The organism is Clostridium ljungdahlii DSM 13528 (assembly GCF_000143685.1).
Taxonomy (GTDB): Bacteria; Bacillota; Clostridia; order Clostridiales; family Clostridiaceae; genus Clostridium_B; species Clostridium_B ljungdahlii.
Genome location: NC_014328.1, coordinates 3,114,264 through 3,171,934, shown reverse-complemented (window position 1 = coordinate 3,171,934; position 57,671 = coordinate 3,114,264). Strand labels below are relative to the sequence as shown.

At 32.1% G+C, this 57,671-nt stretch carries 51 protein-coding genes, 3 tRNA genes, 3 rRNA genes and 1 riboswitch (2 of these 58 cut by a window edge); of the genes, 52 read left to right on the top strand and 5 right to left on the bottom strand.

Features of this window, described 5'->3' with window-relative positions; all coding sequences use genetic code 11:
- The 18 genes from CLJU_RS14155 to CLJU_RS22995 all read left to right on the top strand — a co-directional run.
- Positions 1–19 carry the 3' end of an alpha/beta hydrolase gene (locus CLJU_RS14155; protein WP_013239507.1) on the top strand. 953 nt of this gene lie to the left of the window's left edge, so the window shows 19 of its 972 coding nt (coding positions 954–972); its start codon lies beyond the left edge, outside the window; its stop codon occupies positions 17–19.
- 169 nt (positions 20–188) lie between these two features.
- The gene (locus CLJU_RS14150; RefSeq protein WP_013239506.1) at positions 189–1,106 is read left to right on the top strand and encodes an alpha/beta hydrolase; all 918 of its coding nucleotides are present in this window, start codon (positions 189–191) and stop codon (positions 1,104–1,106) included.
- 160 nt (positions 1,107–1,266) lie between these two features.
- Positions 1,267–2,148 (top strand): hydrogenase small subunit, encoded by an 882-nt coding sequence (locus CLJU_RS14145; RefSeq protein WP_013239505.1) that lies wholly within the window; start codon positions 1,267–1,269, stop codon positions 2,146–2,148.
- Positions 2,149–2,161: 13 nt separating this feature from the next.
- Positions 2,162–3,547: a nickel-dependent hydrogenase large subunit gene (locus tag CLJU_RS14140; protein ID WP_013239504.1), complete on the top strand. Its 1,386-nt coding sequence runs from the start codon at positions 2,162–2,164 to the stop codon at positions 3,545–3,547.
- Positions 3,544–4,008, top strand: a complete 465-nt coding sequence (locus tag CLJU_RS14135) for a hydrogenase maturation protease (protein ID WP_013239503.1) — start codon at positions 3,544–3,546, stop codon at positions 4,006–4,008. Before CLJU_RS14140 ends, CLJU_RS14135 begins: the two co-directional genes overlap by 4 nt.
- Complete coding sequence (locus tag CLJU_RS14130; protein WP_013239502.1) at positions 4,009–4,422, top strand: cytochrome b5 domain-containing protein; 414 nt, start codon at positions 4,009–4,011, stop codon at positions 4,420–4,422. It begins immediately after the preceding gene.
- Between the two features lie 35 nt (positions 4,423–4,457).
- Positions 4,458–4,724 (top strand): hypothetical protein, encoded by a 267-nt coding sequence (locus CLJU_RS14125; protein WP_013239501.1) that lies wholly within the window; start codon positions 4,458–4,460, stop codon positions 4,722–4,724.
- Positions 4,725–4,855: 131 nt separating this feature from the next.
- Positions 4,856–5,146, top strand: a complete 291-nt coding sequence (locus CLJU_RS14120; RefSeq protein ID WP_013239500.1) for a DUF503 domain-containing protein — start codon at positions 4,856–4,858, stop codon at positions 5,144–5,146.
- 115 nt (positions 5,147–5,261) lie between these two features.
- Positions 5,262–6,773 (top strand): cell wall-binding repeat-containing protein, encoded by a 1,512-nt coding sequence (locus CLJU_RS21755; protein WP_013239499.1) that lies wholly within the window; start codon positions 5,262–5,264, stop codon positions 6,771–6,773.
- Positions 6,774–6,950: 177 nt separating this feature from the next.
- Positions 6,951–7,125, top strand: a riboswitch (cobalamin riboswitch).
- Between the two features lie 247 nt (positions 7,126–7,372).
- A complete protein-coding gene (cbiQ, locus tag CLJU_RS14110; protein WP_041705151.1) occupies positions 7,373–8,152 on the top strand; it encodes a cobalt ECF transporter T component CbiQ in 780 nt (259 codons plus the stop codon).
- A 12-nt stretch (positions 8,153–8,164) separates the two neighbouring features.
- Positions 8,165–9,001, top strand: a complete 837-nt coding sequence (locus CLJU_RS14105) for an energy-coupling factor ABC transporter ATP-binding protein (protein ID WP_013239497.1) — start codon at positions 8,165–8,167, stop codon at positions 8,999–9,001.
- Positions 9,002–9,241: 240 nt separating this feature from the next.
- Positions 9,242–9,439, top strand: coding sequence for an alpha/beta-type small acid-soluble spore protein (locus CLJU_RS14100; protein ID WP_013239496.1), 198 nt, complete (start codon positions 9,242–9,244; stop codon positions 9,437–9,439).
- A 138-nt stretch (positions 9,440–9,577) separates the two neighbouring features.
- Positions 9,578–11,095 (top strand): hypothetical protein, encoded by a 1,518-nt coding sequence (locus CLJU_RS14095; RefSeq protein WP_013239495.1) that lies wholly within the window; start codon positions 9,578–9,580, stop codon positions 11,093–11,095.
- Between the two features lie 167 nt (positions 11,096–11,262).
- On the top strand, positions 11,263–11,853 hold the full coding sequence (locus CLJU_RS14090) for an ECF transporter S component (protein WP_029170194.1): 591 nt from the start codon (positions 11,263–11,265) through the stop codon (positions 11,851–11,853).
- Positions 11,854–11,936: 83 nt separating this feature from the next.
- Entirely contained in the window at positions 11,937–12,896 is a 960-nt protein-coding gene (locus tag CLJU_RS14085) for a P1 family peptidase (protein WP_013239493.1), read from the top strand.
- 302 nt (positions 12,897–13,198) lie between these two features.
- Entirely contained in the window at positions 13,199–14,377 is a 1,179-nt protein-coding gene (gene rpsA, locus CLJU_RS14080; RefSeq protein WP_013239492.1) for a 30S ribosomal protein S1, read from the top strand.
- A 166-nt stretch (positions 14,378–14,543) separates the two neighbouring features.
- Positions 14,544–15,263, top strand: a complete 720-nt coding sequence (locus CLJU_RS23000) for a PocR ligand-binding domain-containing protein (RefSeq protein ID WP_013239491.1) — start codon at positions 14,544–14,546, stop codon at positions 15,261–15,263.
- Between the two features lie 2 nt (positions 15,264–15,265).
- Positions 15,266–16,426: a putative bifunctional diguanylate cyclase/phosphodiesterase gene (locus CLJU_RS22995; protein ID WP_013239490.1), complete on the top strand. Its 1,161-nt coding sequence runs from the start codon at positions 15,266–15,268 to the stop codon at positions 16,424–16,426.
- Between the two features lie 75 nt (positions 16,427–16,501).
- Here the strand turns inward: CLJU_RS22995 and CLJU_RS14070 are convergent, their stop codons facing one another.
- Positions 16,502–17,203 (bottom strand): radical SAM protein, encoded by a 702-nt coding sequence (locus tag CLJU_RS14070; RefSeq protein ID WP_013239489.1) that lies wholly within the window; start codon positions 17,201–17,203, stop codon positions 16,502–16,504.
- Positions 17,204–17,526: 323 nt separating this feature from the next.
- On the opposite strand from CLJU_RS14070, the gene CLJU_RS21745 reads away from it, so the two are divergent.
- From CLJU_RS21745 to CLJU_RS14010, 13 genes are all read left to right on the top strand, one after another.
- Positions 17,527–17,670 (top strand): cyclic lactone autoinducer peptide, encoded by a 144-nt coding sequence (locus tag CLJU_RS21745; RefSeq protein WP_013239488.1) that lies wholly within the window; start codon positions 17,527–17,529, stop codon positions 17,668–17,670.
- Between the two features lie 140 nt (positions 17,671–17,810).
- Positions 17,811–19,079: a sensor histidine kinase gene (locus tag CLJU_RS14065; protein ID WP_023161990.1), complete on the top strand. Its 1,269-nt coding sequence runs from the start codon at positions 17,811–17,813 to the stop codon at positions 19,077–19,079.
- A gap of 4 nt (positions 19,080–19,083) precedes the next feature.
- Entirely contained in the window at positions 19,084–19,635 is a 552-nt protein-coding gene (locus CLJU_RS14060) for an accessory gene regulator B family protein (protein ID WP_013239486.1), read from the top strand.
- A 150-nt stretch (positions 19,636–19,785) separates the two neighbouring features.
- Complete coding sequence (locus tag CLJU_RS14055) at positions 19,786–19,959, top strand: aspartyl-phosphate phosphatase Spo0E family protein (protein WP_013239485.1); 174 nt, start codon at positions 19,786–19,788, stop codon at positions 19,957–19,959.
- A gap of 275 nt (positions 19,960–20,234) precedes the next feature.
- Positions 20,235–20,309 (top strand) — tRNA-Gln (locus CLJU_RS14050).
- Between the two features lie 2 nt (positions 20,310–20,311).
- A tRNA-Lys gene (locus CLJU_RS14045) sits at positions 20,312–20,387 on the top strand.
- Positions 20,388–20,458: 71 nt separating this feature from the next.
- Positions 20,459–20,543 (top strand) — tRNA-Leu (locus CLJU_RS14040).
- A 165-nt stretch (positions 20,544–20,708) separates the two neighbouring features.
- Positions 20,709–22,037 (top strand): hemolysin family protein, encoded by a 1,329-nt coding sequence (locus CLJU_RS14035; protein ID WP_013239484.1) that lies wholly within the window; start codon positions 20,709–20,711, stop codon positions 22,035–22,037.
- Between the two features lie 73 nt (positions 22,038–22,110).
- On the top strand, positions 22,111–23,295 hold the full coding sequence (locus CLJU_RS14030; RefSeq protein WP_013239483.1) for an SAM-dependent methyltransferase: 1,185 nt from the start codon (positions 22,111–22,113) through the stop codon (positions 23,293–23,295).
- Positions 23,296–23,380: 85 nt separating this feature from the next.
- A complete protein-coding gene (locus CLJU_RS14025; protein WP_013239482.1) occupies positions 23,381–25,390 on the top strand; it encodes a UvrD-helicase domain-containing protein in 2,010 nt (669 codons plus the stop codon).
- Positions 25,387–27,588 (top strand): ATP-dependent helicase, encoded by a 2,202-nt coding sequence (locus CLJU_RS14020; RefSeq protein ID WP_013239481.1) that lies wholly within the window; start codon positions 25,387–25,389, stop codon positions 27,586–27,588. Before CLJU_RS14025 ends, CLJU_RS14020 begins: the two co-directional genes overlap by 4 nt.
- Positions 27,589–27,822: 234 nt before the next feature.
- Positions 27,823–28,560 (top strand): PD-(D/E)XK nuclease family protein, encoded by a 738-nt coding sequence (locus CLJU_RS14015; RefSeq protein WP_242825679.1) that lies wholly within the window; start codon positions 27,823–27,825, stop codon positions 28,558–28,560.
- A gap of 161 nt (positions 28,561–28,721) precedes the next feature.
- Positions 28,722–29,342 (top strand): IDEAL domain-containing protein, encoded by a 621-nt coding sequence (locus tag CLJU_RS14010; RefSeq protein ID WP_013239479.1) that lies wholly within the window; start codon positions 28,722–28,724, stop codon positions 29,340–29,342.
- A gap of 39 nt (positions 29,343–29,381) precedes the next feature.
- On the opposite strand, the gene CLJU_RS14005 is transcribed toward CLJU_RS14010, so the two are convergent.
- Complete coding sequence (locus tag CLJU_RS14005; protein ID WP_013239478.1) at positions 29,382–30,101, bottom strand: polysaccharide deacetylase family protein; 720 nt, start codon at positions 30,099–30,101, stop codon at positions 29,382–29,384.
- Between the two features lie 329 nt (positions 30,102–30,430).
- Here CLJU_RS14005 and CLJU_RS14000 point away from each other — a divergent pair, with 329 nt between their 5' ends.
- A complete protein-coding gene (locus CLJU_RS14000) occupies positions 30,431–31,567 on the top strand; it encodes a cysteine desulfurase family protein (protein WP_013239477.1) in 1,137 nt (378 codons plus the stop codon).
- Positions 31,564–32,706: a tRNA uracil 4-sulfurtransferase ThiI gene (thiI, locus tag CLJU_RS13995; RefSeq protein WP_013239476.1), complete on the top strand. Its 1,143-nt coding sequence runs from the start codon at positions 31,564–31,566 to the stop codon at positions 32,704–32,706. The genes CLJU_RS14000 and thiI overlap by 4 nt, the downstream gene beginning before the upstream one ends.
- 50 nt (positions 32,707–32,756) lie before the next feature.
- Here the strand turns inward: thiI and CLJU_RS13990 are convergent, their stop codons facing one another.
- Positions 32,757–33,098 carry a HesB-like protein gene (locus CLJU_RS13990; RefSeq protein WP_013239475.1) on the bottom strand — a complete coding sequence of 114 codons (342 nt, stop codon included), beginning with the start codon at positions 33,096–33,098 and terminating at the stop codon, positions 32,757–32,759.
- A 135-nt stretch (positions 33,099–33,233) separates the two neighbouring features.
- Here CLJU_RS13990 and CLJU_RS13985 point away from each other — a divergent pair, with 135 nt between their 5' ends.
- The 5 genes from CLJU_RS13985 to CLJU_RS13965 all read left to right on the top strand — a co-directional run bounded on the left by CLJU_RS13985 (position 33,234) and on the right by CLJU_RS13965 (position 38,177).
- Entirely contained in the window at positions 33,234–34,406 is a 1,173-nt protein-coding gene (locus tag CLJU_RS13985) for a DUF4317 domain-containing protein (protein WP_013239474.1), read from the top strand.
- 222 nt (positions 34,407–34,628) lie between these two features.
- A complete protein-coding gene (locus tag CLJU_RS13980) occupies positions 34,629–35,174 on the top strand; it encodes a SiaB family protein kinase (protein WP_013239473.1) in 546 nt (181 codons plus the stop codon).
- An 8-nt stretch (positions 35,175–35,182) separates the two neighbouring features.
- Positions 35,183–35,566 carry a DUF1987 domain-containing protein gene (locus tag CLJU_RS13975; protein ID WP_013239472.1) on the top strand — a complete coding sequence of 128 codons (384 nt, stop codon included), beginning with the start codon at positions 35,183–35,185 and terminating at the stop codon, positions 35,564–35,566.
- 3 nt (positions 35,567–35,569) lie between these two features.
- Entirely contained in the window at positions 35,570–37,411 is a 1,842-nt protein-coding gene (locus CLJU_RS13970; protein ID WP_013239471.1) for a SpoIIE family protein phosphatase, read from the top strand.
- Between the two features lie 22 nt (positions 37,412–37,433).
- Complete coding sequence (locus tag CLJU_RS13965; protein ID WP_013239470.1) at positions 37,434–38,177, top strand: GGDEF domain-containing protein; 744 nt, start codon at positions 37,434–37,436, stop codon at positions 38,175–38,177.
- Positions 38,178–38,449: 272 nt separating this feature from the next.
- Here the strand turns inward: CLJU_RS13965 and add are convergent, their stop codons facing one another.
- Positions 38,450–39,475: an adenosine deaminase gene (add, locus tag CLJU_RS13960; RefSeq protein WP_013239469.1), complete on the bottom strand. Its 1,026-nt coding sequence runs from the start codon at positions 39,473–39,475 to the stop codon at positions 38,450–38,452.
- 203 nt (positions 39,476–39,678) lie between these two features.
- Between add and CLJU_RS21740 the strand changes: the two genes are divergently transcribed.
- The 4 genes from CLJU_RS21740 (at position 39,679) to rrf (ending at position 45,315) form a co-directional block, all read left to right on the top strand.
- Complete coding sequence (locus CLJU_RS21740) at positions 39,679–39,852, top strand: aspartyl-phosphate phosphatase Spo0E family protein (RefSeq protein WP_013239468.1); 174 nt, start codon at positions 39,679–39,681, stop codon at positions 39,850–39,852.
- Between the two features lie 581 nt (positions 39,853–40,433).
- Positions 40,434–41,943: ribosomal RNA gene (locus CLJU_RS13955) — 16S ribosomal RNA — on the top strand.
- Positions 41,944–42,199: 256 nt separating this feature from the next.
- Positions 42,200–45,089 (top strand): 23S ribosomal RNA (locus CLJU_RS13950).
- A 109-nt stretch (positions 45,090–45,198) separates the two neighbouring features.
- Positions 45,199–45,315 (top strand): 5S ribosomal RNA (rrf, locus tag CLJU_RS13945).
- Together the 16S, 23S and 5S rRNA genes form the textbook arrangement of a ribosomal RNA operon.
- A gap of 127 nt (positions 45,316–45,442) precedes the next feature.
- Here rrf and CLJU_RS13940 read toward each other — a convergent pair.
- On the bottom strand, positions 45,443–46,339 hold the full coding sequence (locus tag CLJU_RS13940; RefSeq protein ID WP_013239467.1) for a dihydrodipicolinate synthase family protein: 897 nt from the start codon (positions 46,337–46,339) through the stop codon (positions 45,443–45,445).
- A gap of 247 nt (positions 46,340–46,586) precedes the next feature.
- On the opposite strand from CLJU_RS13940, the gene CLJU_RS13935 reads away from it, so the two are divergent.
- The 10 genes from CLJU_RS13935 to gudD form a co-directional block, all read left to right on the top strand.
- Positions 46,587–47,738: a sugar diacid recognition domain-containing protein gene (locus CLJU_RS13935; protein ID WP_013239466.1), complete on the top strand. Its 1,152-nt coding sequence runs from the start codon at positions 46,587–46,589 to the stop codon at positions 47,736–47,738.
- A gap of 34 nt (positions 47,739–47,772) precedes the next feature.
- Positions 47,773–48,672, top strand: a complete 900-nt coding sequence (locus CLJU_RS13930) for an aldo/keto reductase (protein ID WP_013239465.1) — start codon at positions 47,773–47,775, stop codon at positions 48,670–48,672.
- Between the two features lie 107 nt (positions 48,673–48,779).
- Positions 48,780–49,652 carry a polyamine aminopropyltransferase gene (speE, locus tag CLJU_RS13925; protein WP_013239464.1) on the top strand — a complete coding sequence of 291 codons (873 nt, stop codon included), beginning with the start codon at positions 48,780–48,782 and terminating at the stop codon, positions 49,650–49,652.
- A gap of 59 nt (positions 49,653–49,711) precedes the next feature.
- Entirely contained in the window at positions 49,712–51,160 is a 1,449-nt protein-coding gene (locus tag CLJU_RS13920) for a DASS family sodium-coupled anion symporter (protein WP_013239463.1), read from the top strand.
- A gap of 180 nt (positions 51,161–51,340) precedes the next feature.
- Positions 51,341–51,790 carry a dehydroquinate synthase/iron-containing alcohol dehydrogenase family protein gene (locus CLJU_RS13915; protein WP_013239462.1) on the top strand — a complete coding sequence of 150 codons (450 nt, stop codon included), beginning with the start codon at positions 51,341–51,343 and terminating at the stop codon, positions 51,788–51,790.
- A gap of 230 nt (positions 51,791–52,020) precedes the next feature.
- Positions 52,021–53,367 carry an enolase C-terminal domain-like protein gene (locus CLJU_RS13910; RefSeq protein WP_013239461.1) on the top strand — a complete coding sequence of 449 codons (1,347 nt, stop codon included), beginning with the start codon at positions 52,021–52,023 and terminating at the stop codon, positions 53,365–53,367.
- Between the two features lie 418 nt (positions 53,368–53,785).
- Positions 53,786–55,111: a gluconate:H+ symporter gene (locus CLJU_RS13905; protein WP_013239460.1), complete on the top strand. Its 1,326-nt coding sequence runs from the start codon at positions 53,786–53,788 to the stop codon at positions 55,109–55,111.
- Positions 55,112–55,271: 160 nt separating this feature from the next.
- A complete protein-coding gene (locus CLJU_RS22990) occupies positions 55,272–55,727 on the top strand; it encodes a hypothetical protein (protein ID WP_013239459.1) in 456 nt (151 codons plus the stop codon).
- A 72-nt stretch (positions 55,728–55,799) separates the two neighbouring features.
- Entirely contained in the window at positions 55,800–56,561 is a 762-nt protein-coding gene (locus CLJU_RS22985; protein WP_013239458.1) for a hypothetical protein, read from the top strand.
- Between the two features lie 189 nt (positions 56,562–56,750).
- Positions 56,751–57,671 carry the 5' portion of a glucarate dehydratase gene (gene gudD, locus CLJU_RS13895; protein WP_013239457.1) on the top strand. 429 nt of this gene lie beyond the right edge of the window, so 921 of the gene's 1,350 nt are visible here — the first part of the coding sequence; its start codon is at positions 56,751–56,753; its stop codon lies beyond the right edge, outside the window.

Genomic DNA, 57,671 nt, shown 5'->3' with positions numbered 1-57,671 from the left:
TAAATCAAGTGATTCTTAGGTTCAGGTGGAGTTTGCTTATAAGGAATACTTTTTCTCCATCTGAACCTTAGAAGAACTTATCCAGGCGCATAGCAGTGTTTATTCCCCACTTTGAAGAAGATGTGGGTATTAGCAATGGTAGCGATCGGATAAATATTGGAAAGTTATTATTTAAGGAGTGACATATAATGAAAGTAAAATTACATCCTGGATATGAGGTGCTAGAAAATCTTCCATCTGATGTAAAAGAGGCAAATAAATTGATTGAACCATTTAAGCATTGTGATATACCAGATGATATTGAAATATATGATTCAAAAGTTCCTGGCATAGATGGTGAACCTGATGTGTCAATAAGGGTTTATAGAAAAAAGGGAAGTTCTAAGGCTCCATTGATTTTAGGCATACGTGGAGGAGGATTTGTAGCTGGAAATATTGACAATGACAATGTACGTGATATAAGTTTTGTAAAAAATGTTCCCTGCACTGTTATTTCCGTAGACTACAGATTGGCGCCTAAACATCCTTATCCTGCACAACTCAAGGATTGTCTTGCTGCATTAACTTATGCACATGACCATCCAGATGAATTTGGTATAGATCCTGAAAGAATTGCAGTATTTGGAACGAGTGCAGGTGGCGCAATTGCAGCAGGATTATGCTTGTATTTGCGTGATCATAATGGTCCTAAAGTTTGTATGCAAATTTTAAATTTTCCTACTGTTGATTATTTAGCTAATACAATGTCAGCTGCGCAAATGTTTGATGATGTACCTATGGTTAAAGGTAATGGTTTATCTGATGTATGGAAATTATATCTTGGTGATCATGGATTTAATGGAACTCAACCTCCATATTATGCAGTTCCTGCTTTAGCAAGAGATTTATCTGGTTTGCCAGCTACATTTGTTGTTACATTGGAATATGATCCACTTCGTGATGAAGGGATAGATTATGCTAGAAGATTGATGGAGTTTGCAGTACCTACAGAATTATATAGCCTGCCACGTGTTTGTCATGGTTTTGATATGGTACCTGCTAATTTGACATTGTGGATAAGGGAAGGTATGTATAATTCCCTTAGACGTGAATTTAATATGCTATAAGTATACAAGCTTAAGAAAAGTATATTTAGAAATGATTTAAAAGATAAAACTACTTTAAAAAATAAGGTAGTTTTATCTTTTTTGTGTAAATACAAGTTATATCCATTGCTTTTTAACTATATAAATAATATAGAAAATTAAAAGGTAGTGTGATAGGTAAATGAATGCTCGAAGCAAGGTTATATGTCCTTTAATCGTAGATAAGGAACGCAGTTCAAAGGCTTTTACTAGTGAAGCTATAGATTTAATTGAAAGGAGAAAGACGAAAAAATTAAATGCTATATGGCTTGAAGTAACAGGATGTTCAGGAAATATCATTTCTTTTTTAAATAGTGAAAATCCTGGACTCGATTATATTTTGGAAAAACTCATTAATTTAAAATACAACAATACTCTAATGACTTCAGAAGGGGAGTATGCCTTTAAACAATTCTTAGATACATTGAATACTGAATTTATACTATTAGTAGATGGAGCAGTATCTACTGCCCAGAACGGTTTTTATAATATTGTTGCCAATTATGAAGGAAACCCTGTTACTGCACTTGAAGCTGTAAAAATGGCAGGAGAAAAAGCAAAGCATGTTCTCTGTGTAGGAACTTGTGCATCCTATGGTGGAATTTCTGCCGCCAGGCCAAACCCTTCAGAAAGCAAAAGTGTTAAAGAAATACTAAATCGTGAAGTCATAAGACTTCCAGGCTGTCCATGCCACCCGGATTGGGTAGTTGGAACTTTAGCACACTTGGTTGCTTTTGGAAAACCACAATTGGATAAAGAAGGAAGACCTCTTCTTTTTTATGGAATTACCATTCATGATAGTTGTACAAGAAGAGGATTTTTTGATAACAGAATTTTTGCAAAAAAATTTGGAGAAAATGGATGCATGTTTAAACTTGGATGCAGGGGGCCTGTAACTAAAACAGATTGTCCTAGGAGAAAGTGGAATGGGTACGTGAACTGGCCTGTTGAAGACAATACCAACTGTATAGGATGTGCAAATTCTAGATTTCCAGATGGTATGGAACCATTTGTAAGGTATTAGTGAGGAGGGTGCTATGAAAAAGAAAATTACAATTGATCCAATTACGAGAATAAGCGGTTTTTTGGAAACTAAAGTGCAAGTAGAAAAAAATATTATAGTAGATGCTGAAACTAGTGGATTGCTTTTTAGAGGATTTGAAAAAATGTTAAAGAACAGAGAGCCGCTGGATGCAGTATATTTTACAGAAAGAATTTGTGGAATATGTTCAACAGCTCATGCCGTGGCGGCTGCTACAGCTCTTGAAGATGCTTTGAAGATAAAAATTAGTGTAAATGATTCGTATATGCGTAATTTAATACATGGTTTTGAATTTATACAAAATCATATAAGACATTTTTATAATTTGACCATACCAAGTTATGTGAAGATGCCCGATATAAATCCTCTTTCTTCAAATCAATATGAAGATTATAGATTGCCTTATAACCTAAATAAAAAGATAAGTGAAGATTATATTGAAAGTATTAAATACAGCAGGTTAGCCCATGAAGGGTTGGCTATCCTTGGAGGAAAAGCCCCCCATAATCATGGAATTTTTGTTGGAGGAGTTACCATAAATATAGATCCATATAAACTCACAAAAGTTAAATCTATTATTTCTCAAATTAATAAATTTGTAAGTAGTGTTATGTTAGAGGACATGAACATAATTTCAAAATACTATGCTGATTATTTTAAAATGGGAGGAGCTTATGGAAACTTTATGACTTATGGAATTTTTGACAAGTATGCTGATCCTGAGATAAGTTATGTAGGACCTTCTGTATTAATAAATGGACGAAAGTATAATTTCAATAGTAATAAAATTACGGAAAACATACTCCACACCTGGTATACAAGCGATGATGAAACGATAAATTTATCTAAAGAAACAGGTTACAGCTTTATAAAATCGCCAACCTATAATGGATATTCTATGGAAGTAGGACCTCTAGCAAGATTGATACTTTCAGGTGAGTATACTGGTGGAAGTTCATGTATGGACAGAAATGTTGCCAGAGTACTTGAAACAAAAAAGATTTTAGAAATTATGCAAGGACTTGCAGATAGAATTAAGCTTATTCCAGCAGAACAAAGAATATATCAAATACCAGATAAAGCATTTGGTGCAGGATTAATTGACACAACTAGAGGATCCTTGGGACACTGGATAAGTATAGAAGATAAATTTATAAAGCATTACAATATTATAACTCCTACAGTGTGGAATATGGGGCCAAGAAATCAATCAGGTGCGCTTGGAATTGGAGAAAAATCTTTAGTTGGAACGAAAATAAAAGATATAAAGCAGCCTATAGAAGTTGGGAGAATTATGAGATCTTTTGATCCTTGTGTTTCCTGTGCAACGCATCTTGTAAGTGATAAATATGAACCAGTGGATGTACAGGTTATAGTATGAAAGCAAAAGTTATTGCTCTAGGAAACATATTGATGGAGGATGATGGCATTGGAATTAGAATACTGGAAAATATAAAGGAGGAGCTTACGCATAACAATGTTGAATCTATAAGTGGAGAGACAGATGTGGAATATTGCATTTCCCAAGTAAAAGATGGTGATTTTATATTTATAATAGATGCTTCTTATAATGGAAAAGTTCCAGGTACGATAACAGTTGCCAGCTTACAAGATTATAAGTGTAAAAAGAAATATTATACTCAGCATAGCTATAGTTTCATAGATTTGATAGGAGTTTATTACAAATCCTTAACTGGATTTATTATTGAAATTGAAGCAGCTAGTATAAGCTTTAAATTGGGACTTAGCCATAATTTACAGAATAAGCTTAAGTCTATTTCAAAAGATGTATTGAAAAATATTTTTCTGAGATTGAATGATAGAGCATGGGAGGAAAAATAGTTGGATTTTTATTTAATGAAAAGGCTGAAGATAATTAGGAGAAAAATTACTTTTTATAAAAGAAATAGTATGTTTGCTGTATGTCCTTTTATAAAAAGCCATTATAGACATCTCATGAATATTCAAATAGGGGAATTAGAAAAACTAATGAATACAATGAACAAAGATATAGTAAGACAGGAAAAACAATTTACTTTGGAAGAACTTTCAAAATACAATGGTGCTGGTGGCTCTCCGGCGTATGTTGCTGTAAATGGAATAGTGTATGATGTGAGTTTGTCTCCTGTATGGGGTGGAGGGACGCATTTTAGTCTGTATGCTGGAAAAGATTTAACTTTACAATTTAAGGCATGTCACAGTGGAGAAACAAAGATATTAAATGGTCTACCTAAAGTGGGAGAGTTAAAAATTTAATAACAAATTAGTTTTGAAAAAGGGGTAAATAATAAATGCATGATATGATTTTATTGAGTAAAATATCTAGGACTTTAAGTGAATGCTGCAGTTCAAATAAGATTTTAAAGATAGGTAAAGTAGTTATAGCTGTAAATAGTTACAGTCATGTTAATGAAAATAATCTTTATGATTATTTGAGAAACTATAATGAAGACATAACTGATGAATCAACAGAAGTTAAAATTGAAATTGAAAATTTGCCTAATCAAATGGCAATAATTAAAAATATAGAAGGTTACCAATATGAAGATGAAAAGTAGAAATGATATTAGCAATTTGGATGGCATAATTGAAGAGGTTATTTGTGCTACCGTAAAACTATTTTTATAATCAAAAGTTGACAGGAAAACATAAAGCAAATTATACTTATAATGAAAAGATGGTGAAACATATGAAAATATTGCTTATGAAAATTACCTTGAGAGCGTCCTGGGTTCATTCATTGAAAGAAAAAAGAATGGTAGTAAAAAGCATAGTTCAAAAGTTAAAAAATAAGTTTAACGTATCTGTGGCAGAAGTTGATGAACAGGATGTTCATCAAATGATAGTTATAGGAGCTGCAGGAATATGTGGAACTTCTGCACAAGTAGATTCGACAATGGAAAATATCATAACTTTTGTAGAAAACAATACTGACGCGGAAATAATAGATATTCAAAAAGAAGATGTTGAAGGTATGTAAAGCAGTGTTTAAATAAAAAAGTTACAACTATTTTACAATTGTGATAACTTTAAGATACAGCTACAGGATAAAATAGGTGTGAAAGTCAATTACTTAAATAATAAGGGGTGTACATATGAGAAAAAAATTAATTAGTTTACTTTCTGTTTTTATGTTTGTATTTATATTTTTTGGAGTGAGAGCTAGTGCTGCTTCACCGGAATCTATAAGATTAGGTGGACAAGATAGATATGGAACCTGTTCACAAATAGTAAATCAGGGTTGGAAGAGTTCCAACTATGCAGTTATTGTGAATGGATATAACTTTCCAGATGCCTTAAGTGCGGCAACTTTAGCTAAAAAATATAATGCACCAATACTTTTAAATGGCAGTGATAGATTAGAGAATACTACAATTGAGCAAATAAAGAGATTAAGTGTTAAACAAGTTTTTATTGTAGGAGGTACTGGAGTTATAAGCAATGAAGTTGAGGATGAGCTTCATGGGATGAATATATCAACTGAAAGATTTTCTGGACTTAACAGAACTGAGACCTCCGTATCAGTGGCAAATCAAATAGGGACATCTAATGGAATAATCTTAACTACAGATAGTGATTATACTGATGCACTTTCTATAGCTTCTATAGCTGCAAAATTGCAAATGCCAATTATATTAGTACCAAAGGATTCAGTACCAGATTCAGTAAGTCAATTGGTAGAAAATAAAAATATACCGGTAACTTATGTATTAGGTGGACAAGACATAATAAGTGATGCTGTGTCATCTAAGTTCCCAAATGTTAAGAGGATTTCTGGCAGCGATAAATATGAAAGAAATATAAATATAATAAATGCTTTTTCTGATAAATTTGATTTTAGTTCGATTTGTCTGGCTTATTCAGAAGACTTTGCAGATGCACTAAGCGGATCAGCTTTTGCTGCATTAAATTCAAATCCAATAGTTTTGGTAGGAAGCAGTACAGCTCCTGTAACACAATGTTTTATAGAAAATAAAAGCTTTAGTAAGTTATATGTATTTGGTGGTGAAGCTGGGATAACTGGAGACATAGTGGCAACTTTGACAAATGGCAAAACGTCAGATAAGCCTCAACCATCACCTGAGCCACAACCGCAGCCGCAGCCAGCACCAGCTGACCCATCATCTGAGCCAACTACACCAACAGATACTTCTGCTTCCCATTCTGAATTGCAGAAAAATCTTTATAATTATCTTAGTGATGAAGATCATAGACAATCAGTTTTAAGTAGAGCTATTGAACTTCACGGTGGTGACACAAGCAATAACTGTGTATATTTTCAAAGTGAAGCTTTGAGAAGATCAGGGCTTACTGATTTGCCAGAGTGGGTATGTAATACTGTACAATTTACATCACAACTTTTACAAAGAGGGTGGACTAAGTGCGAGGATTTAGCACAACTTCGACCTGGAGATATATGTTTTACAACGAATGGTCCAAGCCATACCTATACTTTTATGAAGTGGTGTGATCCAAAAAGTTATGATTATGCTTATATATGTGATAATCAAGGAAATGAGTATGGAGGAAATGCTTATCATAAGAGAAATGTAGATTTTGCTACATCATTAAAAGATGCTATTGCTTATTTTATGTATGAAAACTAGGTTCATGGTGTTTCTAAGTAAAAAATCGACTTATACTTCGGATAGTTTTTACAATAATTAATTTCCAAATCACCAATTGCAACTAATTAAGTCGCATGCTTGACATGAAAGAAATATTGTGAGAAAATTGCCTTAAATAGTTATATATCATAATTAGAAAAGCAACTATTGACAAAAAAATATAAAAAAGATATAGGTGCATTATTATGCTGAAAAGGGAAGCCAGATGGAAAGTCTGCACGGTCCCGCCGCTGTGAAAAGAGGAGTCCTTATTATATGTCACTGGGAAACTGGGAAGGCTATAGGGATGATGATCTTAAGTCAGAAGACCTGCCTATGTTGTTTTAGGAACCATTAAACTCTACGAGTGATAGGGGGGTGACCTTTGTTATAGTATATTATTTCAGTTATTATAATTTACCCTTCCTAGGTTTCTAGGAAGGGTAAAATCGTTTACGAAAAGATTATTAAAAATTGGACGTCATGTAAGGTGATGAATAAGTAGGTGCTTTTGTGACTAATTTTGTGCAGAATTGATAGTTGGATATTACTGGGGAAAGATGTTCAGCAAATTAAAATCAAAGGGGAAGAATAAAATTATGGAACTAGCTTCATTTAGAAAAATGTATGATAAAAATAGTTTTTTACATTGTTTAGATGGGAGAGTCAAAACGGTTTTGTTTTTAAGTGGTATTATCATTGCTACTTTCCTTTCGCATTGGTATTTGGTAACTTTTTTATGGGGACTATCTTTATTTGGGTATTATACAGTACATTTGCCATGGAAAAGGCTTGTAAAAAGATTACTTATACCTTTTGGAATAGCGTGGATTGTATTTATAAGTATGCTTTTTACTAATGGTAGTCATGTTTTAACCTATATCCCATTTGGAAGTTATCATTTAAATATTTATAAAGAAGGACTTGATCTTGGAATTTTACTTATGCTTAGAATAATGGCAGCTGTTACCTTAGCTTGTGTACTATCTTTTTGTACGCCTATGATTGAAATACTCGAAACTCTTAGAATATTTAAAATGCCATCTATAATAGTAGACTTGGCAGATATGATGTATAGGTATATATTTATTATAGAAGAGACGGGAAAAAGTATGAGACACGCTCAGTTGAGTCGTATGGGATATAAGGCTAGTTGGTTTCATCAGGTTAAAGATACTGCAGAAATAGCAGTCTATGTTATAATACAATCTTTAGATCGAAGTATAAGAGTTTATAATGCCATGCTGTCAAGGGGATATAATGAAGATAGTATAGAAGCTAAATTTTTTACATATCCAGTACCTTCTAAGGATTTTGAACTTGGTGTAGTAGGTGTGATTTTATTGGTTGTTCTAATTATTGCAAATGTATTGATTTAAAGGAGAATGTTTATGGAAATTATTGATGTGTCTCAAGTTAGTTATGCTTATGGTGATGGGAGTATGGCGCTTAAAGATATTAAAATGAAAATAAAAAGTGGGGAAAAAGTAGCAATACTTGGCCCAAATGGTGCGGGAAAGTCTACGCTTTTTCACCTATTTAATGGAATTTTAAAACCTACATCTGGAACTATCACTGTAAATGGTATGGAAGTATGTAAAAAAAATTTAGTAGAGATTAGGCGCAATGTGGGAATGGTATTTCAGGATTCTGATGACCAGCTTTTTAACCCTACAGTCAGGCAGGAAATTGCCTATGGACTTTTAAACATGGGAGTTAGTGGAAAAAAGTTAGAGAATACTATAGAGTGGGCTTTAAAAACAGTGGGAATGTCAGGGTATGAAGATAAAAGCCCTCACAATTTAAGTGGTGGACAAAAAAAGAGAATTGCACTTGCAAGCGTACTTGCTATGAAACCAAAAGTTATGGTATTGGATGAGCCAACCGCAGCACTTGATCCACGAGGAGTACACAAATTAATTAGGCTTTTGGATTCTATAAATAAAGAACTTGGAATTACTCTAATTTTTGCAACACATGATGTGGATACAGTTCCACTTCTTGCAGATAAAGTTTATCTTCTAGATAAAGGAAAGGTCGTAATGGGAGGAACTACTGAAGAAGTATTTAATCAGAAGGAAGTTATCCGTAAGATTAATTTAAGACTTCCTAGAGTAGCACATTTAATTGAGATTTTAGATAGAGATGGAATTTTAAATGCTGATGATTTGCCACTTACTATTGGACAAGCAAAGGATTTTTTAGAAAAAAATAAGTCTCAAGTGTAATTTTAATTGTAAAAATATTTTTGCGGACAACCTAAGAGTAAAGATTGTCCGTATTTTTGTGCCTTTTAAATTTTAGAAATACTTTTAGAGAATTTACGAGAAAATATAAAGCAGCTTAAAATTTAACTTTTTTGTTATTAATTCAATAGAGTATTAATTTTGAAATTGCACAAAATTTAAATACACAACTAATAAGTACTTCAATAAAAATCTATCAAAATCCTAAAGGGGGAATTAATTATGGCAAGTAGAAGTAATAGAGCATTAGTTCCAGAAGCAAAAGAAGGTCTGGATAGATTTAAAATGGAAGCAGCAAGAGAAGTTGGAGTAGATTTAAAAGATGGATATAATGGTGATATTACAGCAAGAGAAGCTGGATCAGTAGGAGGACAGATGGTAAAAAGAATGATAGAATCCTACGAACAGAATTTAAAGTAGAATAAATATTAAAAAATAGACCGGGCGATTGAAAAATCTCCCGGTTAATTTTTATATGAAATGTTTTGCGGTGGTATAATATATATATTTGAAAAATAGTAATTAATTAAAATTAAATTAAAGGAGGGAGATGGGTTTATGCCTGAAAAATATTGGCCTGAAACGGTAGTATTATGGGGAGCTGGTGCTACTAAAAATTTGGGACTTCATCCTACAAGTGAGTTAATACAATTGGTTCTAAAAATCAGTAAAAATGATTTTTCATTTTTGGAAGATAAAGACGAAAAACTAGCAAGCGCTTTTAAAAAATTAGTAACAGAAGATCTAATTAAGGACCCTAAATTGTCAAAAGTCTATGACTTTAAGGCCCTTGAAACTATAATAAGTACAAATACTAAGTTTAATATGCATGAATTATTTACTATGTTAGATCAACTTATTGATAATAACATGGGCTTTAATGCATTTTGTGATGGAAAGAGGAAATTTTTAAGAGTTGAGAGAGTACAGGCAGCTAAAAGATGTCTTATACTTCTTATTGAAGAATTAGAAAGATTAAGTATACAAAAGGTACCGGGATGTATGGATGAAGAAAAAATGGAACCTTATTATCAATTTGGAAAAATTCTTGCTGAGCTTATGGTAGAGGAGGCAAAAACATTTGAAAGCAGAGGGTACAAAATGGATACAAGGAGGTTTTACCTTTATTCCTATGCTATAATATCTTTTAATTGGGATCCTGTAATACTTTGGAACATATTTAATGTGCACAAAGAAGTGAACAGGAATCCTACCTATTTAAAAAATGGATTAAAGCTTCAGCTATATGATGATTTTGGAACTCAAATAGCTTCTGCTGGATTAGACGAAAATGAATGCGAAATACGGTATACTACCAATGAATCCCAGTGCAAGGTTATAAATGATTATAGCTATCCTTCTAGAACAATGAGAATAGGTAAAGTATTATTTCCTCATGGAATGTTTGGATCAAGGATTTGTCCTGAGTGTGGGAAATCTATAGTAACTTTTGCGGAAAAATGGGATAGATTATCTTCAGAAATTTTTGGACCCTCCATCTTAAAACCTTTACAAAAAAATTGGAAGTATAGAACACCTAAGGAAAAGTTAAATAAAAGAGGAGCAATAGAATGTCCTTATTGTGGACAGATAACCTATCCCTATGATATGACACTTATAATACAGAGCCTTTCTAAAAAAAAGAATATACCTGCTTTAGAAGAGTTAAAAACCGAGATGGGACTTCTTATAAAAAATGCAAAGCATATAATTTTTGCTGGATATAGTTTGCCTATAGATGATATTATGGTTAAAACTTTTTTTATGTCATCTATATCGGGAAATGATAAAGAAAAATTGAAATGTACAGTTATAAACTATGATGACAAATATAAAGGGGCTGATTGGCTAAAGGGAGAAAAAATAGATGAGTACATAAGAAAATCTAAAAATAATTCTGTTGTAGAATGCATAAAAAATGTATGTGATATATTTCCTAAAGGAAATGTACGGGTTTATTTGAAAGGAATACCTGATGTATTTATGAAAAACGGAAAATGCAGTAGGGAAAAGGTAATAAATTTACTGTATCCTAAGGAATGTTTTAAAGATGGCTTTCCAATAAAAAGAGATTAAATTCTATATTTATGATTTATATATTGAACTTTTGGTTAAACATGATAAAATTAAATCGTCAGTATTTATTGGAATAAAACTGAACTAAATTTTATAAAGGAGGATCCGTGCTGTATCTACATAAGGCATTTTCTTTTAAATGGCCAAGAACAGCAACGGAAAAAATTATGGAAAGACAAATAAAAAGTCATTCAAAGTTTGGAATTAGACAGATTACTGTAATTGGAATGCTGTCTGGAATTTCTATTGTACTTGGAATTACAGGACTGGGGTTTATACCTATTCCACCGGTGAAAGCCACCATAATGCATGTACCTGTCATAATAGGTTCTATTTTAGAAGGACCTATAGTTGGTGCCTCAGTAGGGCTTATTTTCGGTATATTTAGTGTGATTCAGTCTATAACTGCACCTACACCAGTTTCTTTTGTATTTATGAATCCACTGGTATCAGTTTTACCTAGAGTACTCATAGGTATAATACCTTATTATGTATACAGGTGCTTTAGTATGAAGAAAAAGATTATTCCTATAGGAATAGCTTCAGCAGTAGGCTCATTGATGAATACTATTGGGGTTTTAGGAATGATATATATTATATATCTTGGATCTTATGCAAAGGCTTTGAATATAAGTTCAAGTGCTGCCCAAAAGGGAATTATAGCTGTAGGTGTTACAAATGGTATACCTGAAATGATTTTATGTATACTTATTACAATATCTGTAGTTACTGCAGTTACTAAGATAAAACACAAATAGATGCAATTACGTTTTATCTTAAATTGATAATATAGAAATAAACCCTAAGCTTTTAGCTTAGGGTTTTGATATAGGAGGAAAAGGTGAAAGAAATAACATTTAATAGCATAGAAGGAATGAGAATAGGAAATTCTCAAAAGTTAAATGGACCTACAGGTTGTACTGTACTTGTGTTTGAAGAAGGAGCAAGCGCTGGAGTTGATGTAAGGGGAGGTTCTCCAGGTACAAGGGAAACTGATCTCTTAAATCCCGTAAACTTAGTAGATAAAATTCATGCCGTAGTACTTGCAGGAGGAAGTGCTTTTGGACTTGATGCAGCAGGAGGAGTAATGCAGTACTTAGAAGAGAAGAGTATTGGTTTTGATGTATCAGTTACAAAAGTGCCTATAGTTTGTGGAGCTGTTTTATTTGATTTGAATATAGGAGATTTTAGAGTAAGACCAGATAAGACTATGGGATATGAAGCCTGTAAAAATTCAGAATTGAATTTATGTGAAAATGGAAATGTAGGTGCTGGAGCAGGTGCAACTGTAGGAAAAATACTTGGAAATGAACATGCCATGAAGGGCGGACTTGGAACTTTTGCAATTCAGGTTGGAGAACTTAAGGTAGGAGCTGTAGTTGCAGTTAATTGTCTTGGAGATGTAATAGATAGCAAGAGTCAGAGTATAATTGCAGGAGCCTTAAATGAGGATAAAAAATCTTTTGCAGGCACTGAAAAAGTAATGCTTAAAAGATATTCTGAAAAGAAGAATTTGTTTAGTGGAAATACTACTATTGGGGCTGTGGTAACTAATGGAAATTTCACAAAAACACAAATGAATAAAGTTGCTTCAATGGCACATAATGGCTATGGAAGAGCAATAAGACCTGCCCACTCTATGTTTGATGGAGATACTATTTTTGCTGCGTCATGTGGAAAAATAGAAGCTGATTTAAGTGTAGTTGGATTTTTAGCTGCTGAAGTTATGGAAAAAGCTATTGTAAGAGCTGTAAAAAGTGCAGATTCAATTTTACAATATAAAAGTTATAAAGACCTTTAAGTATGTATAACTACATAAACAGAGTTCTTGCCATCAGATGGAGTTTTGACTCCACCTGATGTTTATTAACAGGATTCTTAGTGCTTCAGCACTTAGAAGGCGTTATCCTTTAGGGAAAATCGTTATCCAGGGACGTAGCTGCTCTTTACTCTTACTTGGAGAAGTAGGAGTATTAGAGCAGGTAGTCATCGGATAAATGTAACTTTATATAGCATTTGTGATAGAATATAATTGTTAAAATGATATAGTGATTTTAAGTAAAAATTAAACTATAACTATAACAGAATGGGAGATGGAATTTAATGGGCAATGATAATGAATTAAATTCAATGAACGAAGTTATGGATCAAATTGATTCATCTATGAAAAATGTGAGAAGTGGAGAAGTAGTAAAAGGTAAAGTAATTTCTGTAACCGATGAACAGGCCATGGTAAATATTGGCTACATAGTTGATGGAGTATTACCTAAAAGTGAATTATGTAAAGATGAAAATGTAAATGTGGATGAAGTTCTAAAAGTTGGGGATGAGATATACGTTTATGTAATTAAAACAAATGATGAAGATGGAAATGTACTGTTGTCAAAAATTAAAGCAGATAGAGAAATATGTTGGGACAGACTTACTGAGGTGCTAAAGGATGACAAAGCATTTGAAATAGTGGTAAAACAAGTAGTAAAGGGTGGAGTAATCGCTGATTTATATGGCCTTAGAGCGTTTATACCAGCTTCACAACTTTCAGTTAAATATGTTAGTGATTTAAACGAATTTTTAGGAAAAACTCTTTTGGTGAAGATAATAGAACTGGATAAAAGTAAATCAAGAATTGTGTTATCTAGGAAAGAAGTAGAAAAACTAGAGTTTGAAAAGAAAAAAGAAAAACTTTGGAGCAGCATATCTAAAGGAGATAAGGTTAAAGGAGTAGTAAGCAGGCTAACTGGATTTGGAGCTTTTATTGATCTAGGTGGTGTAGAAGGGCTTGCACATATTTCAGAACTTTCCTGGAGAAGAATAAAAAATCCTTCTGAAGTAGTATCTGTTGGGGATTGTGTAGAGGTATATGTGCTGAATGCAGATAAAGATAAAAATAGAATATCACTTTCCTTAAAGGATACGAAAAAAAATCCATGGGATAATATGGATGAAAAGTATAACGTAAATGATATAATAGAGGGAACTGTAAGCAAGATTATAAATATAGGTGCATTTGTAGAAATTGAACCAGGAGTAGAAGGACTTGTCCATATTTCAGAAATATCTGAAGAACATATTGCAAAACCATCTGATGTATTAAAAGTAGGAGATAGAGTAAAAGTAAAAATATTAGATATAAATACAAAAGATAGTAGAATATCCCTTAGTATAAAAGATGCAGTGGATAAGCCTAAAGATAATTTTAAACAGTATTTAGATGAAGATGAAAGTGGAGTTACCCTGGGGGATTTACTAAAAGATAAATTAAAAAACATAAAATTTGAATAAAAGTGTTTTCAAAATGATGAAATGATTATATAATTTAAAGACAATATGCAAATTTATTAACACTTTCAAGTAAAGTTTTGCAATATGATTATAATAGTAAAAATTTAGATAGTAAAATATATTTTACAATTCCTGTAAATAAATGAGGATGAAAGTTGGTGCCCATATGGCCTTTGTATTAGCTGATATGATAAATATATCCGAACTTAAAAATTTAATGGAAAGATTTTATTCTATAACTTCAATAGCTTGTTATGTAAAAGATATAAGTGGAGAAATACTTAATATAAATTCACAAAAATACATACATATATTTGATAAATTAGGCGATAACAAAAAAGAAGAATATATATTAAATCAAATTAGAAACGAAAGTAAAATAGGAGTTTTCAAGGGATATGGTAATTTAGTTTACATAGGTATACCAATTACCATAAACGAGGAGCATATTGGCACAATTTTTTTAAACCCTGTTTTTATTGAAAAGTCTGATAAAGATTGTTTTAAAGTTAAATTTGAAGAATCTAACTTTGATGAAAGAAAATATAAGCTTCTAATAAAAAATACACCTGTTATTTCGGAAAGGTACATTGAAAAAATTACCCAGTTTTTTCATTATGGGTTGATACTAGCACAAAAGACGGAAGATGAATTTATCATGGATTTGGATATAAATAAAAAGCTAAATCAAAGTTATGTAGAACTTTTTGGTATATATGAACAATTATGTGCATCAGAACGGCAGCTTAGATCTAAATATGATGGGATAAAAAAATTAGCCTATTATGATCAATTAACTAACTTACCTAATTGGAATCTTTTCAAAAAGGAAGTTGAAAAGAGAATAGAAAAAAATCAGGGGATAATTTTTCTATATTCCAAATAGACTTGGATAATTTTAAAAATATAAACGATATCTTTGGATATGAGTATGGAGATAAACTGTTAAGAAAAACAGGAGAGGTTTTAGGCCAATTGCATTTGGGGATGGTTGCAAGGATGGGTGGAAGTGAGTTTTTAATTTTAAAAAATGGATATGATAATAAACAGCATTTGGAAAACATAGCTCAGTGTATAATAAATACCATAAGTGGACTTTGGAATATAGATGGAACGGAAACCTTAATATCGGTTACTGTAGGAATAACTGTATATCCTAGGGACGGAGAGGAAGTTGCCACTTTACTTAGGAATGTAGATATAGCGTTAAATAGAACTAAATTGCTAGGTAAAAATTCTTATAAATTGTTTGAAAAATCCATGTACAATGAAATTTTGAAAAAAGTTGAGATGGAAAAAGAGCTGAGAAAGGCAATAAAAAATAATGAATTTATTCTATACTATCAACCTCAAGTGGATATGGAGAATACAAAAGTAGTAGGTTTTGAAGCCTTAATTAGATGGAATAGTCCTAAGTTAGGATGGGTTATGCCTTTAGAATTTATAAATTTGGCAGAGGAAACAGGGCTTATAATACCTATAGGAGAATGGGTTTTAAAAACTGCTTGTTCTCAAAATAAAATGTGGAAGGATAATGGATATTCTTATGACTTTATATCCATAAATGTATCGCCAATACAACTTAAAGATGATAATTTTGTATATACGGTAAAGAAAGTTCTGGAGGAAACTGAATTAAAACCAGAATACTTGGAAATAGAGATAACTGAAAGTGTTATGATGGAGTCTCTTGAAAGTAATCTTAAAGTGATAAATGAACTTAAAAATATGGGAGTAAAAGTTGCACTTGATGATTTTGGAAGTGGATATTCTTCTTTGAACTATTTAAAAAGTATTCCAATAAATACGCTTAAAATTGACAAGACTTTTATAGATGGTATATGCAGTGATTATTATGAAGATATTATAACGGAAGAGATAATAAAACTTGCTCATAGAATGAAATTGGAAGTAGTAGCAGAAGGTGTTGAAGAAGAAAATCAGATTAAATCTTTGAAAGGTAAAAACTGTAACAAAATTCAGGGATATTATTTTGGAAAGCCAATGCCTTCAGAAGATATAAAAGATTTTTTAAAAAAACAGCTTTAATGTAATAAGTACACTCGTATTTATTACATTAAAGCTGGCTTACCTTCTGGTAAGTCAATGATTTAACGTATATTTTTAACTGTTACAAATAGTCCCAACACCAAAATCAGTATTATTCCAAAGTACTTCTATATTTTTTTCTTCATCCAAAAAGGAATAATTTTCTTTAAACCAATTTATCAATTTTTCATCTCTTTCTATGCTTGTGGAGTTTTGTGTAAATATATTTACACATCCATATTGAAAATATTTAAGCAGATACTCTATATCTTTTTTTATCATTTCAGTAGTCTGTCCTTTTATGCCAACTAAAAGGCATATGGACTTAAAATATTTGGCAACTTCAGCTGGACCAGAAAAAACAGCACCTTTACGTAATACCTTATTTCTAAAATTATGGTCAAAGGTTTCGATACCACATTTAAATATTATAGGTACTTTAAAAAAATCATCCATTTCATGAAGCCTGTCTTTGTAAAGCCAGTGGCTTTCAAAAAATAACTTTTTTATGTGTTTTGAAACTACTATAGATTTAATGTATTCTAGTGTTTCAATGGGTAATTCAAAGCAGCTTCCTGAATTTATGATCTCTAGAGTTTTATATTTTCCTGTAACTTTTTTGAGAATGTTCTCATTAAAAAGTATATTTGAATTAATGTCTGTGCTGTTGTCATCTATGTAATCACAAAAACTACAGTGCCCCCATATGCAAGGAGAGGCTTTAAGTAAAACAATCTCCCTGGGATTTTTTTGCGTTACTAAGCTATATCTTATCATATTAAAATCCTCCCTACACTTAGTGCATTTATCTAAAATATGTTCAGTTGTTTTGTTAGAATTTGTTATTTGTTATTCAGTTTAAAGATTTGCGTGTTTATAATACTACAAAATTAGTAAGGATGTAAAGAAGAGTTATTGGCATGGTTAGATATTTACTAATTGTAAGTTTTTGACTGCATTTTAAGTAACATTTATCTAAAAAAATAATTTTTTAGATAAATGTTACTTTTTTATAAATTGAGGGAGGAAAACACAATATATTGTAGAATATATAAAATGAGCTATATAATTACAAAATTTTTACTAAAGGAGTGTATGAAATGAAAAATTTAAAAAAATCTTTACTAAGTAAGACAATGAAGGTAGTAGGTTCATTATCCTTATTTTTGGCAGCAATAGTTATAGTACCAACATCAACAGGTGGTGCTTATCAACCAAAATGTCCTGATGAATTCTTAAAGTAATTACTTAGTTTTTTTACAAATACTGCTGATTAAAAGTTTTCAATCAGCAGATTTGTAAAGTATCATAAAACAAAGGAGGAATTCATACGTATCTTATTATAAGAGAAATAATACTAGATGTTATAGAAGCAGTACTTCTTTTGAAAATTTTTGAGTCATTATGTGACGAAAAAAAATTTATAATACAGAATAAAATTAAAGCAGGATTATTTTGTATATTGTTTACTTTTGTAACTTATTGGAGCACATTTCATGTGTCAGCATCATATCATTCGTTAATTCCTATAATATTTGATATTTTATTACTCTCATTAACTGTAAAAATAAGGATTTTTGATTCTACAATTATAGTATGCTTATTTATTACAATAATTTTTACCACGGAATTTCTTGTTCAGACCATTGAAATGTTTGTGTTTAACATAGATCTGAATCAGATTTTTTTGAATTCTAAATATCTTTGGATTTTTATAATAGTTTCGAAAGTGTTACAAATATTTACTGTATCAATGATCTTTAAATTCAACTTATGTTTTACTAAACTTAAATTATTCGAAAAAGAAGGTCTTATCTTTGATAATTTAATAATTGAATTAGGTGTATTTGCTCTATTTGTATTTTGTATTAATTATGGTATTTTTAATATAGGCAATATTCAAATCTATAATATTATTATTTTTAGTATTTATTTTGTATTTTTAATAGCAAAGTTTAGAAGCTTAAAGGAAAAACAGACCCTTGTAAACATAAATGCTAAGTATAAAGTTCAAGAAAGCCAAATTAAAAATATGGAAGAAATAATTAGTATAATAAGACAGGAAAAACACGATTTTGCCAATCACATAAATGTCATACAAGGGCTATGCATGTTAAATAAACCTAACACTGTTGAAAAAATAAACGACTATGTGTTAAAAATTTCAGATACTGTACATTCTTCTTTTAAGTACTTAGATACAGGAAATGATTACATAGATGGGCTATTGTCTATCAAAAATAACTATGCTATGAAAAATAATATAGATTTTGAAGTGATGATTGATGAACCTTTTGATTTGATAAAAATTAGACAGGATGAGTTGATAAGCATTATAAGTAATCTAGTAGACAATGCTTTTGAGGCATTCCAATCTAAATCATATACGGATTATAAAGAAATAGCTGTAAGTACTTTTAGAGAGCATAAAGATTTTTGCATTGAAGTAGCTGACAATGGGGAGGTTATTTCAGAAAATGCGAAAAAAAAGATTTTTGATAAAGGCTTCTCTACGAAAACTAGCAAAAAAAGTGACCATGGTTTTGGATTATATATTATTAAACAACTAGTTGAAAAAAACGATGGAAGTATATGTGTGGAAAGTAGTCCGGAAATTACTAAATTCACAATAAGATTTAAGATAGAAGGATAGATAAATGGATGAACTTATAGGAGCTATAGTAAAAAAAATTTCTGAAACAAATCCTCAATTTTCTGATTTAGAACTAAAAAAGATGGAGTATGGATTGCTTTGTATTTTTGATGAGATAACAAAGATTATTCCATATTTTATTATATTTTGGCTGTTTTCATTGCATCAGTATTATATAGTTATTCTTATATTTTTTTGCCCAATTAGGATATTTTCAGGAGGGTATCATGCAAAAACCTATTGGGGATGCTTTTTCATTAGTTTTATTGCATTTTTATCTATAATAATTGTTGGAAAATATATTTCATTTAATACATACATATTGTTGATGCTGCAGTTTATTTCCTTTGTACTTATTTGTATTTTTTCTCCTGTAGATAATATTAACAAAAGAATAAAAAGTAAAGAACGTAGAATGAAGCTTAAATATGCTTCTATAATAATTACGTCCTTTTTAATTATATTATCCTACTTTTTACCACATAAGTTTTTTAATACTGCAGTAATATCTATTGTTAGTGCAGCAGTATTTATGATTGTTGGTAAATTTAAATAATTGATAATTTTATTTAGAACTGGTATTTACCAGTTCTTATTTTTTTACTTTTAAATACAATTAGTCAATACTATGGTGGTATTCCCAATAGATTAATATTTATAAGAAATTCCTTCCTTTCTATACTAATTTGAGAGAGGAGGGAATAATATGAGCGAAATTGAAAGAATATTGCAAAAAATAACTGAATTAAGAAAAGAACTAGAGAATTTAATTGAGCAAAAGAAAAATTTGCTCGATCCAGAAGTGATTGTTGCAAGTCAAATGTTGGATTCAATTTTAAATGAATACAATAAAATAATTAAAAACAAAACAGGCAATTAACAAAAGAGAGAGACAAAATGTCTCTCTTATCTATATAAAAGTTAACATACTAGGAAATAATAAAGGGTAACAATTATTAAAACAAAAAAACTATTGACATTATATTTGTTGTGTTTTATAATATATCTTGCAGTTACAAAAAATTCCCTAGTTTTTATAGGTAGAGGAATAAATTAGTACACTTAAGTATATAACCTGTAAATTAATGATTTCTATAGTGTTTTTGCTTTATGGATACTTATTCATATATAAGAAGAAGGAAATCTGTTTAACGTTGGGGTGTAGCCAAGTGGTAAGGCAATGGACTTTGACTCCATCATTCGTAGGTTCAAATCCTGCCATCCCAGCCAATGGTTTACTAGCTCAGTTGGTAGAGCACATGACTTTTAATCATGTTGCCCGGGGTTCGATTCCCCGGTAAGCCACCAATTCAATCGAGGTTGTAGTTTTGTGGTAAAGTTGTAACGTGGAAAAATCCTAATATTTATTTTTTATATATGCAGGTGTGGCGGAATTGGCAGACGCACTAGACTTAGGATCTAGCGCTTTACGGCGTGGGGGTTCGACTCCCTTCACCTGCACCATTGATTTACAAGAAGGTTCAAGTTATATTCAAGTTATAAATGATAAGAATGGCTTGTAAGTTACACACAAGTATAATAAAAGGATTTTATTGCAGGAATTAGACTTATCATCTAATTCCTATTTATTTTATTATCTAAAAAATAGATGAAAGGACGATTGTGGGCATGGATGTTACCTGGCAGAGTATAATATTCGAACTTATGTTGTTATTAGTACTCACGGTGATTAATGCATTTTTTTCAGCCATAGAAATGGCTATAGTTGCTTTAAACAAAAGTAGAATTAATTATTTAGCAGAAGAGGGGAATAAAAAGGCAAAGAGGATATTGAAATTATTAAAAGAACCAAACAATTTTCTAGCTACTATACAGGTGGGAATAACTCTTGCTGGATTTTTAGCTAGTGCGTTTGCAGCTACTACCTTATCGGAGAAGTTTTCATTTTTTTTGGGTAAACTTCACGTTCCCTATAGTGACAAACTGTCTGTAATTATAATTACAGTGCTATTATCTTATGTTACTCTTGTATTTGGAGAATTATTTCCAAAGAGAATTGCACTTCAAAAATCAGAAACAATATCAATGGCATTAATAAATCCAACTTTGTTTATAAGTAAGTTGATGCTACCCTTTGTAAAATTACTTTCAGGTTCTACTAATGTCCTTTTAAAAATATGTAATATAAGTACAGAAAATATTGAAGATGAAGTATCTGAAGAAGAAATTAGATCAATGATAGAACTTGGACAGGAAACAGGAGTTTTTAATCAATCTGAAAAGAAAATGATAGAGGGAATATTTAAATTCGATGATAAACTAGCAAAAGAAGTTATGACTCCTAGAACAGAAGTATTTGTTATAGATATAAATGACATAGATTCGGGTACTATTGAAAGTATTATTGAAGAAAAATATTCTAGAATACCTGTTTATAGAGATGATATAGACAATATAATAGGTATATTGTATGTTAAGGATCTATTTGTGAAGCTTATGAAAACTTCTGCAGATAATGTAGATATAGAACCACTGCTCAGAACTCCTTATTTTATACCGGAAAATAAAAATATAGATGTACTTTTTAAAGAGCTCCAAAATACTAAAAATCATATGGCAATTTTAATTGATGAATATGGTGGATTTTCTGGAATTGTAACTATAGAAGACTTGATTGAAGAGGTAATGGGAAATATCTTTGATGAGTATGATGATAATGACCAGTATATAAATAAAATTGATCAGGATACTTATCTAGTAAGTGGATTAGTATCAATAGATGAAGTAAATGAATTTTTAAATTTAGAATTGGAATCAGATAATTCAGATACTATAGGTGGTTTTGTAATAGAACTTTTAGGAAGCATTCCTAAAGAAGGGGAAGAAAATACAGTTGAATATGAAAATATAATTTTTAAAGTGGAAAAAGTAGATGAGAAGAGAATAGAGAGCTTAAAGATATATATTCCAAATGAAAGTCATAGTAATGAAAATTAAATGTGTGATTGTTGTGTAGTATATATCTATTTTAAATATAGTTTTATTTTTCAAGAAAGGAAGATATAAAGATATGGGATTAGATAAAATATTTTTTAGAAAATTTTTACAAAGTGCCTTTTCGGACACTGTAGCAGTTAAGTATTGGGATGGTTCTGAAGAAAAGTATGGAGAGGGAGACATAAAATTTAAAGTATGTATGAATAAGCCCATTTCTGAAAAAGACATATTGCGAGATCCTTTTCTTACTCTAGGAGAGGCATATATGGACGGGATTCTTGATTTTGAAGGAAATATTAGAGAAATATTAGAATCAGTATATAAGAATAGAGAAAGCTTTTTAAATAAAGCGGATATATTTTCTAAAGTGTACAAAATACTTCCAAATACTTTAAAGAGAAGCAAAACTGATGTACAGTATCACTATGACCAGGGAAATGATTTCTACAGTTTATGGCTTGATAAAACAATGAGTTATTCTTGTGCATATTTTAAGCATGAAAATGATTCCCTTTATCAGGCACAATTAAATAAGGTAGATCATATATTGAAAAAGCTTAATTTAAAAGAGGGACAAACACTTTTAGATATAGGATGTGGATGGGGAGAACTCATTCTCATGGCTGCAAAAAAATATGGAGTAAAGGCTGTAGGTATAACTTTAAGTAAGGAACAGTTAAAAAAGGCAAATGAAAGAATAGAGGAAAATAATTTGCAGGGAAAAGTTGAAGTTAAACTTGCAGATTATAGAGAACTTGCAGATAAAAAACAAAAATTTGATAGAATAGTAAGTGTAGGAATGATTGAACATGTGGGAAGAAAAAATCTGTCCACTTATATGGAAGATGTAAGAGATATGCTAAATCCAGGAGGAGTATCACTTCTTCATTGTATTACTGCACAAACAGAAGGAGAAGTGAATGAATGGATAAAGAGATACATATTCCCAGGAGGATATATACCATCTATAAGAGAGTTAGTTAGTTTAATGGCAGATAATGATCTTCACCTTGTGGATGCAGAAAGTTTGAGACTTCATTATTTTAAAACATTAAAATGTTGGGCTGAAAATTTTGAAGGTGCTATAGATGAAGTTAAAAAAATGAAGGATACTAGATTTATAAGAATGTGGAGACTTTACTTAAATGCCTGTGCTGCTTCATTTCATTACGGGGTAGTAGATATACATCAGTTTGTATTTACAAAAGGACTTAATAATGAATTGCCAATGACAAGAAAATATTTGTATGAAGATTAAAATTATTGTAAAATCAGGGTTATAGACCCTGATTTTTTAAGTAGTATAATTACTCATTAAAAAAATTAATTTAAAAAAGTGGGTGATGAAAATAAAGTATGAAGAAATAAGAGAAATACTTTTTAAAAATGATTTCCAAGGAAATAGTCTTGTTATAGATGGAATAAGCGGCAGTGGCAAAACTACTTTAGCACAAGAAAAATATAGACATATGATTGAATCTCAAAAAATTAAAAGTGAAGAGATTTTAATATTTGTTATGAATTTAAATCAGATAATAGCATGGAGGAGGAATATTTCTTTTAATTTTTGCGGTCAGTGTAAAATAAAAACTTATGCTAATTTTGTAAAAGAAGAAATTATAAAATATTGGCCAATTATTGAAAAAAGCTGTAAACTTATAGGAAAAAGTGAAATACGACCTGAATTTGTAAATTATGATACTTCAAAGTACATGATGAAAATGCTAATTGATTATTATAGAAAAAGAAAAGGATACTTTTTAGATGTAACAGTGGAGTCTAAAAAAATGGCTGGCATTTTCGTTTCAAACATGAGTCAAGCTGCATGTTCATTAATTGATATGGATAAAATAGGACACAGGTTATATAATTCTTTAAAATTGAAGAAAAATGTAAATGCTCAGAATTTTGATAAGATGGATGAAGTAATAATGCATTACGCAAAAAGTTTTTTGAATTCAGGAACTATTGATATAGCTATGGCAATACAACTTTATAACAAATATTTACTTAAAGATGAAGGTTATTTAAAAAAGCTTCGGAATATAAAATATGTACTGGTAGATGACATGGATGAAATGTGTGCTGCTGAACTTAATTTAGTAGAAGTAATTTCTAAAAATGCACATAGGTGTTACTTTTTTTCTAACATGGAGGCAGGGTTTTGCAATTCCAATGGTTCAGATATAGATTTTATAAAGAAAAGTAAATTTTTTAACGGTAAACTTATAAATTTAGAGGAACATTTTTTATGTAGTTCTGAGTTTTGTCACATTTTAGAAAGTCCCAATAAATTCAAATACTCAGATAATATTTATACGGATATAGGCGCCTCCCTAAGAAGTGAAATGATTGAAAAAATCGGAGATAAATTAAAGGAGCTTATAGATGATGGGACGTCTCCGGAAGATATAGCTATTATATGTCCTATAAATGATTTTGTATTGAGTTATGAATTACAAAGTAGGTTTAAAGATGCACCTTTTGAAATCAATAATTTAGGAAAGAAAAACAAATTGATGGATAATGCATATGTTCACTGCATTATGATGATTATATGTATGTGTATTGAAGACATAGAATATGACTTTACAATGGATGATTATAGAAAGTTTTTTTCAACGCTTTTAGTTACAGATGCAAAAACTTCATGGATTTTATCTAATGAAGTTGTAAATTTTCGAAAGCTAGGGGATTTAACGGATACTCAAAAGAACATTATGGGAGATGAGAGAGCCTCTAAATATAACTATATTGTAAATTGGATAAGAAACTGCAGCAAAAATATTAGAAGTGATAGTATAGATATGCCAGAGCTTATAAGACTAATATTTTTAAATATTATGATAGAACTTCCGGATTCAAGAGAAAACATAAGTATATGTGAAAATTTAGGTGAATTGGCAGATAGGTTTATAAATACTCTTGATAAATTTAAAACGATAGATAACCCATCACAAAAATTCGTAGATTTTGCAATAAACGAAGCTGAAAGTTTTTGTTCCTTTAGAGACATAGAAAATATGTATTTTGAAAAAAAAGGTATAATTTTAAGCAGTGCCTCTAATTTTCTAACCAGTAATATGAAAAGTTCTGTACAAATTTGGACTGATGTGACGAGTAATTTGTGGAGTCCTAGAAATATAAAAAAATTTTCAAATGACTGTGTGTTAAAGAAGAGTTGGAATGAAAATGTTGTGTATACAGAGGAAATAGAAACAAGAAATAGAAAGAAAAATTTATATAGTGTAGCCAAAGCACTTTTAAGGAAATGTAGTGGTAGAATATATTTATATGGAAGTGAATATTCTGAAATGGGATATGAACAAAATGGAGGATATATGGATATATGAAATTTAGAGATGATCAGCTGCCTATAATGCAATATAAAGGAGGTACTATGGCAGTTTCTGCAGTGCCTGGGGCAGGGAAAACCTTTATTACAGCACAGCTTGTTTGCAAAATAATAGAAGAAAAATTAAACAAGCCTGGAAAAGTACTTGTAGTTACATACATGAATAGTGCTGTAAATAACTTTAAAAATAGAATTTCTCACATGCTTGAGGAGAGAGGAATAGATTCAAATAGCGACTATGAAGTTATGACAATACATGGCCTTGCAATGAAAGTATTACAGGAGAGGCCGGATGCAGCAGGGTTAGATGAAAATTTTAAGGTCATAGATGATTTACAGAAGATCTTCTATTTAGATAATGCTGTAAAGATATGGAGAAAGCTTGGAGGAGAAAAGATATACAGAAGTCTTTTAAGTGAGTATGGCACTAAAAAATATGATGAAAAAAGTGAGAGATGGTGGAAAGATTTTTTACAAATATCAGACGTGCTTATAAGTGAATTAAAATTAAACGGAATAACTCCTGAAAAAGTAGAAGAAAACAGAGAGCTTTTAGGAAACAATAGCATAATTTATATTTTAAATTATATTTATTTCAGATATGAGAAAATGTTGAATCTAAATGGATATGTGGACTATAATGACATACTTGTACTTGCTTATAAGGCACTTATTTCAGATGAGGATTTGAGAAAAAAGTTTCAACAAAAATATAGTTTTGTATTTGAAGATGAATGTCAGGATTCAAATTTGGTGCAGTGCGATATACTGTCCATTATTTCTGAAAGGGTAGGTGCAGATAATAAGAAGAGAGAATGTAATTTGGTTCGGGTAGGAGATTTAAATCAAAGTATAATGGGAAGTTTTACATCTTCAAATCCCATATATTTTAAACAATTCTTAAGAGAAGCAGATAAAAACTATGTAATGAACAGAGCAGGCAGAAGCACAAGAAATATAATGAATTTAGCTAATTCTTTAGTTGAATACACCGTAAAAAATCATCCAGAGAAAAGATGTAGAGAGGCACTTAGATATCAAAAAATACATCCTATAGAAGATGTAGAAGATTTGAAAAATCCAGAAGTTGATGAATACGGCATCTATGCATACAGCATGAGTTCTTGGGAAGATGTGAAAAAAAGGACTATAGAAGTGGTAAAAAGTTTTAAAAGCAAGCATTCAGATATGACACTTGCCATATTGATTCCCTTTAACAGCCATGTAAAAGAAATAGCAGAAGAGCTTAGAAAAAATAAAATAGAATGTGATGAACTGTCAAGCACATCTTCAGAGAGGCTCAAAATCATAAATATTTTGGGGAAAATATTAGGCTTTTTAGGAGAACCGGACAGCCCGGTGAAATTTAGAGATTTGATGTATGAAATTATAGAGGGGGACAATGAAAAAAAGAATGTTATAATTAATAATATTACAAGTTTTAAAATTGAGGACATAATAAAAGAAAGTGTATTTAAGACTACGTCTGTTTGTAAATTAGAGGAGATAGACAAGAATATATTTGAAGATTTTATATGTAAATTAAGAATGGTAAAAGATATATTGGCCAATTTGAATATGCCTTTGCAAGAATTGATTCTATATATAGGTTATGAACTTAAATTAAATAATGAAGATAAAGCTATTCTTCAATATGTAGCATCTTATGTAAGGCATAAGAATGCTGAAAATAATTCTATGACTTTGGATGAAATTTCACAGGAGCTTTTAGATGTAAGAAGTTCTGCATTTACACATATATGCAATGTAATTTATGACATAAGAGGATATGAGCCAGTTCCAGAGAAAGTCACGGTTACAACTTATCATAAATCGAAGGGATTAGAATGGGACTGCGTATTTTTGTTGTATTTAAATAATTACATATATCCCTATAGTATTAAGGGAAAATTTAGATCAGAACACTATTACTTTAAAGATGAATTTAAAAATCCCACAGCTATAGGAAAAGCAGAAGTGCAAAAACTACTTCAAAATGATGTTTGCTACAATCCTATTATAAAGGCTAGGGAAGAAGTGATATGTGAAAAAATACGACTTTTGTATGTAGCTATAACCAGGGCAAAGAAATACTTAATACTTATGGCCCACTATGATGAAAACAAAAAAGATTGCCCATCTAAGTATTTTGAAATCATAAAAAAGTTCATTTGTGAGAATAAACAGAGTTCTTAGCATCAGATAGAGTTTTGGCTCCACATGATGCTTATTAACAGGCTTCTTAGTGCTTCAGCACTTAGAAGGCGTTGTCCTTTAGGAAAAATCGTTATCCAGGGATCTAGCTACTCTTTACTTCCACTTGGAGAAAAGCAGATATCCCAAATCTTTGATTTGGTGATAGTCGCTTTCACAGAGTGCGTGGAGTATTAGAGCAGGTAGTCATCGGATAAAATTTAGAATGTATAAGTGGTGAAAGTTTTGGATATAAGGAAATTGGAATATTTTTATTACAGTCAAAATTCTATAAATGCATTTATAAAATGTCCTCTTAAGTTTAGGCTAAAGTATTTGGAAAACTTGTCTTGGAAGAGGGAAGGTTCCATAGAAGAAAATTATTATGAGAATATAAAGCAGGGTCTGGATTTTCATTTAATATGTGAAAGGTATTTTGCAGGGATTCCTTTAGGAAAACTAAATAATGATGATTTAATAAAAAAAGTAAATTCTTTAAAGGACACATTTAAAATAGACAGAAAAAATGATTATTTAGTAGAGTATGAAGTGAAGATGACAAAAGATGTCATGAGACTTCAGGCAAAGTATGATTTGATACTAGTAACACCAGATAAAAAAATTCAAATATGGGATTGGAAGACGGAAAATAGAAAATTATCTATAGAGGAGATGAAAAAAAGAGTTCAAACTTTAGTATATATGTATGTATTAGCTGAAAATGTTGAAAATATGTTTGGCTTTGAATGTAAACTGGAAGATATAACAATGAACTTTTGGCAGCCTCAATATGAAAATAATATTATAACTATAGGGTATAGCAAAAAGGCTCATATTGAAAATGAAAAGTACTTGAGTAAAATAATAAAAAATATAAACTCCTATGATTTTTATAGTGTTAATACCAAACTTTACTCATCTCATTGTAAGTTTTGTGAGTTTAATTATCTTTGCAATAATCAAAAAATTTATTAATCGTAATATATGGAAATAAATATATTTATTATGGATAATGGGCTTATAAGTAGGGTTTTGAGTACTATATTGTGAAATTTCACAATATTGCGTATAAACATAAAAAATCACCTTTTTCATGTATAATAAATCAGGTATATTACGAAAAAGGGGATAAAATTATGGATATAAGTAACTTTGTTGTTTTGAAGGAGCATAAAAACGGGGACTTTGAATATGGAATAAAGCTAATACCAAAACGTGCAATGGACAAATTTGTAGATAGCATTTTTATTTCTAATGTGAGCAATGCAGGAGGATGCAGCAATTATAAAATTTCTTTCCAAAAAAGGTGCGGCTTTAATACTGTACTAAATGATTTTAAACTTGGAGAAAAAGATTTTTTAAGGTATATAGAATTTTTAAGTGAATTTAAAAGTTCTAGTTTTAAAAGCAGTAAGTTTAAAGTACGCAATTTTGGAGAAATGGAATTGACTTACTTGCAGAGTGATATGATAAAGATATCTTCAACAAATAACTGTAATAGATTGTTTTTTACCATATCAAAAGAAGAACTAGCATATTATATATGGATTTTAAAGAAAGTCCACAGGGAAAATTTGGACAACTCTTTTGATCTTTATAAAAATCCTACTATGAACCCTATAACTAGTCTGGATAAAAGAAAATTGTATACTGAAATTTTGTATATTTTGATAGATGAAGCTTTGGACAGCAATAATAAAAAATTATTTTACTCGTTGTGTAACAAGTTGAAAAAAAGTTGCTGGAAAGTTAACTAATAGTTGACTTCCTGGCAGCTTTTTTTAATGTATAATTCACTATCTCTTCACTCTAAAGTGATATTCAGGGGTGTTTTCTGTAATTGCTTTGAATTCATATCCCAATTCTTTGTAGTGTTTTATTATTTTAGAGAGTACCACACAGGTGTTTTTATTTTGACCGTCACAATGAGCAAGTAAAAATATTTTATTTGGATTGACACACTTTCCAGTACCTTCCCTGTATAACTTGTCAACTGATGTATTGTAGTCAATGCCATCGGACAAAGACAAATTCCAATCATATATCTTATAGCCTGAAGAATGAAGTTTTTCAAGAAGTGAATTGGTTAAGTGGCCATTACTTCCTGTGGGAAATCTTATTATTTTAGGTGCAAATCCTACTACTTTTTCAACTTCGATGCCGGTTTTATTCATTTCATCGATAAAAGAATCAGAATTTGAATATATTTTACTTGATTTATGAGTATATGTATGGAGACCTATACTGTTACCTTCGTTGAATATTCTTTTTACTATATCCTCTCTTCCTTGAATTTTACAGCCTATTAGGAAAAAAGTGGCCTTTACGTTTTCTTCTTTTAAAATATCAAGTATTTTTGGTGTAACTTCTGTACTTGGCCCATCATCGAAAGTAAGATATATTGTTTTATTGCAGGAAATTTCTTTTGAGGTGTTTGGTGAAGATGCAAAAACTGTAGAATTTAAGCTTATACATAAAATATAGAATATGGTTAATAAAAAATATTTAACTTTCATTAAAATGTCCCTTCTATTCCTAGTTTTTATCTATAATAGTATGTGCTCTTATAAATTTTTTTATCCGATCGCTGTCAGTGCTAATACACCCATTTTTATCAAAATGGGTGATAAGCACTGCTACGCGCCTGGATAAGTTCTTCTAAGGTTTAGCTTGAGAAAGTTATTCTTATAAGCAAACTCCATCTGAACCTAAGAATCACTTGATAAGTTTATAACAGGAAAATTGTAAAAATAGATTTTGTCTATAGCATATAAGTGTGATAATATATGTTATATTGGCTTTTTATGATATTTTAATTATTTTTATGTATACGAGGTGAAAGATAGTGGAAGTTTATTTTGACAACAGTGCAACAACTAGACCTTATGATGAAATAATAAATTCAATGGCAGAAACTATGAAAAATTATTATGGAAATCCCTCTTCTTCTTATTCTCTAGGATTGAAAGCAGAGTTAAAGATGAATGAAAGTAGAGATATAGTGGCACATACCTTAAATTGTAGTAGAGATGAAATAATATTTACTTCCGGTGGCAGTGAAAGCAATAACTTTTTAATAAGGGGTTTTATAAAACCTGGGCAGCAAATTATAACTACAAAGATAGAACACCCCAGTGTCTTAAATACCTGTAAAGCTCTTGAAAGAGAAGGAATAAAGGTTATTTATTTAGATGTAGATGATAGTGGGAAAATAGATCTTGAAGAACTTAAAAGAAGCATTAATAAAGAAACTAGAATAGTAAGTATAATGCACACTAATAATGAAATTGGAACGGTACAGGACATAGAAACTATAGGAAAGATTATAAAAGAAAAAAATAGTGGAGTAAAGTTCCATGTAGATGCAGTTCAAGCCTATGGAAAGTATGATATTGATGTTAAAAAATGCAATATAGATTTGTTATCTGCAAGTGGACACAAAATACATGGACCAAGAGGAATAGGTATTGCCTATGTAAAAAAAGGTCTTAGACCTGAACCGCTTATATATGGAGGGGGACAGGAAAAAGGGTTTAGATCGGGCACTGAAAATTTAGCAGCTGTTGTTGGATTTGCAGAAGCGGCGGAGAAAGTGTACAAAAATAGAAAAGAAAGTTTTAGTAAAGTAACATGTGTAAAAAATTATTTTATAGAAAAACTTAAAGCTATATCCAATATTAAAATAAATAGTGATGGAAGTGACTATTCACCTTATGTATTAAGTGTATCTTTTATAGGTGTAAGAGGAGAAGTATTACTACACTTGTTGGAGGAAAAAGGTATATATGTATCTACAGGGTCTGCATGTTCTGCTAAAAATAATGAAGATAGTCATGTGCTTAAAGCTCTGGGATTGAAGAAGGAAGAAACCAAAGGAACTATAAGATTTAGTTTTGATGAAGATAATTCAAAAGATGAAGTTGATTATACCTTAAATGTATTGAACGAATCTTTAAAATTTTTAAGGAGTGTGGGTAAATGAGAAAATTGCTACTTTTAAAATATGCTTCAGAAATATTTTTAAAGGGATTAAATAAAGGCAAATTTGAGAAGAAGTTAAAGGATAATATAAAAAATGTTCTTGGAGAAACCAAATACGATTTTGTGGTAGATGAGGGAAGATGGTTTATAGGCTGTGATGATATGGATGAAGCTATTGCAAAATTAAAAAAGGTATTTGGAATAGCTGAAATTTGTATAGTAGATGAAGTAGAACCAGATATGGATAGTATAAAGGAACAATGCCTTAAAAGTATACAGCAAAATTCAGGAACTACTTTTAAAGTAGTGACTAAGAGGGCAAATAAGAAATTCCCCCTTAATTCTATGGAGGTAAGTAGGGAAGTTGGAGCTCATATTTTAAAAAATGATGAAAATTTAACAGTAGATGTAAGAAAACCAGATTTTTTTGTAAATATAGAGATAAGAGATAGTGCTTATGTATATTCGAAAAGGATAAAAGCCATAGGTGGAATGCCTTATGGAACAAATGGAAGCACAATGCTTATGCTTTCAGGAGGAATAGATTCCCCGGTAGCCGGATATATGATGGCTAGAAGGGGAGTCAGATTAAATTGTGTATACTTCCACAGCCATCCTTATACTAGTGAAAGAGCTAAGGAAAAAGTTAAGGAATTAGCTAGAATATTAAAGGGGTATACAGGAAGCATAAATCTTTATGTAGCACCTTTTACAGAAATACAAATGCAGATAATTAAAAATTGCAGGGAAGACGAACTAACTATAATAATGAGACGATTCATGATGAGAGTAGCTTGCAAGTTAGCGGAGAAATACAATGTTGATTCGGTAACTACAGGTGAAAGTGTTGGTCAGGTGGCAAGTCAAACCATGGAAGGGTTAATTGTAAGCAACGACGTAGCAGATAGACCAGTCTTCAGGCCTCTTATTGCCATGGATAAAGTAGACATAATGGATGAAGCAAGAAAAATTGGTACTTATGAAACTTCAATACTTCCTTATGAAGATTGCTGCACTATATTTGTGCCAAAGCATCCTAAAACTAGGCCTAGAGTTTCCGAAATAAGAAAGGCTGAAAGTGTTTTGGATATAGAAAGCTTGGTAGAAGAAGCAGTTAAAAATACGGAACTTTTCAATTAAAAAAAGGAGGACAGCTTTACCTATTGTAGTGGCTGTACCTCCTTTTTTAATTATTCTTCGCATCCATGACAGCTGTCACAGCTGCTGCAATTAGAAGTCTGGGGCTTGAATACAGGCTCTAAAGTAAATCCTCCAAGTCCATTTTCACTTCCACACAGCAATATAAAACCGCTAAATTGTACAAACAGATCACTATCTACGATAAAAGTTATGTCTTTTACTTTTTGAATCAAATCATGATCTTTTTTTTCATCTACAGATATGTTAAAAGATGGTCCATGGCAGGTCATGCCAGCCAAATATATTCTTATTGCACCAGAAGTTGCGTTATTCTCATCTAAAAATTTTTTGAATTCCTGGTAGGCTATATCACTTATTTTTAAAAAATCCATATAAAAAACCTCTCTTAAAATTATATTTTGTATACTCATTGTATCAAAAATCTTAAATTTATACCATTAAAAATTGTGATAAAATATAACTTGTAATAATTCAAAGTGAATTTTTAATGAATTGGAGAGATAAGTATGAATAAAAAGGATTTGGCAAGTATAAGGAAAGAGTTTAAACTAGGAAGTTATGTACTTCCTATTAAAGAGGTATACAGTGTGTATTTAAAAAAGGATAATGGAGAAATAATAACTAGGGAACTGGAACATTTTGAGATGATGGAAGTGGAAAAAAGAGAGTTGTATTTGAATAACTTTAAAAAAGTGCTTACGGGAACTCTGGATTCTAAAATATTTGAGTTGGACTTTAAAGAAAGCAGCGGCGATGAAGATGGTGAGCACACTCAAAATATATTATATCAAGCGCTAAATTCTGGACAAAGTATAGCTGAATTTGGAGATAAAATAGTAGATAAAGTTTCTAAAAATTACACTTATGATACAGATGTAGTTATAAATTTTATAAAAGCAGAATATTATAATGCAGATAAGAAAAAGGGAAACGAGGATTCTCCAGAGGAATATGTACATGCTATAGAATTTATATTGTGTAGTGTAAATAAGGTGGAGATTCCCAAAAAGGTACTAAAATTTGATTATGCTGAAATGAGATTTAAACCAAATTCTGCACTGGATATGGTTATAAATTTAAATTCACCGCTAGATGGATTTATGTTTCCAAGTTTTTCTTCCCAGTATGTAGATGTAAATAAAGTTATATATTATTCTCAAAAGGCAAAACAAATAAACAGTGCTTTTGTACAAAAAGTATTAAATTGTACTATAAAGCCTACAGCGGTAGAAGAAAAAGAAAGTTTTAATGCTATATTAGGTACGGCAGCAGGAGGCAAAATAAATTCCGATACCATGCAGGAAATATATGAAAAAATGAATGAAAAACTAAGTGAAGAAGAAGAGGATGAGGAAGAAACTACTTTAGATATGAAACAAGTGACGGAAGTGCTTGGAGAAAGCGGTATAGAAAATCCACAAGTTGTAAAAAGCGCATTTGAGGAAGTATGTGGGGGAGACTATGAATTTAAAGTTAGAAATATAATTCCTGATTTTAAAAGTAAATCTATAAAGATAGAAAATGAAGATACAAGTATAACTATAAATCCTCACGACTTAGGAAGTGTAAAACAGGTAGTAAATAAAAGTGGTAGAAAGTGCCTACTCATAGAATTAAAAGATGATATGGTGGTAAATGGTCTTAAACTTGAAACTGAAAAAATGGAAGATTATATATAAGTTTTAGTATTTGGTCTACATTTAAGTGCTTAAAGAACCATAGTATTATGAGAAATACTTATATAGGTTTATGACAAAGTATGATATAATAAATTAAAAAATTTTTCTGATTTGATTTTCCGTAAAGAAAATATTACTTAGAAATTAAGTCATTAAAGAATAGTGTAGATTTAAGGCTATAGGGTAAGCAATTTAAATTATTAATTAAGGGGAGTGGGCGTATTGGAAAATGCAATATACATGCTTCAGAAAAAGTTAAAACAATCAAATATTGAATTTATATTTTCAGGAACATTTTCTCAAGGACTAATAGAAGAACTTGGAATAGCTCTAAAACAGAGAATGCAGCTTCAGCAAGCTAAAAAGAGGAAGATTAGCTCGGCTTTTTTTACTTTTGTTGAACAAACACAAAATATTAAACAATATGAAGTATCAAAAGAAAATACAGAAGATTTTTTGGCTATAGTTGGATCTGGTGTAATAGCTATTTCAAAAACTGATTCAGGATATTGTGTAAACTCAGGTAATACTATATTAAACACAGATATTTCAAGTTTGAAAGAAAAGCTAGATAAAATAATATCTATGAATGATGAAGAGCTTACTAATTATTTTAGAGAAGTATCAAGAAGAGAAGTCGATATGAATAGGGGAAGGTGCGGGCTTGGTTTGATTCAAATTGCAAGAAAAGCCACTAAAAAAGTTGAATATAACTTTGAGAGAATAGATGACAGTTACTCTTATTACACATTAACTGTTACGGTATGAGGTGAAAAATGAATAATTTTATGGTTGAAAGTACCAAAAGTACTCCCTATGTAGAGTTTAGTCCAGAATATAATGAACTGATTTTCAAAGGAGAGTCTTATCCAGAGAATGCCTATAGCTTTTATGAACCCATTTATAAATTAATAGATGAATATTTTATTAATTTTCAAAAGTTAACTGTAAATTTTCAGCTTTCATATATCAATACTAGCAGTATAAAGTGCTTAATTATATTGTTTGATAAGCTCAATACTAATTATAAAAATGGAAAAGAAATTATTACAAACTGGTATTATGATGAAGATAATGGTTTTGATTATGACATGGGACAAGACTTTAAAATGGATATAGATATTCCTTTTAACTTTATTGCAATTAATGATGAGGAATAAGAAATGAAGAAAAAAGAGTCACCTAAAGAATTTAGCCGATCTTATATAAAAAATATTTTTAGAATAATTTTTATATCTGGTATAATTATATCTTTTGCAGTAATTGCTACAGCCTTTTTAGGATATATAAATATAAAAAATTCTCTTATAGCTAAAGCTAAGTCTCAAGATATTGTTTTTATGGTAAAATCAATGGCATCTAAGATAGATGGACGTATTAGCAGAGCTGTTGAAACTTCTTATATTTTTGCAAGAGATCCCTTGAATGTAGAGTGGGTAAATGGAGAAGAAAAGGATCAAAAGGTTGGAAAATTGGTTCTAAGTAATTTGGAAAGTATTGCAACTTCCTATGATTACAATTATTTTTTTATAGCAGGAGTAAAAACAAAAAATTATTATTTTAGGCAAAGTTTAAATAAAAACGATAAAAATTTTATAGTGTTATCGGAAAACAATCCTGAGGACAGATGGTTTTTTGAAACTCTTAAATCTAAAAAGCAAATGAGTTTTAATGTAAATTATGATCGTGTAATGGATGATACTTTTCTTTTTGTAAATACAATTATGGGAAGTGTAGAAAACCCTGTTGGTATAACAGGTGTTGCTTTAAGTCTCAACAACATAACAAAGGAATTTAAAGAATTTAAAGTAGGTAAAAAAAGCAACCTTTGGATGGTAGATGAAAAAGGTGTAATTAAACTGTCTGATAAAAGAGAAGATGTAGGAAAAAAAGTTGAAGAGTTTTTACCAAAAGATGTTGTTAAGCAGATTCAAAATCGACCTCTAAATGTTAAAGTAGCACAATATTATGATTCTAATGATGAAATTATGGACTATGCTTACTGTAAGTTAAACTCAACTGATTGGACTCTATTTTATGAAATTCCGAGAAAAGAAAGCATTTCTCTTATTAACTCGCTAAAAATTAATACTGTAATAACTGTAATCTTAGTTTTGTTATTTTTTATGCTTTTATATTACTTTATTTCTAAAAAAATCGCCAATCCATATAAACAGGCTATGATGATTAATGAGGAACTTGAAAATAAGGTCAGTGTGAGGACCCGAGAGCTTCAGGAGTCTAACGAAAAAATAAAAGATAGCATTGAATATGCTAAAAGACTGCAGGAGTCTATCTTGCCTTTAGATAAGGAAATGAAAAAAGTTTTTATGGATAGTTTTGTGATTTGGAAACCTAGGGATATAGTTGGAGGAGACTTTTTCTGGCTAAGAGAAATTAAAGATATGATTATATTAGCAGTAGGGGATTGTACAGGCCATGGTGTTCCAGGTGCACTTATGACTATGACTGTAAATGCAATATTACATGATATAGTAACTACTATAAATAGTGATGATCCTAGTACAATTTTAAAAGAACTTCATGTAAGGCTTAAGGAAACTTTAAATAAAAGTTCTAATCCTCAAAGTATAGATGATGGGCTGGATATAGCATTATTTTGTATAGATAAAAAATCTAATGTGATGTATTGTGGTGCTAATTTGGATTTATATATTAAGCGTGGTAAAGAAGTAAAAATTGTGAAACCTCAAACTAGAGGAGTTGGATATGATTATATAGAATTAAATCAATCTCTATGCAGTGAAGTTATATCAGCTGAGGAAGGAGATATACTTATTGTTAGTACAGATGGTTTTATCCACCAAAATGGAGGATCAAAAAACTATCCTTTTGGAAAGAAACGTTTGTATAATATGATACAAAAATGTGAAGCTCAAGATTTGGGTTCAATGAAAATTGAATTTGAAACAGTATTGCAGAATTACATGGGAAACAAGGAACAGAGAGATGATATTACTGTTTTTGCATTTAAATTAAAATAACTATAGATGTGGGGGGAAAGTAATGCCAGGTGATTCTGATTTTTTCGAAGCTGAAAAAGCATTGATTAAAGAAGCTCGAGAATTAATTAAAGGTGAAAAGTGTGATAAAAAAACTTTATTGAAAAGTTTTACTATTCTTACTGAACAGTTTGATAAACTCATAAGAGATGTGGAAAAGATAATAAAAATTAGTGATGGTCAACAAGAATACCTTCATAGAATTCAAGGTGATTTGAAAAAGGAAATTGAAGATAGAATAAGAGCAGAAGAAAAACTAAAATATTTTGCAGCTATAGATTCACTTACAGGATGCTATAATAGAGGTATGGGATTAGCATTTTTAGATACTGAATTGAATGCTATAAAGAGAAATAAGAGTTTCTTTTCTATATGTTATATAGATGTAAATGGATTGAAATATGTAAATGATAATTTTGGACACTTCGAAGGCGATGAACTTCTAGTAATGGTTTGTAGATTTATAAAAAAAGTTATAAGAAGTAATGATATTTTATGTAGATTAGGAGGAGATGAATTTTTAATTATTTTTTCAAATAGCAAAAAGGAAAATGTAGAAAAAGCTATAGAAAGAATTAATTTTGACATAAATTCAGAAAATGAAAAGAAGCTGAAGCCTTATTCTGTTTCATTTAGTTATGGGATATTCCAAGTGGATTATGGTAATAGTTTAAGTATTGATGAAATTATACAAAGGGCAGATGCAAAAATGTATGAAAATAAACAAAAATGTAAGAAATTAGGCTAAACTTAAAATTGAGATCCATATGGGGTTTCTAGCTTGAAAGTTAACTTATACGAATCATGTAATGACAAATTTCATCACGTTAAAAACTTTAATAAGTCTAAAGCTCGGCATTTTGAAAATCTAAGAAGCTTAGCTAAACTCATACTTCAAACATATCTAAGTTCCTAATATTTTCTAAAATACCTCGCTAAAATTTATTGAAAAGTTTTCAAATGTGCTTTCAATTTTGTCATTACATTTTATGTATAAGTTGATTTTTTTGATTAGAGACTCTATAGGTTATTTATAAATGAGGAATATTCAGCATGTAATTTTAATTTATCCTCTGCGCTGGCAAACGAAAAGTTTATTCCGTTTTCCGTAACTTTTTTAATATCTTCAATATCAAAATTTTGATATTTTACGAGACATTCGAGTTCCTTAGTTATAGTAGTATTTGATACAGTTGTATTATCTGTATTTACTGTTACAGCAAGTCCATAGTCCAAGTATTTTTTTATAGGATGTTCTTCGTAAGAATTTACAGCAGAAGTATTTACATTACTAGTTATACACATTTCTAATGGAATTTTATTTTTTGCCAGATATACGAGGGTATTTTTATCTTTATAGGCATAAGTTCCATGGCCTATTCTTTCAGCATGCAATAATTTTATAGATTTCATTATATTTTCTACTATACCCGTTTCACCAGCATGTACCGTACGGTGAATATTATAGTCCTTAGCTAAATCAAAAGGCTTTTTGTGTATTTCAGGTGGGAAGTCTGCTTCATTTCCTGCTAAATCCAGAGCAACTACTCCTTTACCTGCATATTTTTTGGCTGAATGGATAAGTTTTAGGGCTTTTTCTACAGGTTCATGTCTTAAAGCACATATAATTAAATTTGACATGATGTTTAGGTTACTTCTTCCATAATCCATAGCAGAAAGCACAGTTTCTATAACTTCATCTAAAGTTAATCCACCATCTAAATGGTTTAAAGGAGCAAACCTTATTTCAATATACTTTATATTTTCTTTTAACGCATCTTCTAATAATTCTAGAGTAACTCTATATATATATTCTTTTTTCTGCATTATTTTTATAGGTAGATAGAACTTATTCAAATATTCTTTTAAGGAATTACATTTTCCTAATACTTTAACTTCTTTCTGAAAGCTACTTAAATCATCATTTATAGTAGAAATATGTTCTTTTTTTGCAATATCCAAAATGGTTTCAGGTCGTATACTGCCATCTAAATGACAATGGAGATCTGTTTTTGGAATAAGTTTAATAAGTTTATTTAAGTTCATGAGTGTCCTCCTATTTTCCATTTTACTGGAATATTTGTGGAAATTTTATATTATAATACCATTATTAATAAAATTTTTCAATATAAGTACCATATTTTATAGTAATTTATATAAAAATATATTTTTAACAAGTATTGTAATTTATTAAAAAAAGTAATACAATAAAAAATGTTGTTAAAAATTTTTATGAGGATGGTAGAATTATGGAACAAATGGAAAAAATTAGAAAAGAATTAAATGAATTAGTTATTTTAAGTAATGATTTGTGTAGGGGAGAAGTATTAAGGCTAAGTCAGGAATTGGACAAGTTGATTTATTTACATTATAGAAATATGAATAATTGTAGAGAAAATATGAGATCATCTCTAATTTCTTAGGGGCTGAACAAATTTTTCATATTATGTTACTAAAAACTTATCCAGGTGTATCTGAACATGATATTTGTAGAAATGTATTAAAAACGGATGAAAAAGTTAGATAACTTATTTAAGTGAAGAGTAGATGTTCTGTATTTATTACTTTATATGATATAATAGTTTTTGTTCCGTTGGAACATGACAGCAAGGTTCAATTATTTAAAAATGAATTTATAAAAATTAATTTTTAAATAATGTTGACAAGATAAAAAAGACGTGATAAACTATAAAAGCTGTCGAAGTGAGACGGCAAAATGATCCTTGAAAATTAAACAGAGGAAGATATAAGTACAACTTATTTAGAATAAACCAGCAATTCTTTTGAGCTGCGAGAGCAGCTAAAAAAGTAATTTCGTAAGAATAATGTATTATATTTTGCTAACAAGCTGAAATGTAATATATTAAAATCAATAATAACGAGTAGTTCAAGGAAAGCCTTGAGTGAGGAGCGGAGTTTACTTAAGTAAATGAGCACCACAGCGAAAGGTTTGACGCAGAAATGCGAGGTTAGTATTGATTTTCAACAGAGCCATATAAACTTTTAAATTAAGAGTTTGATCCTGGCTCAGGACGAACGCTGGCGGCGTGCTTAACACATGCAAGTCGAGCGATGAAGCTCCTTCGGGAGTGGATTAGCGGCGGACGGGTGAGTAACACGTGGGTAACCTACCTCAAAGAGGGGGATAGCCTCCCGAAAGGGAGATTAATACCGCATAATAATCAGTTTTCACATGGAGACTGATTTAAAGGAGTAATCCGCTTTGAGATGGACCCGCGGCGCATTAGCTAGTTGGTAGGGTAACGGCCTACCAAGGCGACGATGCGTAGCCGACCTGAGAGGGTGATCGGCCACATTGGAACTGAGAGACGGTCCAGACTCCTACGGGAGGCAGCAGTGGGGAATATTGCACAATGGGCGAAAGCCTGATGCAGCAACGCCGCGTGAGTGAAGAAGGTTTTCGGATTGTAAAGCTCTGTCTTTGGGGACGATAATGACGGTACCCAAGGAGGAAGCCACGGCTAACTACGTGCCAGCAGCCGCGGTAATACGTAGGTGGCGAGCGTTGTCCGGAATTACTGGGCGTAAAGAGTGCGTAGGCGGATATTTAAGTGAGATGTGAAATACCCGGGCTTAACCCGGGCACTGCATTTCAAACTGGATATCTAGAGTGCGGGAGAGGAGAATGGAATTCCTAGTGTAGCGGTGAAATGCGTAGAGATTAGGAAGAACACCAGTGGCGAAGGCGATTCTCTGGACCGTAACTGACGCTGAGGCACGAAAGCGTGGGTAGCAAACAGGATTAGATACCCTGGTAGTCCACGCCGTAAACGATGAGTACTAGGTGTAGGAGGTATCGACCCCTTCTGTGCCGCAGTAAACACAATAAGTACTCCGCCTGGGAAGTACGATCGCAAGATTAAAACTCAAAGGAATTGACGGGGGCCCGCACAAGCAGCGGAGCATGTGGTTTAATTCGAAGCAACGCGAAGAACCTTACCTGGACTTGACATACCCTGAATATCTTAGAGATAAGAGAAACCCTTCGGGGCAGGGATACAGGTGGTGCATGGTTGTCGTCAGCTCGTGTCGTGAGATGTTAGGTTAAGTCCTGCAACGAGCGCAACCCCTGTTGTTAGTTGCTAACATTTAGTTGAGCACTCTAGCAAGACTGCCGCGGTTAACGCGGAGGAAGGTGGGGATGACGTCAAATCATCATGCCCCTTATGTCCAGGGCAACACACGTGCTACAATGGGCAGTACAGAGAGAAGCAAGACCGCAAGGTGGAGCAAACCTCAAAAACTGCCCCCAGTTCGGATTGCAGGCTGAAACTCGCCTACATGAAGTTGGAGTTGCTAGTAATCGCGAATCAGAATGTCGCGGTGAATACGTTCCCGGGCCTTGTACACACCGCCCGTCACACCATGAGAGCTGGCAACACCCGAAGTCCGTAGTCTAACTTAGGAGGACGCGGCCGAAGGTGGGGTTAGTAATTGGGGTGAAGTCGTAACAAGGTAGCCGTAGGAGAACCTGCGGCTGGATCACCTCCTTTCTAGGGAGTCGAAAGATAGAGTATAATCTATCTTATAAATTGATGGTTTAAGTAAGTTAGAAAGTCTACTCTGTTTAATTTTGAAGGATCAGATAGATTCTTCCTTCAGTTTACAAGCAGTTAGGAATGTAAATTGAAAAATTGTCCTTTGAAAATTGCACAGTAAACAAGAAATAAAGTAAAGCTAAGGTTATAATATAACCTTTGTAGAATAAACTTTAGTATCATTTTAAACATTTAGAATGATATAAATAAAGGTCAAGCTACAAAGGGCGCATGGAGGATGCCTTGGCACCAGGAGCCTAAGAAGGACGCGATAAGCTGCGAAAAGCTCTGGGTAGGCGCAAATAGCCAGAGAACCAGAGATATCCGAATGGGGAAACCCACCTAGACAACGCTAGGTACTGCAAACTGAATACATAGGTTTGTAGAGGCAAACCCGGGGAACTGAAACATCTAAGTACCCGGAGGAAGAGAAAGAAACATCGATTTCCTAAGTAGCGGCGAGCGAAAGGGAAAGAGCCCAAACCAGGAACTTGTTCCTGGGGTTGCGGATAGGTCATAAAAACTGTGAAGTGTTAATTGAAGAGAGCTGGAAGGCTCCGCCGGAGAAGGTAAAAGCCCTGTAAATGAAAACAAAGAGCAGTCAGATCTAATCCAGAGTACCACGAGACACGAGAAACCTTGTGGGAAACAGGGAGGACCACCTCCCAAGGCTAAATACTACCTGGTGACCGATAGAGAAGGAGTACCGTGAGGGAAAGGTGAAAAGAACCCCGGGAGGGGAGTGAAATAGAACCTGAAACCGTGTGTCCACAAACAGTCGAAGTACGTAAAGTACGACGGCGTGCTTTTTGTAGAACGAGCCAGCGAGTTACGATATGCAGCAAGGTTAAGTACTTAAGGTACGGAGCCGGAGGGAAACCGAGTCTGAAAAGGGCGAAAAGTTGTATGTTGTAGACCCGAAACCGAGTGACCTATCCATGGCCAGGTTGAAGCGGAAGTAAAATTCCGTGGAGGACCGAACCACGTTGGTGTTGAAAAACCATGGGATGAGCTGTGGATAGCGGAGAAATTCCAATCGAACTCGGAGATAGCTGGTTCTCCTCGAAATAGCTTTAGGGCTAGCGTCGGAAATGAGTAATGGAGGTAGAGCACTGAATGGGGTAGGGGCTGACAACAGTTACTGAACCTTATCAAACTCCGAATGCCATATACTTGAATTCCGGCAGTCAGACTGCGAATGATAAGATCCGTGGTCAAAAGGGAAACAGCCCAGACCACCAGCTAAGGTCCCAAAGTGTAAGTTAAGTGGGAAAGGATGTGTGATTTCTAAGACAACTAGGATGTTGGCTCAGAAGCAGCCACTCATTTAAAGAGTGCGTAATAGCTCACTAGTCAAGAGATCATGCGCCGAAAATGTCCGGGGCTAAAACTTACCACCGAAGCTGTGGACTCGAAAGAGTGGTAGAGGAGCATCCTGTATGAGTAGAAGTCGTACCGGAAGGAACGGTGGATTGTACAGGAGAGAGAATGCTGGCATAAGTAGCGAGAAATAAGTGAGAATCTTATTGGTCGAAAACCTAAGGTTTCCTGGGGAAGGTTCGTCCGCCCAGGGTAAGTCGGGACCTAAGCCGAGGCCGAAAGGCGTAGGTGATGGACAATCGGTTGAAATTCCGATACCGCATAAAAGCGTTTGACAAAAGGGATGACGCAGGAGGATAAGGTGTGCATACAAATGGATGTATGTCTAAGCATCGAGTCAGGTATACCAGGAAAATCCGGTATATCAATGATGAGGTGTTATGGGGAACCCGCAAGGGGAAGTACCTGATTTCACGCTGCCGAGAAAAGTCTCTATGGAGTTTTTATGTGCCCGTACCGCAAACCGACACAGGTAGGTGAGGAGAGAATCCTAAGACCATCGGAAGAATTGTTGTTAAGGAACTAGGCAAATTAACCCCGTAACTTAGGGAGAAGGGGAGCCACGCAAGTGGCCGCAGAGAAAAGGCTCAAGCAACTGTTTATCAAAAACACAGGTTTCTGCTAAAGCGAAAGCTGAAGTATAGGAGCTGACGCCTGCCCGGTGCTGGAAGGTTAAGGGGAAGACTTAGCGCAAGCGAAGGTCAGAACTTAAGCCCCAGTAAACGGCGGCCGTAACTATAACGGTCCTAAGGTAGCGAAATTCCTTGTCGGGTAAGTTCCGACCCGCACGAATGGCGTAATGATTTGAGCACTGTCTCGACAACAAATCCGGCGAAATTGAAGTGCAAGTGAAGATGCTTGCTACCCGCGATTGGACGGAAAGACCCCGTAGAGCTTTACTGCAGTTTAGCACTGAATTTCGGTATTGTCTGTACAGGATAGGTGGGAGACTAGGAAGTAGTGGCGCCAGCCATTACCGAGTCGATGTTGGGATACCACCCTGATAGTACTGGAATTCTAACCGGGCTCCATGAAACTGGAGACGGGACAATGTTAGGCGGGCAGTTTGACTGGGGCGGTCGCCTCCTAAAAAGTAACGGAGGCGTACAAAGGTTCCCTCAGAAGGGTTAGAAATTCTTCGAAGAGTGCAAAGGCAGAAGGGAGCTTGACTGCGACACAAACAGGTGGAGCAGGGACGAAAGTCGGGCTTAGTGATCCGGTGGTACCTCGTGGGAGGGCCATCGCTCAACGGATAAAAGCTACCTCGGGGATAACAGGCTGATCTCCCCCAAGAGTTCACATCGACGGGGAGGTTTGGCACCTCGATGTCGGCTCGTCGCATCCTGGGGCTGAAGTAGGTCCCAAGGGTTGGGCTGTTCGCCCATTAAAGCGGCACGCGAGCTGGGTTCAGAACGTCGTGAGACAGTTCGGTCCCTATCCGTCGCGGGCGCAGGAAATTTGAGAGGAGCTGTCCTTAGTACGAGAGGACCGGGATGGACCGACCGCTGGTGAACCAGTTGTTCCGCCAGGAGCATAGCTGGGTAGCCAAGTTGGGAAGGGATAAACGCTGAAAGCATCTAAGTGTGAAGCCCACCTCAAGATAAGATTTCCCATAGCGTAAGCTAGTAAGACCCCTCGAAGAACACGAGGAGATAGGTCAGAGGTGTAAGCAGGGCAACCTGTTAAGCTGACTGATACTAATAGGTCGAGGGCTTGACCAAATAAAAACGAAAGAAAAAAAGTTTACTGTGCAATTTTGAGAGGACAGAAAGTTCTCTTTAAAAATTAATATAAAAGAAAATTGATAGAAATAGCAATTTTCGATGATAATCTGGTGGTAATGACGTGAAGGTAACACCCCTTTCCATACCGAACAGGAAGGTTAAGCTTCAGGGTGCCGATGGTACTGCAGGGGAGGCTCTGTGGGAGAATAGGTCGCTGCCAGGTAAGTAAGATACCCATTGTATAGAACATTCTATGCAGTGGGTATTTAAGTATATGCTTAAAAGTAAAAATTAAAAAAGAAATGAAAGTAGATTAAGCTACTTTCATTTCTTTTTTAATCACAAATATATTATTTTTGTTTAACAATTCTTTCGATCCTATCTTTAGTTTCTTTAGGAAGCTTTATATCATAGTATCTTATAGAAGTGTTGAAATCCATATTAAGTGCTATACTTGCCGCAGTTTTTGTAGACAATATATTGTTGCTGCCAGGCATTTCACGTACAGCCATAATCTTATTTATTCTTTTTTGAAGTAATAATAATTTATCAAAATCTTTATTCATAAAGGTTTTATAAGTCTCGACCATTAATTTTGCTTGAGTATTAGTTTGAGTTCCTACAATACCATTTCCACCTATTATAAGGTTTGGTATGAGGTATTCATCGATTCCAGAGAAAACAGCAAAGTTTTTATGGACACTTTTAACCTTTTCTACAAAATTTCTTACATTAGCTAGGGCTGGAGTAGTATCTTTTACGCCGCCATTTGCTATATTTTCATATTTGTTAGCTAATTTTAAGACTAAATCTGGAGATAAATTTACCTTTGTATTTTGAGGAATATTGTATAATATCATAGGTAAATTTGTATTCTCTGCTATAATGGAGAAATATTCAAAAACATGATTGTCATCTAACTTAAAGTAAAATGGAGGTAAAACCAATATTGCATCTGCATTATTTTCTTCTGCAAATTTACCCAGTTCAATAACTTCTTTTAAATTGGTACTACCTGTGCCAACTATTAATTTAACTCTTCCATTTATAACTTCTAATGCAAATTTTATATACTGTTTTTTTTCTTCAAAAGTTAAATTAAAAAATTCACCTGTAGTTCCTAATATACATATTCCATATATTCCATCAGAAATTAATTTTTCAATCATAGCTTTATTTGATTTATTGTCAAATTGACCATTTTCATCAAAAATAGTTATCATTGGTGTAAAAACACCTTTTAACATAATACAATTCCTCCCAAGTTTTAGTATAATATTCCTATGAAATTAGAAATATTAACCTTTTTATATTATAATTATAATAACATTAATTCTAAATGAATAACCTTACAGAATCATTATCGTATTTATCGGAGTATATAGCAATGTTCAATTGCACAAATATTAATCGTTATCAGTTAAAGCTTTTTATTTATGTGCACATTGTAGCAGAATAAGATTTACTCTTATTATATAGTCAGGGGGAAGATTAATGGACATTAGCACCAAATTGGCTGAAGAAATAGTGGATAGAACTATGAAAGCGGTGAATAAAAATATTAATATAATGAATAAACAGGGTATTATAATAGCATCTGGTAATAAAGATAGAATTGGAAGCGTTCATGAGGGTGCAGTTCTTGCAATTGGAAGAAAATCTGAATTCAGTATTGATGAAAATCAATGTAGAAAGTTAAATGGAGTAGAACAGGGTACAAATATAGTTATTGAATTTGAACATGAAATTGTAGGAGTAATAGGTATTACTGGAAAAAGAGATGAGGTTATAGGATATGGTAAGCTTATCAAAATGACTGCAGAAATGATAATAGAACAAGCTTATGTTATGAAGGAACTTGAATGGAGTAACAGGGTTAAAGAGGATATGATACTTTCACTTATTAAAAATGATCAGGGATCATTTCGTTTGCTTGAAAAGTATACTAAAAAATTTAAAATAGCTTCTAATTATCCTATGACTATTTTTATTATACAGGTTAATTTTAAGCAGATTTCAAATAGAAAAGATTTGGATATATTAAAAAATATAGTGTCAATTTTAGAGGGTACTCTTAAAGAATCATTAGTAGCAGTTATTGACTCAAAGACTATTGTTTTATTATATAAGTGTCCAAATATAAAATATAAGGCTATAACTTGTAAGGATAGAATAGATGGGATTTATGAGAAAATACAAAATCAAACTAATACTGATGTAAAAATATCTGTTGGAAAGGTATATACTAAATTAAGTGATATACATAAATCCTATGAAATAGCCAGAGAAACACTTTTGTTTGGAGAAAAAAGCCATCCTGATAATAACGTGTACATTTTTGATGTAATGAAGTACGAAATGTTATTGTTTCAGGATAATGCACAATGGAAGATCAATGAATTAAAGGATTCTTATGGACTAATTGAACTAAATGATAAGAATGGTGAATTAAGAGAAACACTAAAAGTTTTCATAGAAGAAAATGGAGAGTTAAATAAAGTATCAAATAAATTATTTATACATAGAAATACCCTTAATTATCGTCTTAACAAAATATATAAGATTACTAATATGAATCCTAAAAATTATATTGATTTATTTTGGCTGTACTGCTCTATTATTAATTTTGAAACTAATAAAAATTAGTGGTTATAATTATGCAAAGAAAGGGATTGATATTTTGAGTTTAATAAGTGATGAAGAGATAGAACAAATTAGAAACATAAATCAAAAAAGACTGGTAAAATTGCCAGATGGAGCTTTAGTACCAGCATTAGGACAAGGCACATGGTATCTAGGTGAAAATTCACAAACGAAAAAAAGTGAGATAGAAACTCTTAGAATGGGAATAAAGCTTGGAATGACACTTATAGATACGGCAGAAATGTATGGAGATGGTGGTTCTGAAGTTTTAGTAGGTAAGGCAATAAAGGGCATTAGAGACAAGCTATTTATTGTATCTAAAGTATATCCACACAATGCAGGACTTTCAAATATAGTTACTGCTTGTGAAAATAGTTTAAGAAGATTGAATACAGATCATTTAGATTTATATCTTTTGCATTGGAGAGGAAGTGTGCCTTTTGAAGAAACGATAAAAGGCATGGAAAAATTGAAAAAGCAGGGAAAGATATTGAGATGGGGAGTATCAAATCTAGATACAGAAGATATGAAAGAATTTTTAAGTTGTAAAGATGGAGAAAATTGTATGGTTAATCAGGTATTATATCACCTGGGATCAAGAGGAATTGAATTTGATTTACTGCCATGGCAGAGAAAGCACAACATGCCAATTATGGCGTATTGTCCAATTGCCAAAGGCGGTAAACTGAGAAGACAGTTATTAGATGATCCTATTTTAATAAATATGGCGAAAAAATATAATGCAAAGCCATTACAGATACTTTTGGCCTGGAGCATAAGGACAAAGGATGTGATTGCAATTCCTAAAGCTTCCTGTGAGGAACACGTAATAGAAAATGCAAGATCTGGATCAATTGTTTTATCTAAAGAAGATTTAATTGAACTTGACAGGATATTTCCAAAGCCTACTAGGAAAGTAACTTTGGATGTACTTTAAAAATTTTTATTTGGGTTAATCTTTGAAATACATCTTCGTTTTAGTTATAATTAATCGAGTAAAACTTTATTAGATATATAAATATTTATCATAACGGAGGGAGTATTATGAAAATAAATCAATTACCAAAGTATTTCAAAGAAGTTGATGGCGAACTGTGGTTTGAGGAGTTTGAGGTTGAGAAAAAAAATTTAAAGATCACTTATAAAGTTAACAAGGTACTTTCTTATTTGAAATCCCCCTATCAAGAGATAGCTTTGATTGACACTGCGGCATTTGGACCATGTCTTGCACTAGATGGAATAATGCAGTCCACTTCTGCAGATGGGTTTATATATAATGAGATGATAACTCATATTCCAGTACTTACACATAAAAAACCAGAAAAGGTTTTGGTAATTGGTGGAGGAGATTGTGGGGCAGTGCGTGAACTTTCAAAGTATGAAGAACTTAAAACAATTGATATGGTTGAGTTGGATGAAATAGTAACAAGAGAATGTATAAAGTTTCTTCCAAAGATAAGTGGAGGAGCAAATTTTGATAAAAGGGTGAATTTCAAATTTGGAGATGGAGTTCAATATGTAAAAAACACAGATATTAAATATGATGTAATAGTAGTTGATTCACCAGATCCAGAGGGACCTGCCAAAGATTTATTTGGAGAAGAATTTTATAAAAATGTGAAAAAAACATTAAATTCTGACGGAGTAATGGTATGTCAAAGTGAATCTCCAATGCTGCATCGTGATATAATTGAAAGTACGAGAAAAATATTAAAGGATAATTTTAAAATTGTAAAAACATATGTAGCTTTTGTTCCTACTTATCCTGGAGGATTGTGGAGCTTTACAATGGCATCAGATGTCTATGATCCTTGCAATATAGATGTAGATAGATTGCCTTTAAATACCCGTTATTTAACAAAACAAATTGTAAAGTCCTGTTTTGACCTTCCAAATTTCATAAGTGATTTAAAATAAAGAAATAATAAATTTAGCTAACATTGTTATGTTAGCTAAATTTATTTGGGGAGGATTATATGGTAAATAGTTTAAATTTCAAGGCAATTAAATTTAATTCTTCAGTTAAATTAAAACCTTTACTAATATCAATTTTAATTGGAGTAATAATTTGTTTTATACCTAAACCCAATATGGTACCTAGAAATGGATGGTACCTCTTGGCAGTGTTTATTGCTATTATAGTTGCCTGTGCTTTAGGTGCTGTATCACTTGGACTAGCATCCTTTATAGGCATATTTATTTTAACTTGCACACACATTATTACAGTAAAAACAGCATTTTCGTCCTATGCAGAAGGAGTTATTTGGCTGATTGTATGTGCTGATTGCCTTTCCATAGGGATAACTAAAACAGGACTTGGCAAAAGGATTGCCTATAATCTTATTAAGAAGATAGGTAAGAGAACCATAGGTGCAGGATATTCTTTGGTTATATGTGAAATTATATTGTCTATGTTAATTCCAAGTTCTGCTTCTAGGTCTTGTGGAATAGTATTTCCTATTGCAAAATCTTTGTCAAGAGCTTATGGATCAAAAGTTGGAGATGGAACTGAGAAAAAAGCGGGAGAATTTTTAATGCTTACGGCACTACATAGTAATCTTATTTCATCTTCTCTATTTATGACATCTTCGGTTGTAAATTTACTAGCAATTACTATGGCTAGAGATTTGGGAGTAAAAGAAAATATAACTTTTGGCATGTGGTTTTTAATGGCATTACTCCCATCATTGGTAGCTTTTATAGTTATACCTATAATCATTTATTTTTTATGTCCTCCAGAAATAAAAAAGATGGACAATGTTAAAGAATTGATGGATAAAAAATTAGAAGAATTAGGACCTATAAGTAAATCAGAGAAACTAATGATTTTTGTATTTGCAATAGTAGTTTTCCTTTGGATCATTGGTAATAAGATAAATTTAGATGTTACAACTGTAGGAGTCTTAGGGCTCATAATACTGATTTCTACAGGAATTGTGTCTTGGGAAGAATTTACTGGCAAAAAAGAAATATGGAATTTACTCATATGGCTAGGAGCATTTATGATGATGGCAGGTCAATTAAACAAATTGGGAGTGATTAAATGGATAAGTAGTATAGTAAGAGACCACATATATACAAAATCATGGATGCTTACACTAATTATAGTATGTATTATAATGTATTATTTGCATTACTTGTTTGCAAGCAATACAGTACACTTTACTGCCCTATTTTCAGCCTTTTTAACTATATTACTAAGTGCTGGAGCTCCAACAATAGTATCTATGTTTTTATTAGTTAACATATCAGCTTTAAGTTCTGGACTTACTCATTATGGATTAGCACAAGGAGGAGTTTATTTTTCAGAAGGATATGTTAAGCAAAAGAAATGGTGGTTTGTAGGTTTTTGTGTTTCAATAGCACATCTTTTAATTATCATTGGAATTGGAATGTTGTGGTGGAAATTGATTGGAATATATTAAGATATAAAGTTTTTTAAGTTCTAAACCTCTGCTATGAGAAATCATATATTTTTAAATAAGGCACTATGCAATTACATAAAAACAAGAAGTGATAGCTATAACTATTTATGCAATTGAATATTGATATTACTTTAAAAAAATATGATGATTATATTGGAAGAGAGTAGAGGAGGTATTAGAATGTGTAAGGAGAATAGTATTGGACTTATCAGTAAATACATTCAAACTTCTGGTGGACTTGAAGCTGTTGGAAGAGAAGTCAAACAATTTGGAAAACTAACTGGTATGGCATCATCCCTAGCTAATAGCGGAAATCAGTTGGCAATTGCACATTATTTTTATAATTGCATAACTAAATTTTTTAAAGAACAACAAGCTAAGGTTTTTCATGGAGAATTAGTTTCTTTAGGGTTATCTCTTCAGATGAAAATTAATAGATGTCCGAATGCTGATATTGAGCAATATAAAAGTCTTTTACGATCTATTAATTTGCCGACTATATTAAGAGATATACAATTAGGTGCTACAGAGAAAAATTTAAGTATTATTGGTGAATATATTTCCAGTAAAATAAAATGTGGTGAAGAGGATAAAAGGCTAATTTGGAACAGTATGCAATCTATGTGGTAAGTTTAGAGTCATTAACAGGAGGTACTCGTATAATCAGCATTTATCCAAATGAAATACCTTATTATCTGCACTTGTGATAATAGCAGGAAAACATTTATGCATATATATAAAAAAGTAGTTATGATAACGATTGAAATTTATTCAGATGAACATTGAAGGAAAAATAAAAAAATATGATAATGTAAATGAGTTATATTTTATAGAAATACAGAATTTGGAGGAGACTTAATATGATTAGTAAAGGTACACCTATTGTAACAGATATGAAGGTTATTCCAGTAGCAGGATATGATAGTATGTCATTAACATTAAGTGGAGCTCATGCACCATTTTTTACAAGAAATATAGTTATTATAAAAGATAATTCAGGTAATACAGGGCTTGGTGAAATACATGGAGGAGAGCATATTAGGAAGGCTTTGGAAAATTATAAGCCATTTGTTATAGGCAAATATATAGGTGATTATAAGGGTATAATATATGAATTAAAAAATAAGACTTGGGGTGCAGATCAAAATAATGGAGAAGGTATTCAAGAACTTGATTTAAAAAACTTGTGTTTTGTAGTTCATGCTGAAACTGCTGTTGAATCTGCATTACTGGATTTATTAGGACAATATATGGATCTTCCAGTAGCATCTTTACTTGGAGATGGCAAGCAAAGAGATGCTGTGAGGATGCTGGGTTATTTATTTTACGTAGAAGATAAAAATAAAACGAATTTATCATATATTGATGAAAGCAATAGCAAGGACCAATGGTTTAAAATAAGAAGAAAGAGAATGGTAACTGTAGAAGATATTATCGAAGAGGCTCATGCAGTAAGAGAACGTTATGGGGTAAAAGATTTTAAATTAAAAGGAGGGGTATTTGAAGGAGAAAAGGAGATAGAAACTATAAAAGCTTTAGCTAAAGAATTTCCAGATGCTAATGTCAATATAGATCCTAATGGGGCATGGTCTTTAGAAGAAGCTATAAGGCTTTGCAAGGATGCTGGTACAGCTTTATCCTATGCTGAAGATCCTTGTGGACCAGAAAAAGGTTTTTCAGGAAGAGAGATTATGACTGAGTTTAAGAGAGCTACAGGACTAAGAGTAGCAACAAATATGATAGCAACAGATTGGCGTCAGTTTGGTCATTGCCTTTCATTAAATTCACTTGACATAATTTTAGCAGACCCTCATTTTTGGACAATGAATGGTGCAGTACGTGCGGCGCAAATATGTAATGAATGGGGATATACTTGGGGGTCACATTCAAATAATCACTTTGATATATCATTAGCAGTGTTCACTCAAGTTGCTGCCGCAGCCCCAGGAGAAATTACATCAATGGATACTCATTGGATTTGGCAGGATGGACAATACTTAACTAAGACTCCATATAAAATATCTAATGGGTTGATAGAACTTCCTAAAAAGCCGGGGCTTGGTTTGGAGGTTGACATGGACAAGGTTATGAAAGCTAATGAATTATACACTAAGATGAGTTGTGGGGATAGAGATGATTCTATATCCATGCAGTATTTAATAAAGAATTGGAAATTTGATAGTAAAAAACCATGTATGGTAAGGTAAATTATAAATATATAGAGAAAGAGTTGTATTAGTATAAAATGAAGCCTTTGTTAAGGATATTTTATACTAATACAGCTCTTTTTCTTAATCTTTTATATAGTAAAAATAAAAGAATTAATGCAATATAGTATATGTTTTTTTAATGGGATATTCAGAGAAAAATTAAAATTTTCTAAAAAAATATTTATGCATATAGATGAAAAAATGACTATGATAACGATTAAAATTTGTGCAGGTGAATATTGAAGGTAATATAGAAAAATATGATAATAAAACTACAAAGTATTTATAAGAGTTCTATAGTACTCAATTTTAAGTATTTCAGTATATCATATGATTAGTCCAAGGTTGTATTAAAAGTAAAGTAAATGTTTGCAATAAAATAATTTGATAAAACATGATTAAGGAGGAGTTTTACATGTCATTAGTTATAGTTGGTATTGGAGTAATACTACTTTTGGTATTGATGATACCTTGTAAACTTAATGGATTTATTTCTTTGATATTGGTTTCGTTGGTAGTTGGTGTTCTTGAAGGAATGCCGTTAGGAAATGTTACTAAATCTATGTATAAGGGTATTGGAGGCCAGCTGAATAGTTTAATACTTATACTTGCATTTGGAGCAATGCTTGGTAAACTTATGTCAGATTGTGGAGCTGGACAGCGTATTGCCACTACCTTGATTAATAAGTTTGGAATGAAAAGAGTTCAATGGGCTATGCTGGTAACATCAATTATTGTAGGAATCACAATGTTTTTTGAAGCAGCATTCATTTTATTAATACCAATTATTTATAGTATAGTTAAGGAAACAAAGTTACCTTTAATCTATGTTGGATTTCCAGCTGTTGTTGCATTATCAGTAACACACAGTTTTTTACCACCTCATCCTGGTCCAACCCTTGTAGCTTCTGCGTTTAAAGCTAGTGTAGGAGGAACACTTCTTTTAGGACTAATTCTTGCAATTCCAGGGGCTATAATAGCAGGAATTTTATTTTCAAAAACAAGTATTGTAAAAAATGCTAAGACGCATATACCAGAAGGTTTAACTACAAGTAAGTTGTTTACGGATGAGGAAATGCCTAGTTTTGGAAAAAGCTTATTTACAGCAATTGTACCTGTAATTTTAATAGCTATTTCCGAATTTAGTGGAATGTTTCTTCCTAAAGGATCTTCACTTTTAAAATACATTAAGTTCTTTGGAGATGCACCTATAGCATTGATGATTACAGTAATTATTGCAATGTTTACTTTTGGATTTGGATGCAATAGAAGTTTAGACGATATAACGAAAAGTATGAGTGAATCTGTAAAAGCCATTGCAATGATTATTCTTATAATTGGTGCAGGAGGAGCTTTTAAACAGGTATTAGTTGATTCTGGAGTAGGAAATACAATTGTTTCTATAACGAAAGGATTAAATTTTTCACCAATAGTATTGGCATGGTTTATTGCAGCAATTTTGAGAACAGCACTTGGATCAGCTACTGTAGCGGTAACAGCTGCAGCAGGATTAGTAATGCCGCTGGCAGCTTCATCAGGAGTTAATACTAGTTTAATGGTACTTGCAGTTACTACAGGAAGTATATTTGCATCTCATGTAAACGATCCTGGATTTTGGATGTATAAAGAGTACTTTGGACTATCAGTGGCAGATGCAATAAAAACTAGGACAAGTTATACGTGTATTCTTTCTGTTATTGGTTTAATTGGTGTTTTAATATTAAATATTTTTGTACATTAGTCAATTTAAAAGGTATCTGATTCACCAGATGCCTTTTAAATTATATATTACATTTCCTTATAAAAGAAGAGTTCTACTGCTGATTAGTGTAAAATTGACAAAAACCATATCTAAAAAATATATATTAATATGATGAATGAAATAGAAAAGGAGAGCTAATATGGAAATAAAAAAAGGTGGAGTAGTATCTAAGTTGCTGGAAAATGTATATATCCCAAAGATGTTTAAGGTAAGGCAGATCTTCCCACGACCTATTATTGAATCAAAAAATATACCTGAAGTAGTAAAAAAAGAATTAGCACAAAAGAAATTTTCTGATAAGATTAAACCGGGAATGAATATTGCTATTACAGCTGGCAGCAGAGGTGTTGCTAATGTAGCTATTATAACAAAATCTATAGTAGATTTTGTAACATCTAAAGGAGCAAATCCATTTGTTGTTCCTGCAATGGGTAGTCATGGTGGAGCAACTGCTGAAGGACAACTCGAATTATTAGCAGGTTATGGTCTTACAGAAGAGTATTTGGGATGCCCAATTAAATCTTCTATGGAAGTCAAAATGATAGGACATACAGAGGATGGAAGAGAAGTGGTAATAGATAAAAATGCTGCATAAGCTGATGGTATTATAATTTCATGTCGTATTAAACCTCATAATGCCTTTAGAGGTAAATACGAAAGTGGAATTATGAAAATGATGGCAGTTGGTTTAGGTAAGCAAGCTGGAGCAGAGCATGTTCATGAACAAGGAATGCAAAATATTGCAAAGAATATACCTATTATAGGAAATGCAATTATTAAACATGCACCAATTCTCTTTGCCATACCGTGTATAGAAAATGCTTTTGATGAGACATGTAAGATAATAGCAGTTAACAGCGATGAAATTGCAGAAGAAGAGCCGAAGTTATTACAAGAGGCTTTTGCTAATATGCCTAAGATTATAGTTGGAAGATGTGATGTACTTGTTGTTGATGAAATAGGGAAAAATTATAGCGGAACAGGTGTGGATCCTAATATTACAGGAACATTTTCTACAAAATATGCATCAGGTGGTGTAAAAGTACAGAGAACGGCAATGCTTGATATAAGTAAAGAATCTCATGGAAATGGTTTAGGTGTAGGACTTTCAAATGTTATAACAAAAAGACTGTTTGATAAATTGGATTTAGAAAAAATGTATCCTAATTGTATTACAAGTACAGTACTGGAATCTGCAAGGATACCCTGTGTTGTGGCAAATGATAAAGAAGCTATACAGCTTTGTATTAGAACATGTGTGGGAGTTAATAAAAAGGCGTCAAAGGTAGTAAGAATACCTAACAGTTTACATATTGGTCATATTATGTTATCAGAGGCCTACTATGATGAAATGAAAAACTATCCTGATCTAGAAGTGGAAAGTGAACCGGAGTATATGAAATTTAATGAAGAAGGAAACTTGTGGTAAAAGGTTTATCTGTAATTTAATTGCAGCTTGAAGGGTATTATGCATATCTATAAAAATAAGTTGACGTTAAAGATTAATATATGTGCAATTGAACATTGAATAGAAAATTTTAAAGTATAATAATTATATTATAAAGTAATATAAGTTTTATTGAAAAACAAAGGAAAACGTTATTATGGAGGTTAGAATATGAATGACAATAAAAATATGATAAAGAATACACCTGTTGTTACTGACATGCAAGTTATTCCTGTAGCAGGACATGATAGTATGTTATTTAATTTAAGTGGAGCACACGGACCTTTTTTTACACGTAATATTGTAATTTTAAAGGATAATGCAGGAAGTACTGGTGTTGGAGAAGTACCAGGAGGCGAAGCTATACGTAAGACAATAGAGGATTCAAAGTCGTTAGTTGTGGGACAAAGTATTGGAAAATATAAATCAATAATTAGAAATGTAAAAGAAACTTTTTCATCTAGAGATGCTGGTGGACGTGGACTCCAGACATTTGATTTGCGTACTACTATACATGCAGCTACTGCAATAGAAGCAGCATTACTTGATTTAATGGGAAAATTTCTTAATGTACCAGCCTGCCAATTATTGGGTGAAGGTCAGCAGAGAAAATCAGTTAAAGTTTTGGGATATTTATTCTTTGTAGGTGATAGGAGAAAAACAAATTTACCTTATGTAAGTGAACCTGATTCAAAGGATGATTGGTCACGATTGCGTATTGAAGAAGCAATGACTCCAGAAGCTGTTGTAAGACTTGGAGAAGCTGCACAGGAACGCTATGGATTCAAAGATTTTAAATTGAAAGGCGGAGTTTTAAGTGGAGAAAAGGAAATAGAAGCTGTAACAGCTTTGGCTAAACGTTTTCCAGATGCTCGTATAACTCTTGATCCAAATGGATCATGGTCATTAGATGAAGCTATAAAGTTGTGCAAAAACATAAAAGGCGTTTTGGCTTATGCCGAAGATCCTTGTGGAGCTGAAAATGGTTTTTCAGGGCGTGAGGTCATGGCTGAATTTAGGAGAGCTGTTGATTTGCCTACTGCTACTAATATGATTGCAACGGACTGGAGACAGATGGTACATTCTCTTCAG

What these genes read in the sequence shown, in the direction of transcription:
- CLJU_RS14150 (WP_013239506.1), top strand. Translation starts at nt 189, where the DNA reads ATGAAAGTAAAATTACATCCTGGATATGAGGTGCTAGAAAATCTTCCA.
- CLJU_RS14145 (WP_013239505.1), top strand. Translation starts at nt 1,267, where the DNA reads ATGAATGCTCGAAGCAAGGTTATATGTCCTTTAATCGTAGATAAGGAA.
- CLJU_RS14140 (WP_013239504.1), top strand. Translation starts at nt 2,162, where the DNA reads ATGAAAAAGAAAATTACAATTGATCCAATTACGAGAATAAGCGGTTTT.
- CLJU_RS14135 (WP_013239503.1), top strand. Translation starts at nt 3,544, where the DNA reads ATGAAAGCAAAAGTTATTGCTCTAGGAAACATATTGATGGAGGATGAT.
- CLJU_RS14125 (WP_013239501.1), top strand. Translation starts at nt 4,458, where the DNA reads ATGCATGATATGATTTTATTGAGTAAAATATCTAGGACTTTAAGTGAA.
- CLJU_RS14120 (WP_013239500.1), top strand. Translation starts at nt 4,856, where the DNA reads ATGAAAATATTGCTTATGAAAATTACCTTGAGAGCGTCCTGGGTTCAT.
- CLJU_RS21755 (WP_013239499.1), top strand. Translation starts at nt 5,262, where the DNA reads ATGAGAAAAAAATTAATTAGTTTACTTTCTGTTTTTATGTTTGTATTT.
- cbiQ (WP_041705151.1), top strand. Translation starts at nt 7,373, where the DNA reads ATGGAACTAGCTTCATTTAGAAAAATGTATGATAAAAATAGTTTTTTA.
- CLJU_RS14105 (WP_013239497.1), top strand. Translation starts at nt 8,165, where the DNA reads ATGGAAATTATTGATGTGTCTCAAGTTAGTTATGCTTATGGTGATGGG.
- CLJU_RS14100 (WP_013239496.1), top strand. Translation starts at nt 9,242, where the DNA reads ATGGCAAGTAGAAGTAATAGAGCATTAGTTCCAGAAGCAAAAGAAGGT.
- CLJU_RS14095 (WP_013239495.1), top strand. Translation starts at nt 9,578, where the DNA reads ATGCCTGAAAAATATTGGCCTGAAACGGTAGTATTATGGGGAGCTGGT.
- CLJU_RS14090 (WP_029170194.1), top strand. Translation starts at nt 11,263, where the DNA reads ATGGAAAGACAAATAAAAAGTCATTCAAAGTTTGGAATTAGACAGATT.
- rpsA (WP_013239492.1), top strand. Translation starts at nt 13,199, where the DNA reads ATGGGCAATGATAATGAATTAAATTCAATGAACGAAGTTATGGATCAA.
- CLJU_RS23000 (WP_013239491.1), top strand. Translation starts at nt 14,544, where the DNA reads ATGGCCTTTGTATTAGCTGATATGATAAATATATCCGAACTTAAAAAT.
- CLJU_RS14070 (WP_013239489.1), bottom strand. Translation starts at nt 17,203, where the DNA reads ATGATAAGATATAGCTTAGTAACGCAAAAAAATCCCAGGGAGATTGTT.
- CLJU_RS21745 (WP_013239488.1), top strand. Translation starts at nt 17,527, where the DNA reads ATGAAAAATTTAAAAAAATCTTTACTAAGTAAGACAATGAAGGTAGTA.
- CLJU_RS14060 (WP_013239486.1), top strand. Translation starts at nt 19,084, where the DNA reads ATGGATGAACTTATAGGAGCTATAGTAAAAAAAATTTCTGAAACAAAT.
- CLJU_RS14055 (WP_013239485.1), top strand. Translation starts at nt 19,786, where the DNA reads ATGAGCGAAATTGAAAGAATATTGCAAAAAATAACTGAATTAAGAAAA.
- CLJU_RS14035 (WP_013239484.1), top strand. Translation starts at nt 20,709, where the DNA reads ATGGATGTTACCTGGCAGAGTATAATATTCGAACTTATGTTGTTATTA.
- CLJU_RS14030 (WP_013239483.1), top strand. Translation starts at nt 22,111, where the DNA reads ATGGGATTAGATAAAATATTTTTTAGAAAATTTTTACAAAGTGCCTTT.
- CLJU_RS14025 (WP_013239482.1), top strand. Translation starts at nt 23,381, where the DNA reads ATGAAAATAAAGTATGAAGAAATAAGAGAAATACTTTTTAAAAATGAT.
- CLJU_RS14020 (WP_013239481.1), top strand. Translation starts at nt 25,387, where the DNA reads ATGAAATTTAGAGATGATCAGCTGCCTATAATGCAATATAAAGGAGGT.
- CLJU_RS14010 (WP_013239479.1), top strand. Translation starts at nt 28,722, where the DNA reads ATGGATATAAGTAACTTTGTTGTTTTGAAGGAGCATAAAAACGGGGAC.
- CLJU_RS14005 (WP_013239478.1), bottom strand. Translation starts at nt 30,101, where the DNA reads ATGAAAGTTAAATATTTTTTATTAACCATATTCTATATTTTATGTATA.
- thiI (WP_013239476.1), top strand. Translation starts at nt 31,564, where the DNA reads ATGAGAAAATTGCTACTTTTAAAATATGCTTCAGAAATATTTTTAAAG.
- CLJU_RS13990 (WP_013239475.1), bottom strand. Translation starts at nt 33,098, where the DNA reads ATGGATTTTTTAAAAATAAGTGATATAGCCTACCAGGAATTCAAAAAA.
- CLJU_RS13985 (WP_013239474.1), top strand. Translation starts at nt 33,234, where the DNA reads ATGAATAAAAAGGATTTGGCAAGTATAAGGAAAGAGTTTAAACTAGGA.
- CLJU_RS13975 (WP_013239472.1), top strand. Translation starts at nt 35,183, where the DNA reads ATGAATAATTTTATGGTTGAAAGTACCAAAAGTACTCCCTATGTAGAG.
- CLJU_RS13970 (WP_013239471.1), top strand. Translation starts at nt 35,570, where the DNA reads ATGAAGAAAAAAGAGTCACCTAAAGAATTTAGCCGATCTTATATAAAA.
- CLJU_RS13965 (WP_013239470.1), top strand. Translation starts at nt 37,434, where the DNA reads ATGCCAGGTGATTCTGATTTTTTCGAAGCTGAAAAAGCATTGATTAAA.
- add (WP_013239469.1), bottom strand. Translation starts at nt 39,475, where the DNA reads ATGAACTTAAATAAACTTATTAAACTTATTCCAAAAACAGATCTCCAT.
- CLJU_RS21740 (WP_013239468.1), top strand. Translation starts at nt 39,679, where the DNA reads ATGGAACAAATGGAAAAAATTAGAAAAGAATTAAATGAATTAGTTATT.
- CLJU_RS13940 (WP_013239467.1), bottom strand. Translation starts at nt 46,339, where the DNA reads ATGTTAAAAGGTGTTTTTACACCAATGATAACTATTTTTGATGAAAAT.
- CLJU_RS13935 (WP_013239466.1), top strand. Translation starts at nt 46,587, where the DNA reads ATGGACATTAGCACCAAATTGGCTGAAGAAATAGTGGATAGAACTATG.
- speE (WP_013239464.1), top strand. Translation starts at nt 48,780, where the DNA reads ATGAAAATAAATCAATTACCAAAGTATTTCAAAGAAGTTGATGGCGAA.
- CLJU_RS13920 (WP_013239463.1), top strand. Translation starts at nt 49,712, where the DNA reads ATGGTAAATAGTTTAAATTTCAAGGCAATTAAATTTAATTCTTCAGTT.
- CLJU_RS13915 (WP_013239462.1), top strand. Translation starts at nt 51,341, where the DNA reads ATGTGTAAGGAGAATAGTATTGGACTTATCAGTAAATACATTCAAACT.
- CLJU_RS13910 (WP_013239461.1), top strand. Translation starts at nt 52,021, where the DNA reads ATGATTAGTAAAGGTACACCTATTGTAACAGATATGAAGGTTATTCCA.
- CLJU_RS13905 (WP_013239460.1), top strand. Translation starts at nt 53,786, where the DNA reads ATGTCATTAGTTATAGTTGGTATTGGAGTAATACTACTTTTGGTATTG.
- CLJU_RS22990 (WP_013239459.1), top strand. Translation starts at nt 55,272, where the DNA reads ATGGAAATAAAAAAAGGTGGAGTAGTATCTAAGTTGCTGGAAAATGTA.
- CLJU_RS22985 (WP_013239458.1), top strand. Translation starts at nt 55,800, where the DNA reads ATGAAAATGATGGCAGTTGGTTTAGGTAAGCAAGCTGGAGCAGAGCAT.